Source organism: Streptomyces sp. NPDC005722 (assembly GCF_040630935.1).
Classification (GTDB): domain Bacteria; phylum Actinomycetota; class Actinomycetes; order Streptomycetales; family Streptomycetaceae; genus Actinacidiphila.
The window spans coordinates 173,014-214,165 of record NZ_JBEXYN010000012.1 but is presented as its reverse complement, the minus strand read 5'-3'; the positions used below and the strand labels follow the sequence as shown (position 1 = coordinate 214,165).

43 protein-coding genes and 1 tRNA gene (1 of these 44 cut by a window edge) are annotated in these 41,152 nt (G+C 74.1%); 20 read left to right on the top strand and 24 right to left on the bottom strand.

Annotated features, from left to right (window positions below; genetic code table 11):
• The first annotated feature begins 145 nt into the window (after positions 1–145).
• Positions 146–523: an MmcQ/YjbR family DNA-binding protein gene (locus ABZ479_RS16990; RefSeq protein ID WP_500462345.1), complete on the top strand. Its 378-nt coding sequence runs from the start codon at positions 146–148 to the stop codon at positions 521–523.
• On the opposite strand, the gene ABZ479_RS16985 is transcribed toward ABZ479_RS16990, so the two are convergent.
• Positions 520–1,137 (bottom strand): DUF4291 domain-containing protein, encoded by a 618-nt coding sequence (locus ABZ479_RS16985; protein ID WP_500462344.1) that lies wholly within the window; start codon positions 1,135–1,137, stop codon positions 520–522. The genes ABZ479_RS16990 and ABZ479_RS16985 overlap by 4 nt on opposite strands.
• Positions 1,138–1,377: 240 nt before the next feature.
• Between ABZ479_RS16985 and ABZ479_RS16980 the strand changes: the two genes are divergently transcribed.
• Complete coding sequence (locus tag ABZ479_RS16980) at positions 1,378–2,523, top strand: inorganic phosphate transporter (protein ID WP_500462343.1); 1,146 nt, start codon at positions 1,378–1,380, stop codon at positions 2,521–2,523.
• A 19-nt stretch (positions 2,524–2,542) separates the two neighbouring features.
• Positions 2,543–2,779: a hypothetical protein gene (locus ABZ479_RS16975; protein ID WP_500462342.1), complete on the top strand. Its 237-nt coding sequence runs from the start codon at positions 2,543–2,545 to the stop codon at positions 2,777–2,779.
• A 43-nt stretch (positions 2,780–2,822) separates the two neighbouring features.
• Here the strand turns inward: ABZ479_RS16975 and ABZ479_RS16970 are convergent, their stop codons facing one another.
• The 9 genes from ABZ479_RS16970 to ABZ479_RS16930 all read right to left on the bottom strand — a co-directional run bounded on the left by ABZ479_RS16970 (position 2,823) and on the right by ABZ479_RS16930 (position 10,558).
• Positions 2,823–3,563, bottom strand: coding sequence for a PIG-L deacetylase family protein (locus tag ABZ479_RS16970; protein ID WP_500462341.1), 741 nt, complete (start codon positions 3,561–3,563; stop codon positions 2,823–2,825).
• A gap of 162 nt (positions 3,564–3,725) precedes the next feature.
• Entirely contained in the window at positions 3,726–4,271 is a 546-nt protein-coding gene (locus ABZ479_RS16965) for a hypothetical protein (RefSeq protein ID WP_500462340.1), read from the bottom strand.
• Between the two features lie 5 nt (positions 4,272–4,276).
• The gene (locus ABZ479_RS16960) at positions 4,277–4,630 is read right to left on the bottom strand and encodes an ArsR/SmtB family transcription factor (protein ID WP_500462339.1); all 354 of its coding nucleotides are present in this window, start codon (positions 4,628–4,630) and stop codon (positions 4,277–4,279) included.
• Entirely contained in the window at positions 4,627–5,103 is a 477-nt protein-coding gene (locus ABZ479_RS16955) for an SRPBCC family protein (RefSeq protein WP_500462338.1), read from the bottom strand. The genes ABZ479_RS16960 and ABZ479_RS16955 overlap by 4 nt, the downstream gene beginning before the upstream one ends.
• A 104-nt stretch (positions 5,104–5,207) precedes the next feature.
• Positions 5,208–5,939: a tyrosine-protein phosphatase gene (locus ABZ479_RS16950; RefSeq protein ID WP_500462337.1), complete on the bottom strand. Its 732-nt coding sequence runs from the start codon at positions 5,937–5,939 to the stop codon at positions 5,208–5,210.
• Positions 5,940–5,969: 30 nt separating this feature from the next.
• Entirely contained in the window at positions 5,970–7,415 is a 1,446-nt protein-coding gene (locus ABZ479_RS16945; protein ID WP_500462336.1) for an FAD-binding protein, read from the bottom strand.
• A 182-nt stretch (positions 7,416–7,597) separates the two neighbouring features.
• On the bottom strand, positions 7,598–8,833 hold the full coding sequence (locus tag ABZ479_RS16940; protein WP_500462335.1) for a hypothetical protein: 1,236 nt from the start codon (positions 8,831–8,833) through the stop codon (positions 7,598–7,600).
• Positions 8,834–8,897: 64 nt separating this feature from the next.
• Positions 8,898–9,422 (bottom strand): SigE family RNA polymerase sigma factor, encoded by a 525-nt coding sequence (locus ABZ479_RS16935; protein ID WP_500462334.1) that lies wholly within the window; start codon positions 9,420–9,422, stop codon positions 8,898–8,900.
• Positions 9,423–9,457: 35 nt separating this feature from the next.
• Positions 9,458–10,558, bottom strand: a complete 1,101-nt coding sequence (locus ABZ479_RS16930; protein ID WP_500462333.1) for an MFS transporter — start codon at positions 10,556–10,558, stop codon at positions 9,458–9,460.
• 138 nt (positions 10,559–10,696) lie between these two features.
• Between ABZ479_RS16930 and ABZ479_RS16925 the strand changes: the two genes are divergently transcribed.
• A complete protein-coding gene (locus ABZ479_RS16925) occupies positions 10,697–10,966 on the top strand; it encodes a DUF6343 family protein (protein ID WP_499604202.1) in 270 nt (89 codons plus the stop codon).
• 145 nt (positions 10,967–11,111) lie between these two features.
• Here the strand turns inward: ABZ479_RS16925 and ABZ479_RS16920 are convergent.
• Positions 11,112–11,185, bottom strand: a tRNA-Met gene (locus ABZ479_RS16920).
• Between the two features lie 183 nt (positions 11,186–11,368).
• Here ABZ479_RS16920 and ABZ479_RS16915 point away from each other — a divergent pair.
• Both ABZ479_RS16915 and ABZ479_RS16910 read left to right on the top strand, forming a co-directional pair.
• Entirely contained in the window at positions 11,369–11,704 is a 336-nt protein-coding gene (locus ABZ479_RS16915; RefSeq protein ID WP_500462332.1) for a hypothetical protein, read from the top strand.
• 235 nt (positions 11,705–11,939) lie between these two features.
• Positions 11,940–13,553 carry an ABC-F family ATP-binding cassette domain-containing protein gene (locus ABZ479_RS16910; RefSeq protein WP_500462331.1) on the top strand — a complete coding sequence of 538 codons (1,614 nt, stop codon included), beginning with the start codon at positions 11,940–11,942 and terminating at the stop codon, positions 13,551–13,553.
• A gap of 75 nt (positions 13,554–13,628) precedes the next feature.
• Here the strand turns inward: ABZ479_RS16910 and ABZ479_RS16905 are convergent, their stop codons facing one another.
• Positions 13,629–14,255, bottom strand: coding sequence for a hypothetical protein (locus ABZ479_RS16905; RefSeq protein ID WP_500462330.1), 627 nt, complete (start codon positions 14,253–14,255; stop codon positions 13,629–13,631).
• A 208-nt stretch (positions 14,256–14,463) separates the two neighbouring features.
• Here ABZ479_RS16905 and ABZ479_RS16900 point away from each other — a divergent pair, with 208 nt between their 5' ends.
• Entirely contained in the window at positions 14,464–15,936 is a 1,473-nt protein-coding gene (locus ABZ479_RS16900; protein ID WP_500462329.1) for a helix-turn-helix domain-containing protein, read from the top strand.
• Between the two features lie 16 nt (positions 15,937–15,952).
• Here ABZ479_RS16900 and ABZ479_RS16895 read toward each other — a convergent pair whose 3' ends face one another.
• Complete coding sequence (locus tag ABZ479_RS16895) at positions 15,953–16,714, bottom strand: SDR family oxidoreductase (protein WP_500462328.1); 762 nt, start codon at positions 16,712–16,714, stop codon at positions 15,953–15,955.
• A gap of 168 nt (positions 16,715–16,882) precedes the next feature.
• Here ABZ479_RS16895 and ABZ479_RS16890 point away from each other — a divergent pair, with 168 nt between their 5' ends.
• Entirely contained in the window at positions 16,883–17,764 is an 882-nt protein-coding gene (locus ABZ479_RS16890; protein ID WP_500462327.1) for a helix-turn-helix transcriptional regulator, read from the top strand.
• A gap of 9 nt (positions 17,765–17,773) precedes the next feature.
• Here the strand turns inward: ABZ479_RS16890 and ABZ479_RS16885 are convergent, their stop codons facing one another.
• The gene (locus ABZ479_RS16885) at positions 17,774–18,070 is read right to left on the bottom strand and encodes a DUF4190 domain-containing protein (protein WP_500462326.1); all 297 of its coding nucleotides are present in this window, start codon (positions 18,068–18,070) and stop codon (positions 17,774–17,776) included.
• 29 nt (positions 18,071–18,099) lie between these two features.
• A complete protein-coding gene (locus ABZ479_RS16880) occupies positions 18,100–18,255 on the bottom strand; it encodes a hypothetical protein (protein WP_500462325.1) in 156 nt (51 codons plus the stop codon).
• Between the two features lie 158 nt (positions 18,256–18,413).
• Between ABZ479_RS16880 and ABZ479_RS16875 the strand changes: the two genes are divergently transcribed.
• Together ABZ479_RS16875 and ABZ479_RS16870 are read left to right on the top strand one after the other, a co-directional pair.
• The gene (locus tag ABZ479_RS16875) at positions 18,414–19,043 is read left to right on the top strand and encodes a TetR family transcriptional regulator (RefSeq protein WP_499604188.1); all 630 of its coding nucleotides are present in this window, start codon (positions 18,414–18,416) and stop codon (positions 19,041–19,043) included.
• A 44-nt stretch (positions 19,044–19,087) separates the two neighbouring features.
• Entirely contained in the window at positions 19,088–19,999 is a 912-nt protein-coding gene (locus tag ABZ479_RS16870) for a YceI family protein (RefSeq protein ID WP_500462324.1), read from the top strand.
• A 15-nt stretch (positions 20,000–20,014) separates the two neighbouring features.
• Here ABZ479_RS16870 and ABZ479_RS16865 read toward each other — a convergent pair whose 3' ends face one another.
• From ABZ479_RS16865 to ABZ479_RS16850, 4 genes are all read right to left on the bottom strand, one after another.
• Positions 20,015–20,809: a VOC family protein gene (locus tag ABZ479_RS16865; protein ID WP_500462323.1), complete on the bottom strand. Its 795-nt coding sequence runs from the start codon at positions 20,807–20,809 to the stop codon at positions 20,015–20,017.
• A gap of 126 nt (positions 20,810–20,935) precedes the next feature.
• On the bottom strand, positions 20,936–21,727 hold the full coding sequence (locus tag ABZ479_RS16860) for a VOC family protein (RefSeq protein ID WP_500462322.1): 792 nt from the start codon (positions 21,725–21,727) through the stop codon (positions 20,936–20,938).
• A 95-nt stretch (positions 21,728–21,822) separates the two neighbouring features.
• On the bottom strand, positions 21,823–22,593 hold the full coding sequence (locus tag ABZ479_RS16855; RefSeq protein WP_500462321.1) for an ABC transporter ATP-binding protein: 771 nt from the start codon (positions 22,591–22,593) through the stop codon (positions 21,823–21,825).
• Complete coding sequence (locus ABZ479_RS16850) at positions 22,586–23,503, bottom strand: ABC transporter permease (protein WP_500462320.1); 918 nt, start codon at positions 23,501–23,503, stop codon at positions 22,586–22,588. The genes ABZ479_RS16855 and ABZ479_RS16850 overlap by 8 nt, the downstream gene beginning before the upstream one ends.
• 148 nt (positions 23,504–23,651) lie before the next feature.
• On the opposite strand from ABZ479_RS16850, the gene ABZ479_RS16845 reads away from it, so the two are divergent.
• Positions 23,652–24,263 (top strand): TetR/AcrR family transcriptional regulator, encoded by a 612-nt coding sequence (locus ABZ479_RS16845; protein ID WP_500462319.1) that lies wholly within the window; start codon positions 23,652–23,654, stop codon positions 24,261–24,263.
• A 324-nt stretch (positions 24,264–24,587) separates the two neighbouring features.
• Here ABZ479_RS16845 and ABZ479_RS16840 read toward each other — a convergent pair whose 3' ends face one another.
• The 3 genes from ABZ479_RS16840 to abmR all read right to left on the bottom strand — a co-directional run bounded on the left by ABZ479_RS16840 (position 24,588) and on the right by abmR (position 26,613).
• The gene (locus ABZ479_RS16840) at positions 24,588–25,121 is read right to left on the bottom strand and encodes a SixA phosphatase family protein (RefSeq protein WP_500462318.1); all 534 of its coding nucleotides are present in this window, start codon (positions 25,119–25,121) and stop codon (positions 24,588–24,590) included.
• Positions 25,118–25,846 carry a hypothetical protein gene (locus ABZ479_RS16835; RefSeq protein ID WP_500462317.1) on the bottom strand — a complete coding sequence of 243 codons (729 nt, stop codon included), beginning with the start codon at positions 25,844–25,846 and terminating at the stop codon, positions 25,118–25,120. Before ABZ479_RS16835 ends, ABZ479_RS16840 begins: the two co-directional genes overlap by 4 nt.
• 221 nt (positions 25,847–26,067) lie before the next feature.
• On the bottom strand, positions 26,068–26,613 hold the full coding sequence (gene abmR, locus ABZ479_RS16830) for an ATP-binding transcription factor AbmR (protein WP_500462316.1): 546 nt from the start codon (positions 26,611–26,613) through the stop codon (positions 26,068–26,070).
• Between the two features lie 147 nt (positions 26,614–26,760).
• On the opposite strand from abmR, the gene ABZ479_RS16825 reads away from it, so the two are divergent.
• Genes ABZ479_RS16825 through ABZ479_RS16795 form a run of 7 tightly spaced genes read left to right on the top strand, consistent with a single transcriptional unit; the run spans position 26,761 to position 34,602 of the window.
• A complete protein-coding gene (locus ABZ479_RS16825; RefSeq protein ID WP_499604173.1) occupies positions 26,761–27,303 on the top strand; it encodes a (2Fe-2S)-binding protein in 543 nt (180 codons plus the stop codon).
• Positions 27,300–29,696: a xanthine dehydrogenase family protein molybdopterin-binding subunit gene (locus ABZ479_RS16820; protein ID WP_500462315.1), complete on the top strand. Its 2,397-nt coding sequence runs from the start codon at positions 27,300–27,302 to the stop codon at positions 29,694–29,696. Before ABZ479_RS16825 ends, ABZ479_RS16820 begins: the two co-directional genes overlap by 4 nt.
• Entirely contained in the window at positions 29,693–30,550 is an 858-nt protein-coding gene (locus ABZ479_RS16815; RefSeq protein WP_500462314.1) for an FAD binding domain-containing protein, read from the top strand. Before ABZ479_RS16820 ends, ABZ479_RS16815 begins: the two co-directional genes overlap by 4 nt.
• A 16-nt stretch (positions 30,551–30,566) precedes the next feature.
• Positions 30,567–31,709 (top strand): AAA family ATPase, encoded by a 1,143-nt coding sequence (locus tag ABZ479_RS16810; protein WP_500462313.1) that lies wholly within the window; start codon positions 30,567–30,569, stop codon positions 31,707–31,709.
• On the top strand, positions 31,706–32,851 hold the full coding sequence (locus tag ABZ479_RS16805; protein ID WP_500462312.1) for a vWA domain-containing protein: 1,146 nt from the start codon (positions 31,706–31,708) through the stop codon (positions 32,849–32,851). Before ABZ479_RS16810 ends, ABZ479_RS16805 begins: the two co-directional genes overlap by 4 nt.
• On the top strand, positions 32,844–33,956 hold the full coding sequence (locus tag ABZ479_RS16800; protein WP_500462311.1) for an XdhC family protein: 1,113 nt from the start codon (positions 32,844–32,846) through the stop codon (positions 33,954–33,956). The genes ABZ479_RS16805 and ABZ479_RS16800 overlap by 8 nt, the downstream gene beginning before the upstream one ends.
• 13 nt (positions 33,957–33,969) lie before the next feature.
• On the top strand, positions 33,970–34,602 hold the full coding sequence (locus tag ABZ479_RS16795) for an SRPBCC family protein (RefSeq protein ID WP_500462310.1): 633 nt from the start codon (positions 33,970–33,972) through the stop codon (positions 34,600–34,602).
• Between the two features lie 719 nt (positions 34,603–35,321).
• Here ABZ479_RS16795 and lpdA read toward each other — a convergent pair.
• The gene (gene lpdA / locus ABZ479_RS16790; RefSeq protein WP_500462309.1) at positions 35,322–36,722 is read right to left on the bottom strand and encodes a dihydrolipoyl dehydrogenase; all 1,401 of its coding nucleotides are present in this window, start codon (positions 36,720–36,722) and stop codon (positions 35,322–35,324) included.
• Positions 36,723–36,875: 153 nt separating this feature from the next.
• Entirely contained in the window at positions 36,876–37,580 is a 705-nt protein-coding gene (locus ABZ479_RS16785) for a glycoside hydrolase family 75 protein (RefSeq protein ID WP_500462308.1), read from the bottom strand.
• Between the two features lie 199 nt (positions 37,581–37,779).
• Here ABZ479_RS16785 and ABZ479_RS16780 point away from each other — a divergent pair, with 199 nt between their 5' ends.
• On the top strand, positions 37,780–38,805 hold the full coding sequence (locus ABZ479_RS16780) for a polysaccharide deacetylase family protein (protein WP_500462307.1): 1,026 nt from the start codon (positions 37,780–37,782) through the stop codon (positions 38,803–38,805).
• 191 nt (positions 38,806–38,996) lie between these two features.
• Positions 38,997–41,152, top strand: partial view of a SpoIIE family protein phosphatase gene (locus tag ABZ479_RS16775; RefSeq protein ID WP_500462306.1) — the 5' portion only. It continues 337 nt past the right edge of the window; the window shows 2,156 of its 2,493 coding nt (coding positions 1–2,156); it begins with the start codon at positions 38,997–38,999; its stop codon lies beyond the right edge, outside the window.

The window sequence follows — 41,152 nt, the reverse complement described above, 5'->3', positions numbered from 1 at the left end:
CGGTCCAGCGGGGGCGCGGCCGGGGGCGCCGCGGGCGCCGCCGGCGCCGGCGGGGCCCGCCTGCCGGGGATCGGGGGCGGCACCCGCCTACGATCAGGCGTACGCGTGCCCGTCGACCGCCGTCCGCGTCCGCCCGGGAGGCCCCGTGACCACCGTCCACGACCCGCTCGCCGTACGCGCGAAGGTACGCGCCTTCGCGCTCGCGCTGCCCGGCGCCGCCGAGGAGTTCCCGTGGGGCGAGAGCGTCGTCAAGGTCAACAGGAAGGTCTTCGTCTTCCTCGGTGCCGGCGACGGAGGCCACCCGCCCGGCATCAACGTCAAACTCAAGGACCCCCAGCTCCACGAGCACGCGATGTCGGTCCCCGGCGCGCGGCCCTCCGGCTACGGCCTCGGCAGGGCCGGCTGGGTCTCCGTCCCCCTCACCGGGGAGACGCCCGCAGCCGAGGTGCTGTGCGACTGGGTGGAGGAGAGCTACCGCGCGGTCGCCCCGAAGCGGCTCGTCGCGGAGCTGGACGGCGGTTAGGCGGGCCCCGTCGTCGCGCCGATCACGGCGGCGGTCGCCGCGTCCAGCGGATAGGGCCGCTCCCGCGGCAGCAGCGCGGCGGCGGCCTCCCGGTCGCCGGAACGCACGAGCTCGTGGACGCGGTGGGCGAGTCCGGTCACGTCCCTGATGCCGACGATCCATTGGTCGGCGTAGTCGCGGGTCGCCCGGCCGGAGAGCCCGAGCTGCAGCGAGCGGTACGGCAGCGCGTTCAGCGCGAGGTCGCGCTCCGGGTCCCACTGGACGCGGACCTCCGTCGCGCGCACCCGCTCGGCCCAGGTCTCGCGGTCCGGGTACACCGAACGGTCGAAGTGCGACAGACAGGCCCGGCGGAGCGCGGAGTCGAAGCCCTCACGGCTGACGTCCAGGGCGAGCACCCGCTCCTGCCCCTCCTTCCGGCCCCAGCCGCTGCGGTACATCATCCACAGGAAGGACGGCTTGATCCACGTCATCCGGGAGCGGCTCCAGCTCCCGGGGAAGCGGCCGTGGAGCACGGCGGGATCGCCGATCCCCGGGCAGTAGGCCTGATAGACCGTCACGGTGTCGTCGGTGTGCGCGGCCCTGATCATCCGGTACGGCGTCTCGGTGTTCTCCATGCTGCAGGCATCCTGCCCGCCGCGGCCCGACGTCCGCCACGGGTTTTCCGCCGCGCCGCCCGCCGCTTCCGCCCGCCCCTTCCGCCCACCCCTTCCGGCCGCCCTTCCCGCCCGCCTCGTCCGCCCGCCCCGGCGAGCCGTGCCGTGCGGGCCACGGGCACCTCGCCTAGCCTGGAATCCCGAGCCGACAGCGGTATGCCGGGCCCGGTGACCGCACCGCACCCGGGTGGGAGGTATGCGGTGGGCTCCGTCTCCTTTCTCATCATCATCGTCATCGTCACGGCTCTCGCCTTCGACTTCACCAACGGGTTCCACGACACCGCCAACTCCATGGCCACGTCGATCGCCACCGGTGCGCTCGCGCCCCGGGTGGCCGTGGCGGTGGCCGGCGTGCTGAACCTGCTGGGCGCCTTCCTCTCCACGGAGGTCGCCAAGACCATCTCCAACGGCATCGTCGACGACGCCAAGGTCTCCGCCGTGATGATCTTCGCCGGGCTGGTGGGGGCCATCCTGTGGAACCTCGTGACCTGGCTGCTCGGTCTGCCCTCCAGTTCCTCGCACGCACTGTTCGGCGGGCTCATCGGCGCGGTCTGGGTGGGCGCGGGCACGTCCGCGGTCAACGCGGGCGAGGTCCTGGAGAAGATCGTCATCCCGGCGGTCGCCTCACCCGTCGTGGCCTGCGTGGTGGCGATGCTGGCCACCTACCTGGCCTACGTGATCACCAGACGGACCCGGGGCGACAAGGTGAAGCGGGGCTTCCGGGCCGGCCAGGTCGGCTCCGCCTCGCTCGTGGCGCTCGCCCACGGCACCAACGACGCGCAGAAGACGATGGGGGTCATCACGCTGACGCTCATCTCGGGGGGACTGCTCGCGCCCGGCACCGGTCCGCCGTGGTGGGTGGTGCTCAGCGCCGGGCTGGCGATCGCGCTCGGCACGTACGTGGGCGGCTGGCGGATCATCCGCACCATGGGCAGGGGGCTGACGGACATCCAGACCCCGCAGGGCTTCGCCGCCGAGACCAGCGCGACCTCCGTGATCCTCGCCTCCTCGCACCTGGGCTTCGCGCTGTCCACCACCCAGGTCTGCACGGGCAGCATCCTGGGCGCCGGCCTGGGCCGCAGGCTCGCGCAGGTGCGCTGGGGGGTCGCCGGGCGGATCGCGGTGTCCTGGGTGCTGACGCTCCCCGCCGCGGCGGCCGTCGGCGGGGTGGCGGCATGGGTCGCGGACCACGGCGACCTCGGCGTCGCGCTCGTGGCGGGCGTGGCGGTCGCCGCCGCCGCGGGCTTCTACCTGCTGTCGCGCCGCCGTCCGGTCAACGCGGACAACGTCAACGACTCCCGGTCGGGTGCGCAGGAACCGAGCCCCGCCGGCCAGTCGACCCGGTGACGGTCAGGAGCGGATGCGCATGGACATCGAATGGGGCAACCTCGGCGCCGTGTTCGGGGCCAGCCTCGGCATCACGATCGCCCTGGTGGTGATGTTCTCGCTGGGCGTCGCCGCGTGGGGCCGCGCCGGCAGCGGCCCCCGCGACGGGCAGCCGCGCGACGGCCAGGAGAAGGCGGCCCTGGCCGTGGCGGCCTTGTGCTTCGCCGCGTGCCTGGCGGTGGCGGCGTACGGGATCGACCTGATCGTTCCCGGCTGAGGCCGGGACCGAGGCGGTCGGGGCCGGCCCGCCCGCCCGGCCGCTACCTCGGGTAGACCTGGAACGCCACCGCCGAGCGGTCGCCGTAGCGCCGGGCCGCGAGCTCCAGGTTGCGGCCGAGGAATTCGCGCGCGTAGTCGGCCGGTTCCTGGTCGGTGAGCGCCCGGATGTACGCCTGGTGCTCGGCGAGGGAGGCGACGGCCCGCTCGACGTCGGCGTCGCCGACCTCGACCGCGTGCGTGGGGTACGGCGATCCGGCGACCGCCGCCCAGCGGACGCCGCCCCAGGGCTCCAGTCCTTCGTCCTCGATCAGTTCCGGGAAGATCCACCGGTTCCCGGCGTCACCGGCGGCGTCCAGGGCGGCCCGGCCGACGGCCCGGTGGTCCGGGGTGTTCCAGACCGTGCCGCCCCAGGTGTCGTGGTGGTTGAACGTGATCAGCAGCTCGGGGCGGTGCCGGCGGATCGCGGCGGCGATCTCACGGCGCAGGGCCGGGCCCTCCTCTATGACGCCGTCGCGGTGCCCGAGGAACTCCACATTCCGCACGCCGACCACCTTCGCGCTCGCGCGCTGCTCCGCCTCGCGTATCCGCGCAGCGTCCTGCGGGGGTACGCCGTCGATGCCGGCCTCGCCGCGGGTCGCCAGCAGGTAGCCGATCTCGCGGCCCGCCTCCGTCCAGCGGGCGATGGCCGCGGCGGCGCCGTACTCCAAGTCGTCCGGGTGGGCGACGACGGCGAGCGCCCGCTGCCAGTCCTCGGGCATGGTGTCGAGGTGCTGCTCGGGCACGGGGGCCGCCTCCTGTGATCCGCAACGGGCGCGTCGAAGCCCTGATCATGGCACGCCCTCCCCGGCCCTCTGGCGTGGGGTGCCCCGGCCCCTGCACGGCCGCGGCCGGCGGTTCCACCACGGGGCCCGGGGGGCCGGGTGCCGGTCAGGCGGGGTAGCCGGTCAGGCCGGACTGCCGTCCGCCGCGGGGGTGGGAGCGGGCAGCGGGGTGACCGTGGCGCGGTCGTCGCCGACGGGCTCGGGAGACGGGGCGGCGGCGGGCGCCTGGCCCGCGGTGTGCTTCTTCTCGACGACCTTCTCCGCGGTCTTGCCGCCGAAGTAGAAGCCCACCATCACGATCATGAAGGTGTTGAAGCTGTCGTAGACGTCGTCGAGGAAGCCGGACGTGTCGGCCATGGCCCGTGCGACCTCGCTGTTGAACGAGGCCGCGACGAAGCCGAAGTAGAGGACCGTGAAGGCGGACATCACGGCGGTGCGCACGTCGCGGGAGTCGGTGAAGAGCACCAGGAAGGTGCACAGGCTCATCGCGGGCAGCGCCACGGACAGGCCGGCGATGCCGATGTCCTGCCCGAAGAACCAGAAGGTGGAGGCCACGCCCAGCGCGAGCAGCAGCACGTTGACGACGACGAGCAGCAGGCCCACCTGCCAGTTGATGCGGCCGTCGCCGATGCGGCCGGAGAACCTGTCCGGCGGCCTCTCCCCGTTCACGGCGCTCAGGGTACACCGGGGTCCTGCGAAGTGGCCTCCTCCGCAAGGCGTTTGATGGCCGACAGCCGGGCGTCCCAGCGGGCGGCGACGCGGTCCATCCACCGCGCCGCCGCGACCAGCCGCTCGGGCCGTACGGCGTAGCGCATCTCGCGCCCGGCGCGCCGCCCCGCGACGAGCCCGGCATGATCGAGCACGGTGAGGTGCTTGACGATCGCCTGGCGGGACACGGGGAGTTCGGCCGCGAGCACGGTGGCGGTGGCGTCGCCGTGCTCGGCGACGGCGTCCAGGATGCGCCGCCGCATGGGGTCGGCCAGCGCGGCGAAGACGTCCTCCTCGCCGCTGGTGGGGGTCTGCGTCATGCGGGCAGCTTCTCCACGTACGCGGCGAGTCCGGCCGTGACCTCCACCCAGCCCTGCGAGTGGCTCTCGTGGCCGGCGTAGGGGACGCGCTCCTCGGGGATGTCGAGGCCCGCGAAGCCGCTCTCGACCACCCGCAGGCGGGTGCCGTCCCCGTCGGGGGTGAGGGTGAACTCGACCAGGGTGGAGTTGTCCTCCGCGGCCTCCGCGCCGGGGAAGGCGGTGGCCCAGCGGTACGCGAAGTAGCGCGGCGGCTCCACGCCCACGACGCGGCTGGGGTAGACGCCGAAGCCGTGGTCGATCTCGAAGGCGCCGCCCGGCCGCAGGTCGACGTCAGCGGGCGCACCGCTGCCGCCGAGGTCCGCGCCGAACCAGCGGCCGATGTGTTCCGGCCGGGTCAGGACGTCCCACACGCGCTCGACCGGCGCCGCGATGCTGATCTCCTGCTCGATCCGGTCCGGGGTCTGGGTGCTCATGGTGGTTCCTCCGTCGCTGGACAGCATTACGTGCAACTCCAGGGTTGCACGTGAGATTCCTTCGCGCAACCAAAGGGTTGCACGTTACGGGGTTCCGTCCGGGATCAGTCGGTGAGCAGCGCCCCCCGCAGGGCGGTGAGCAGGGCGTCGTCCGTGCCGAGCCGTGCGCGGGCGTACCCCTCGACGGAACCGTGCTCGGCGGCCAGCCCGGCGAGGAAGATCCGCATCGCGTCGGCGGGCGCCCTCCCCCAGCCGGGCCACCGCAGGCTCCGCTCCGGGTTGGCCGCCGTCCAGTCCGCGAGCAGACGGGCCGTCGCCAGCTCGCTCAGCGCGTAGTCGGCGACGACGTCCTCCTCCGGCACCCCCAGCAGCCCGAGCACCAGCGCCGCCAGCAGTCCCGTGCGGTCCTTGCCGGCCGCGCAGTGGAAGACCAGCGGCCCGCTGGTTCCGGCGGCGATCACCTCCAGCGCGCGGGCCAGTTCCTCGACGCCGTCGGCCGCGACCTCGGCGTGCAGCCGTGCGTAGAAGGCAGTCGTGTCGACCTCCGGCCCGAACGCGGTCTGGTCCACGGGCCGGTGCTCGATGCTGAGGTTGTGGTACGCGACACCGGTGGCCTCCGGGACGCGCCCCTTGGCCTCGATCTCGAACGGGTAGCGCAGGTCGATGACCGTGCGCACGCCGAGGGCTGCGAACCGCTCCAGGTCCGCGCCCCCGAGCTTCGAGAGCGCGTCGGAACGGTAGAGCCGCCCCCAGCGGACCGTACGGCCGCCGGCCGTGCGGTAGCCGCCCAGGTCACGGAAGTTGTGCAGTCGCTCGAACGCGATGTGTCTCCCCATGGGGGGACCCTACGGGGCCGCCGCCCCGCTTCAGAAGATCCCCTGACCGGGGACGAGGACCCCCCGGGGGTCGTAGCGCCGCCGGGCCGCCGCCAGCGCGTGCCACGCGGGACCGAAGTGGGTCCGCCAGTCGGCCCGGCCGAAGGGGACGGAGCCGACCGGGTACTGCGTGCCGCCGGCCGCACGGGTGGCCTCGAACGCGGCCCGGTTGGCGGCCAGGAGGCGGTCGATCGTCGCGGTGTCCTGCGGCGGGGTGGTGCGCAGCACCGCGAGCAGGTACGGGACCGGGTCCGCGCCGGCCCGCAGCAGGGGACGGTGCAGCCGCTCACGCAGCAGCGGGTAGAGCAGCACGACACCGGGGCCGAGGTCGGCGGGCGTGAGGGCGTCGAGGATGCCCCCGGCGACGGCGACGGCCGCGTCGCCGGGGATGAGCAGGTTCAGCCAGGGATGGGCGAAGTCCCACAGACCGGCGGCCTTCAGCGCCTCCACCGAGGCGGCGAGCCGGTCGAGGAAGGCGAAGTAGCCGAGGTCCTCGATCTGCACACCCGCGGTGTCGTGCCGCAGCCCGGCGAGCAGCGCGGCGTCGTCGGGCGCGGCGTCGTAGGAGACGGCCTCCAGGACGTAGCCGCGGAAGGCGCCGTCGGCGTCCGGGACGACCTGGCCCTCGACGTAACCGAACCGGCCGTCGGTGACCAGCGTTCGCTGGTCGGCGAGGAAGGTGCCGAGGTCGTGGTACGGCAGCAGGTAGTGCCGGACCGTCGTCGGGGCCGTGACCAGACGCAGCGTGGCCGAGACGATGACGGCGCACTGGCCCAGGCCCGCCAGCACCGCCTCGAACAGGTCCCGGTGCCGCGACGCCGAGCAGCGGACCAACTCGCCCGCGCCCGTGACGACCTGCAGTTCGGTGACGTTGTCGACCTGCGCGCCGTGGTGGTGGCTCTGGCCGCCGAGTCCGCCCACGGACAGCGTGCCGCCGACGGAGAGTTCGAGGTAGTCGGTGAAGACGGGCGGCGTGAGGCCGTGCGCCAGGGTGGCCCTGGTGACGTCGCCCCACTTGGCCCCCGCGCCGACGGTGACGGTGCGGCTGCGCGGTCCCACCGGGCCGATCTGCGCCAGGGGCGTGGTCTCGACGACCAGTCCGCCGTCCACCTGCGCCTGGCCGGAGGTCCCGTGGCCCTGGCCGCGCGGCGCCACCTTCAGTCCGTGCCGGTTGCAGAAGCGCACCATGGCGACGACGTCGTCCACCGACCCCGGGCGCAGCACCGCGACCGGCCTGCGGTGCACGACGTGCCCGAAATCGTCCGCCGCGGCGCCGAGGGAGGCGTCATCGGTGAGCAGCGTCCCGTCCAGCCGGGGCAGACCCACCAGCGCGCCGTCCGCCCGCTCCGCGGCGTCCGCCGCCACGGCCCAGCTCCTGCCGACCGGGTCGAACCCGACCGCCACGGCGCCGGCGGCCGTCGCCGCCGTTCGCAACATGGCACGCCTGGACGGGAGTTGGGACATGCGCTCCCCCTGAACGGGTCGGTGGACGGTGCGACAGTCCGGGATTCTAGGCCTGCGGTCCCCCCGTCAGCAGCGACTCGGGCAATCCCGTGGGGCCACCAGCGACGCTAACCGACCCCACGGCGGGCGGCCCGCCGGGCGGGCCGCCCGGGTAATCATCCGAACTTCTTCCACCGGGCGTTGGTCGCCGCCCTCACCAGGGCGTCCATGCCGAGGACGGGCGTGGTGCGGGTGGGGGGCCGGTGGTAGGCGCCGGAGTTGAGTTCCGAGATGACCACCCGCAGCCCGTCGGGCCGCAGGGTGTCGGCGGTCCACTGCTGGATCCCGGCTCCGCCCTTGTCCCCCGGCCCCTTCTTGGTCTGCACCTTGGTGCCGTCGGGCAGCGTCTGGGGGTCCGTGAACTGCAGGTCCCCGAAGTCCTCCTCGGCCCAGTGCTGGACGTTGACCTCGACGAGCGTGGGCCCGTGGCCGTCGTCCACGGTGATGTGGGCGTAGCCGTCCTCCCCCACCGGGGCGGTGATCTTCAGGCCCGCCGGCATGACGGCCTTGAGGATCTTCACGATCTCCGCGCCCCTCGGCTCGACGGAACCGCTCGTGCCCGAGGGCGCCCCCGACGGCGCAGGGAATGCGTCGAAGACGCTGTTCCACCGGGGTGCCCGCACCAGTGCGGTGAGCTGCGCGACGTCCAGCGGCGGGTTGTCCCTGCTGGTCTCCTTCGCCTTCTCCTCCGGGGCGTTCCACTCGTTGGCCCAGATGCGCCGTCCGTCGGGAGTGGTCAGGATGGCCTGCCAGTTCTCGGGGCCCTCGCGCTCGTCCTGGTACTCCCAGGTCTTGATGACCACCAGCACCGAGCGGTCGGGCAGTTCGGTGCGCCGGCACGTCGTGCCCTGCTTCATCAACGCCAGGTCGGGGCACTCGGTCAGGTCCTGCCCCGACTGGTCGGCGAGGTCCAGGCCGACGGAGATCGTCGAAGCGCCGTGACCGTCGTCCCACACCACCTCGGCGAACGAGGAGGGCTGGGCCCTCGGATCGTCCCGCGGCCCCACGGCGCGGCCGCTGAGAAACCCGCCCTTGGGCAGCAGGCCTCCGAAGAGCCGGAGCAGCTTCTTCTCCTCGGGTGTCGCGCCGAAGTCCTCGGCGCTCTTGTGCGTCGCCTGGGGGCCGCTCGGCGCCGAGGGGCCCGTGTCCCCCGCGGTACCGCCGGGCGCGACCAGCGTCGCCGTCACACCCACTGCCGCCACGGCGGCGACGGTGCCCGCGACGGCGGCCGTGCGGCGGCGGTGGGCGCTGCGGCCCTGTGCGAGGCCGGCCGCGACGAGGGCGCGGCTGTCGGTGCTGAAAGTGTCGCCGGTGCGGCGCAGCGCGGCGCCGAGGTCGTCTTCGAAGGGCATGGTGAACCACCGTCCGGAGGAGAGGAGAGGTCGTCAGGGGAAGGGGAAGCCGGCAGGGGGTGAGTCAGTGGGAGGAGACGAGTTCCGCGAGGCTGTCGCCGAGCAGTTCGCGGAGCCTGGCGAGGGCCCGCACCGACCGGCTGCGCACGGCACTGGAGCTGACCCGCATCGCGTCGGCGGTCTCCTCGATGCTGCGGTCCTCCCAATAGCGGAGGACCACGACCGCACGGTCCTTGGGTGCCAGCCGGGCGAGCGCGTCGAGGAGGGTGAGCCGCAGCAGCGCGGTGTCGCTGTCGGAGCCGTCGGCGGCCGCGGGCACGTCGGGGAGTTCGCCCGTGGGCGCCTCGCCGCTGCTGCGCCGCCGCCGGTGGGTGAGGAAGGTGCGGACGAGCACGGTCTGCGCGTAGCCGGAGGGGTTGCCGACCCGGGACACCCGCCGCCAGGTGACGTACAGCTTGCCGAGGGTCTCCTGCACGAGGTCCTCGGCGAGGTGGGTGTCACCGCCGGTGAGCAGGCAGGCCGACCGGAAGAGGTGTGCCGCGCGGGTCCTCGCGAAGTCCAGGTAGTCCTTCGTACGGTCCTCGTGCATGCCCCACCCCGTTGTCGTCCGGCACCGCCTTCACCTCACTGACGTCGTGGGGGTGCGGAAATGTTGCACCGCGAGAGCAGGATCACGGGAAGCAGGAGCGGAAGGGCCGCCAGGGCGAACAGCGGCCCCGGCCCCGACCAGTGCGAGCCCAGGGCCCACAGGCCGAAGAGGAGCAGGGAGCCGGCCTCGGAGCCCAGGCCCGCCAGGGAGGTGACCGTGGCGCGGGTGCGGTCGGTGATGCGCTCCTGGAGGCGGGCGTCGGCGGCCGTCGTCGCCCAGTCGAGGAGGCCGAAGGCCACGGCCACCAGGACCAGGCCCGCCGGGTGGGTGCCCGCCGCGCCCGCGGCCAGGCAGACGGCGGCCACCACCGGCGCGAGCGGTGCCCAGCGGGTGCCGCGGCCCGCGAGCCAGCCCCCGGCCGTGGAGCCCGCGGTCACCAGGAGCACCAGCAGCGGAACGAAGGACGCCCGGACGCCGGTCGCCTGCGCGAGCAACGGGACGTACTCGTCCAGCGCGGTCGCGCCGGCCAGCAGGGAGACGACGGCCACCATGCGTCCCGCGCCGGGGGCGTGCCGGGCCTGGGCGAGGGCCTCGCGCAGCAGCCCGGCGCCGGACGCCTCGGCGTCGTCGTCCTCCGCGGCGGCCCTGCGGCCCCGGGGCTCGGGCAGCGTGAGGGCGGCCAGGGCGGTCAGTACGGTCACCGCGACGCTGGCCAGCCCGACCGCCCGGTCACCGCCGGCCGAGAGGAGCGGGCCGGCCAGCGCGGTCGCGGCGAGGGCCGCCGTGGTGCCGATGGCCTGCGCCTGGCCGGTGAGACGGGCATACGCGTGCGGGGCGCCGACGCGGGTCAGCTCTTCGTGGACCAGGGCCTGCAGCGCACCGGACCGCAGGGCGGAACCGGCGCCCCACAGCACGAAGCCTGCGGCGAACGAGGCGTAGCACGGCCACAGGGTCCACAGCGTGAAGCCCGCCCCGGTGAGCAGCGGCGCGAGCGTGAGCAGGGCGCGCCGCGAGAAGCGGTCGGCCCACACGCCCGAGGGCACCTCGAGCAGGAACGCCGTGAGTGACCACACGGCGAAGAGCGAGGAGATCCCGGCCTCCGACAGCCCGGCGTCGGCGAAGAGCACCGCGTACACCGGGTAGAGCGGGATCAGGTCCTCGAGGAACGCGTAGGCGTAGAGCCTGCGCGCCAGTGGTGACTCCGGTGAGGATCAATGTCGCCATGTCATGGGAAGAGCGTAGCCGGGTACGAACCGGTTGAGGAGGCGTTTTCCATGCGCATGGGACGTACCGGCAACGAACCCCTGCGGGCTCGCAGCGCACTGCGGATGCGGCTCGCGCTGGCGGCCTTCGGCCTGGTCTGGGCGATCGCGGGGACGGTGCTCTTCGCGGACCTCGGACGCACCGGGTGGGCCGTCTTCTTCGGTGTGCTGGCGCTCGCCGCGGCCGTCGACCTGGTCGTGGTCGTCCGGCACATCCGCCAGGGCCCGCACTGGCAGCCCGGTCGCGACGTGCCGCCCTACGAACCGGTCCGCAAACGCTGAGGCGGACGCCGGGGTGGCCGCCGGGGGCTGAGCCGGGGTGGCCCGCGGGGGCGACACGGCGCGCACGACCGGACACGTACGGGTACCGGAACGGGAAGGGGAACGCCGAAGGCCCGGTGCTGATGCACCGGGCCTTCGGATCCAGTAGCGGGGACAGGATTTGAACCTGCGACCTCTGGGTTATGAGCCCAGCGAGCTACCGAGCTGCTCCACCCCGCGTCGGTGAACATCACTCTACGGGGTGTCGGCGCCAGGACCAAATCCATTTGCGGTCAGCCCCCGCCGGAGGTGACCTCGGCCTCGGCGGTGGCCACCGCCGGCGCGCCCGCGGGAGGTGGTTCATCTGGCCCTCGCCCTGGACGCCGAGCGGATCCGCACGACACACGACCCGGGAGCGGCCCGGTGACGGCGCGCCCGCAGGGGCAGGACGAGGCGGTGCGGGAGCTGCTGCGGACGGCGGCGCCGCGCATGAAGGAGCAGGTCGGCGAAGTGTCGGAGCGGGGCATGGCCCGGCTGCACGCCGAGGTACCCGGCTTTGTGGACCACGCCGACCATCCCGACTGCTCCCTGGACGGCTTCGCGAGGATGATCACCACGCACCTCGACCGGCTCGCCGACCCGGAGCGCGCCGTGTCGCCGGGGGTGGTGGACACCGCCGGAGGGCCGGTCGGCACGACCGACGGGAACGCCGCGGGCGGCCAGAAGCGCCCGGAACGGGCCCACGGGGGCGCCCGGTAAATGCGTTGCCGGGTGCCCGGTCCCGGCGTAGTTTCTGCTCCGGCCCTGTCACCGCCCGATTGGAGAAGGCCGTTGCTCTTCTGAGGTCAGGGACACCGTGCCCGCGGCGCCGAACCGGCGTCCGCGTGGGCCGTGTACGACCTCGGCCGTGAGCAGCCGCCTCCGCGCAGCGCCCACCTTCCGGTGTCCCCGTGTGCCGACCCCGTCGACATCCACGAGCACCCCGGAGGACCGCATGGGACATCCCACCCTTTCCATCACCTGCACCGACCTCTCCTTCGCCTGGCCGGACGGCACTCCCGTCCTGGACGACTTCCAGCTCGCCGTCGGCCCCGGCCGTACGGGCCTGATCGGGCTCAACGGCTCCGGGAAGTCCACCCTGTTGAAGCTCATCGCGGGCGAACTGGCGCCCGTGGACGGCACGGTGCGCGTCGCGGGCGAGATCGGGTACCTGCCGCAGGACGCCGTCCTCGACACCGCGCTGCGGGTGGACGAGGCCCTGGGCGTCGCCGACGCCCGGGCCGCCCTGCACGCCATCGAGGCCGGCGACGTACGCGAGGAGCACTTCGCGGCGGTCGGCGACGACTGGGACGTGGAGGAGCGGGCACGCGCCGCGCTCGACGGCATCGGTCTGGACCACGTCGGCCTCGACCGGGTCGTCGGGGAGCTGTCCGGCGGCGAGGGCGTCCTGCTGCGGCTGGCGGCCCTGCTGTTGCGCCGTCCGGACGTGCTGTTGCTCGACGAGCCGACCAACAACCTGGACCTGGCGGCCCGGCGGCGGCTCCACGAGGCGGTCGCGGGCTGGAACGGCGTGCTGGTGGTCGTCTCCCACGACCGCGAGCTGCTCCGGCACGTCGACCGGATCGCCGAGCTGCGCGACGGCGGGGTCCGCTGGTACGGGGGCGACATCGAGGCCTACGAGGAGGCCCTGGCCGCCGAACAGGAGGCAGCCGAGCGGATGCTGCGCGTGGCGGAGTCCGACGTGCGCCGCCAGAAGCGGGAACTGGCGGACGCCCACGTCAAGCTGGCCCGCCGGGTGCGGTACGGGCAGAAGATGTACGACTCCAAGCGGGAGCCGCGCGCCGTGATGAAACTGCGCAAGCGCAGCGCGGAGGTGTCGGCGGGCAAGCACCGCGTCCTGCACACCGAGCGGCTGGCGGAGGCGAGGGAACGGCTGGACGAGGCCGTCGACGCGGTGCGGGACGACGACGAGATCCGCGTCGACCTGCCACACACCGCGGTCCCGGCCGGCCGGACGGTGCTGACGCTGCGTGCGCTGCGGACGGCGTACGGGGCGCCGGTCGGGGACCTGGAACTGCGCGGCCCGGAACGGATCGCGCTGGTCGGCCGGAACGGCGCCGGCAAGACGACGCTGCTGCGGACGATCACCGGTGAACTGCCCCCGGCGGCGGGCGAGGCGGTGACGCACGTGCCGTTGCGCTTCCTGCCGCAGCGGCTGGACGTCCTGGACGACGAGTTGTCGGTGGTGGCCAACGTGGCGCGGTTCGCCCCGGAGGCCACGGGCAACCGCATCCGCGCGTCGCTCGCCCGCTTCCTGTTCCGCGGCGGGCGCGCCGACCAGGCGGCCGGTTCGCTGTCGGGCGGGGAGCGGTTCCGGGCGTCGCTCGCGGCGCTGATGCTCGCCCAGCCGGCGCCGCAGCTGCTCCTGCTGGACGAGCCGACGAACAGCCTGGACATGGCGAGCGTGCGGCAGTTGACGACGGCGCTGGCCTCCTACGAGGGGGCGCTGGTCGTGGCGAGCCACGACCTGCCGTTCCTGCGGGACATCGGCGTCACGCGCTGGCTGCGGCTCGACGCGGAAGGCCTGACCCGCGTCGAGCCGCTGTGACGGGTACGGTGCCGCTCCGGCGGCGGGGCTCCCCCCGGGGCCCCGCCGCCGGTGTCCGTGGGCCGCTCGGCGGCGTCAGCGGTAGAGCTTGTTCACGGCGGTCCGGGTGGTCTTCTTGAAGGCCTTCAGCGGGATCCGGTCGAGGGTGCCCATCTGGCCCCACTCGACGACGGTGACGGTGCGGCCGTCGCGCCCGATGCCGTAGAGCCGGACGTTGTGCTCGGACTCGGGGGGCGCCACGTGCACGCCGTAGACGTGCGCGCCCTCCTCCACGGCGAGGCCGCCGAAGTCCTTCCAGTCGGCCTGGGAGCCCGGGTTCTGCTCCAGGAAGCGCGCGACGCAGCCCCGCACGGACGAGCGGAGCTCGGCGGCCAGGTCACGCGCGGCCTTGGTGTTCTTGGCCGTGAAGGTGACCTGCTGGGCGTTGGTGTCGAGTTCGGTCCAGAACGAGCGGTGGGAGACGCCCTTGCGGGGCAGGCCGCTCAGGGCGCAGGCGACGCCGCCCTCGGGCAGGCCGGCGCGGACCCGGTCGGCGTACCAGGGCGAGAAGGAGTAGGGCGGCAGTTCCTTCGGCGCGAGGAACCTCGGCGCCTTCGTGGACGCGGCGGCCCCGGCCTCGGCGGAGCCGGCGGCGAGGAGCGAGGTGGCGGCGACCGTGGCGAGCGCGGTCGCGGCGGCGCGGCGGACGGCGGTGCGGTTCAAGGTGGATCCCCCGTGGTCAGGTCGTGGACGAGGACCGTCGCCGGACGGCGGCGGTGCTGCACCCCAGCCTGTGCGGCGCCGTCACGGCCCGGCAACAGCCGGGGCCGCATCCGGGACGCCGGAACGGTTGCGCGTACCCTGGCCTGGGGAGACGTGAGCGCCCTGGAACGGGCGGCCGGGACACGGGAAGGCGTCGGGGGCGCGGGACATGGGTGGTACGGCGGCGGGCAGTGAGCACTTCGCCCGGAACTTACGGGAGCTGAAGGACCGTTCGGGGCTGAGCTACGGGCAGCTGGCGACCCGTTTGCACGTCAGCACGTCGACCCTGCACCGCTATTGCAACGGTGACGCGGTGCCGGCCGACTACGCGGTCGTGGAGCGTCTGGCGCGGCTGTGCGGCGCGGGACCGGACGAGCTGGTCGAGCTGCACCGCCGCTGGGTGCTCGCCGACGCGGTCCGCCGGGTGGGCAACCGCGGCGGCGCCGCGGGGGCGGCGGAGCCGCGTGAACAGGGCGGCGGCGACGGCTCCGGGGAAGGCGAGCCGGACGGCGGCACGGACACGGCCCCCGACGGGAACGCGCCCGCGCGCGACGACCTGCGGCCGGAGGTTGAAGCGGCTCCGGAGGCGGCACCTGGGACGGCACCGGGCGCTGCTCCCGAGACAGCTCCGAGCGCTGCTCCCGGGACGGCACCGCAGCCGCCCACCGGGGAACTCGAGCCGATCGGCACCGTCCCGGCACCGCGGCGGCCGCGTTCCTGGCGCCGCCGCTTGTCCCGGCCCGCCGTCGCCGGATCGGTGGCCGCCCTGGTGCTCACCGGCGCCGCGCTGGCGATGACCGACGGCACCGGCGGCGAGGACCCGCCGGCCCGCGCCGCCTCCTCGCCCTCCACGCGCTCCGGTGACGCGGTGGGCACCTCTCCCTCGCCGGGCGTCACGGGCACGGCCCCGGCGTCGCCGGGCGCGTCCCCCTCGCGGCGAGCGCCGTCCACCGAGCCGGGGGTGACGGGCTCGAAGGCCGTTCCGCGTCCACCCGGCGGCGCGGGCACCACCTCCCGTGCGCCGGTGCCGGCACAGCCACTGGTCTGGAGCGTGCGCTCGCACGTCTGGGAGAACGGCTGCAGCCACCGCTACCTCATCGACCGGCCGCCCGCGGACGTCCCTCCCCCGCCGGTCTCCCAGGACGCGCGCGCCTGGGCCGGTGCCCTGGGCGCCGTGCACGGCGCCACGACCGTCGTCGAGGCCACGATCCGCGGGAAGGGCGCGGCACCTGTGGTGGTGCAGGCCCTGCACATCCGCGTCGTCGACCGCCGGAGCCCGCTGCGCTGGTCCACGTACTCGATGGACAACGGCTGCGGAGGGGCGCTGTCGCCCGCCGAGTACGCGGTGGACCTCGACGCCGCCCGCCCGCAGCCGCAACCACGGGACGGCAACGACAGCGAGCACACCATCCCCGTCGTCCGGCTGCCCTACCAGGTCTCCGACCGGGACCCGCTCGTGCTCCGGGTGCACGCCCGCACGGTGCGCTGCGACTGCGACTGGTTCCTGGAACTGGAGTGGAGCGCCGGCGGCCGCTCGGGCACCGTCCGGCTCGACGACGGCGGACGCCCCTTCCGCACCAGCGGCGTCAAGGGCCGTCCCGAGTACGGCTACTGGTCCCCTTCCGGCTGGACCCTGAACTAGCACCGCGGCAAGGGGGTCAGCCCGCGCGGCCGGGGAGCATGGCCAGGGCCTTGGAGCGCTGTGCGACGAGCCCGTCGTAGGTGCCGTCGCGCTCGGCCCAGCGGTGCGTCAGGACGCCCTTCACGAGGACTTCGCGGGGGGTGGGGTCCTGCGAGAGCAGGTGCACGACCTCGGTGGCGAAGTCGTCGAGCGGCAACGCGTGCGGGTTCACCCTCTCCTGGCCGGCCGTGGCGACGGCCGGGGGGACGAGTTCGGCGACGTCGACACCGGTGCCGTCGAGCTGCGCGCGCAGTGCCTCGGAGTAGGCGTGCACGGCGGCCTTCGACGCGGCGTAGCTGGGCATGGGCGGGAACGGCAGGAAGGCGATGCCGGAGGTGACGGTGACGAAGGTGCCCTCGCCCCGCCGGACCAGGTGCGGGGTGAAGGCGTCGACGACGCGGACGGTGCCGAGCAGGTTGGTGTCGATCGTCGTCCGTGCGGTCTCGAAGTGCGCGGGGTCGCGCAGGTCCTCGACGAGCATGACGCCCGACGTGACGACGACGGTGTCCAGCCCGGGGTGGCGGGCGAGGACCGCGTCACGGAGGGAGGCGACGGAGGAGCCGTCGGTGACGTCGACGGCGAACGTGCCGAAGCCCTCTCCGGCGAGTTCCGCGAGGGCCCGGGTGCTGCGGCCGGCGACGGCCACGGTGCTGCCCGCCGCGGCGAACCGGCGGGCCAGCTCCCGGCCGATTCCCGAGGTCCCGCCGACGACGAGGACGGTGCGGTTGGAGAGATCCACGAGATCTTCCCTTCGGATCGGGGCGCCGAGGGCGTTCGAACCCGCGGCGCGGACGGTGTTGCCGGTTCCGAAGTCTCGAACACGTCCGCCGGACCTGGCAGAGCCCCCGTCCTCCCTGGTCCTGCCAGGGCCCCCTTCGCGGCGCCCGGACCGCATTACGGTGGCGGTATGAACGACGAGGAATCCGGCAACCGGCTCGGCGGCTACCTCCGCGCCCGGCGCGAGCTGGTCTCCCCGGCCCAGGCGGGCCTCCCGCCCGGCGGCAACCGGCGCGTGCCCGGCCTGCGCCGTGAGGAGGTCGCCCTGCTCGCCGGGATCAGCCCGGACTACTACCTGCGCCTGGAACGGGGCCGGGACAAGAACCCCTCGCCGCAGGTCCTCGAGGCGCTCGCGCGGGTGCTGCGGCTCGACGACGTCGAGCGCGCCTATCTGCTCGGCCTGACGGCGGCACGCCCGAGGGCGCCGCGCCGCAGGCGGCCCGAGCACGTACCGCAGCGGGTGCACGAACTGCTCGCGCACCTGCAGATCCCGGCCTTCGTGGAGGGGCGCGCCTTCGACGTGCTGGCCTCCAACCCGATGGCGGTCGCGCTCTCCCCCCGTCTGCGGCCGGGCGAGAACCGGCTTCGTTCCCTCCTCCTCGATCCCGAGGAGCAGGCCTTCCAGCAGGACTGGACGAGAGCCACCGCCGATTTCGTGGCCACCTTGCGCACGACCATCGGGGACGACACCGACGACCCCCGGTTCGTCGAGCTGGTCGGGGAGCTCGCACTGTCCAGTCAGCGGTTCCGCACCCTGTGGGCCCGGCACGACGTCCGCACGCTGGACGGCGGCACGACCACGGTGAACCACCCCGTCGTCGGCGAACTGCGGCTCCACCGCGACAAACTCGCCGTCGACGACGTCATCCTCGTCCTCTACTACCCCGACAAGGGCAGCGACAGCGACGAGAAACTGCGGCTCCTCGCCGCGCTCTCACCCGCCGGGTCCGACGCCACGGCGCCCGACGGGCCGAAGGGCACCCCCCACGGGAAGGCGCCCCGACGTCCCTGACCCCCGCGGTCAGAGGCCGAACGGCCAGATGAAGCCGCGGTTCATGGTGATGAGCACGACCAGCACCATCAGGTCGGCCGCGCCGAGCACCAGACCGGCGATCGCCCGTACGGGACGCCGGGTGCCCCGGACGAGCGCGACGCCGCCGAGGATCAGGGCGAAGGGGCCGAGCACGATGTTGAAGGCCAGCAGCCCGACCAGGCCCAGCACGAACGCGGCGACGGCCATGCCGTCGGAGCCGTCCGAGCCCGACCGGGCCTCGGCTGCGCGCAGTTCGCGCTCGTGGGCGGATGCGTAGGAGTCCATGGGTGGGTTCCCCCCTGGGAGACGTGGGATCAGCGGTGGCGGTGGTGTGCGACGCGCTCGCGGACGTAGAACGTGAGCAGCCAGGCACCGACCACGCCCACCGCGACGAAGAAGACGGGCAACGGGGTGTACGAGACGGTGCCCAGGAGGATCCCCATGGCGACCAGGACGACGAGGAGGGTCACGGGCGGGTGCCTTTCTCGGTTGCCGGATGGCACTGCGGGCTGCGGACGTCGGCCGACGGGTGCGGATGTCGACTCAGTGAACAACTGAAATAACAGTTGTTCACTGAGTCGGAAGTCTACTGTCGCGCAACTCGGCGAACAGCTGTTTACTGGATGACATGAGTCACACCCTCGGGGCCCGTGAGGCCCAGAAGCAGCAGACCCGGCGGGCCCTCCTCGACGCGGGCCTGCGCCTGCTGGAGAACCAGAGCCTGAGCAGCCTGGGACTGCGCGAGGTCACCCGTGAAGTGGGCGTCGCGCCCGCCGGGTTCTACCGACACTTCCGCGACATGGGCGACCTCGGGGTGGCCCTGGTCGCCGAGTCGCTGGGCAGTCTGCACGGCATGATCCAGGCGATCATGGCCGAGCAGGACGACGCGGAGGAGGTCATCGCCCGCTCCGTCCGGCTGATCGCCCTGCACGTGCGCGACCACCGGCCGCACATCCGCTTCATCGCCCGCGAGCGGCACGGCGGCGTGCAGGCCGTCCGCGAGGCCATCGCGACCGAACTCTCGCTGTTCGCCCGGGAGGTGGCCGAGGCGCTCGGCGCGCAGCCCGTCGCGCACGGCTGGGCGCCCGAGGACGTCCGCATGCTCGCCGAACTGTACGTCGACCGCATGCTGATGACGGCGATCGCCTTCATGGAGGCACCGGCCGGCGACACCGCGGCCGAGGAACGGGTCGGCGAGCGGGCCCGCAAGGAGCTGTACCTGATCCACCTGGGCCGACGGCACTGGCTGGACACCTGAGGGCGAATTGACACTTGCGTGGATTCACCATCTATGGTGATCGCATGGTTTTCGCACTCTTTCGGCGCAATCGCACGGTCAACGGCGGCACGAATCCCGGGCTGTTGCCACCGATCGCCGAGGGTGCGGGACTGATCAGCTGTCAGGTGCTCGATGCCTCGGGCCGGCCGTTGGACGGTGCCGAGGTCACGGTGTCCGAAGCCCGCACCCGCCTCCCGCGCGTGACGGCCACCACCGATCCCTACGGGACGTTCCTGGCCACCCTGCCGCCCGGGCACTACACCGTGATGATCGGCGCGGACGGCATGCGGCCCTACCGGGGCACCGTGCAGATCGCGGAGGGGCTCCAGTCCCCTGTCGGCGCGGTGCGGTTGACGCCCTCGCCGGAGCTCGAACTGCCGCCGCCGGGCACCTGGTTCTTCGACCCGCCGCACACGGCCGTCCGGTTCATCGCCAAGCACGTCGGCATGGCCCATGTACACGGCCGCTTCGACCGCTTCACGGGCGGGATACGCGTCGCGGAGCGCATGGAGGACTCCCACGTCGAGATCACCATCGACGCGGCGAGCATCAACACCGGCAACCGGACCCGGGACGGCCACCTGCGCTCCGCGGACTTCCTCGACGTGGCCGCCCACCCCTGGATCCGCTTCGCGAGCGACCGCTTCGTGCACCAGGGCGGCTCGCGGTGGGCCGTCCAGGGCCACCTCGGCATGCACGGCGTCAGCCGGTCGGTGACCCTGGACACCGACTACCTGGGCATGGCCACCGGCGGCTACGGCGAGGAGCTGCGCTGCGCGGCCCTCGCCACCGCCGAACTGCACCGCGACGACTACACCCTGAACTGGCAGAGCATGCTGGCGCGGGGCATCGCGGTGGTGGGCCCGACCATCAAGCTGGAGCTCGACGTCCAGGCCATGTTCTCCCGCCACGACACCCCGACACCGCCGGAGTAGCCGCCGCGCGTGCCCTCAGGCCGCGGTCGGTGCGGGCGTGATGACGGCGAACACCGCGCCCTGCGGGTCGACGACCTGGGCGAAGCGCCCGACCTCCGGCACGTCCACCGCGGGGAGGCGCACCGTGCCGCCCGCCGCGACGGCCTTGGCCAGCGTCGCGTCGCAGTCGGCCACCGCGAAGTACGGCAGCCAGTGCGCGCCGGCGCCTGCGGCGAGCATCTCCTCGTCGAGCTGCATGACACCGCCGTGGGCGTCGCTCTCGCCGCCGCCCGCCGGGGAGACCAGGGTGTAGACCATGCCGGGCATCCGGGAGTCCTCGGTCCTCCAGTCGAAGACCGCGCGGTAGAAGGCCAGTGCCGAGGGCGCGTCGGGGGTGAAGAGCTCCGTCCAGTACAGCGAGCCGGGCTCGTCGACGACGTCCAGGCCCTTGTTGGCGCCCGGCTGCCACACGCAGAACCGGGCCCCGGTCGGGTCGACGTAAGCCGCCATCCGCCCGAGGTCGAAGACGTCCATGGCGGAGAACCGCACGGCTCCGCCGGCCTGTTCGACGGACTTGGTGGTGGCGTCGGCGTCGGCCGTCTGGAAGAACGGCTCCCAGGCCGCGGCGGTGGCGCCGGGTTCGTTGTTCGGTCCGATGCCGGCGACGGTGCGGTCGCCGATCCGGAACATCCCGTAGCCGCCCGCTTCAGGTCCGGCCGACCGGAAGTCCCAGCCGAAGACCTCGCGGTAGTAGGCCGCCGAGGCCTCGACGTCGGGAGTGCCCAGGTCGAGCCAGTTGGGGGCGCCGGGTACGTAGTTGGTGTTGAGCATGGTGTGCTCCTTCGACGGGGTGCTGTGCCCTGGTCGCTCCCAGTCTTGCAGCGGGCACTGACAGTGGCCCCGTACCGCCCCGTCGCCGCCCCCGGCGCCGCCCCGTCGCCGGCTCCTGCCGCGCCGTCAGCTCCGCCGCGGCTGGCTGGTGATGACCGCGAACAGCGCGCCGAAGGGGTCCGCGAGGTGCGCGAAGCGCCCGACGCCCTCGGCGTGCTGGGGTGCCTTGACGACCTTCCCGCCGAGCTGCGCGGCCTCGGCGACCACCGCGTCGGCGTCCTCGACCTCGAAGTAGGGCAGCCAGTGCGGGGTGACACCGGCGTCCCTCATCGCGTCGGTGATCTCCACGATCCCGCCCAGGGACGCCTCCCGGCCGCCGCCCGAGGTCGACAGCACGCTGTAGCGGGTCGTGCCGAGCGGCACGTCCTGCGCCTGCCATTCGAGGACCGCGCCGTAGAAGGCGCCGGCGGCGGCCGCGTCGGGCGCGTACAACTCCGCCCACCCGAAGCTGCCCGGCTCGGTGACCACGTCGAGGCCCTTGGTGTCGCGGGGCTGCCACACGGCGAACTCCGCTCCCCCGGGGTCGGTGAAGCCGGCCATCCGGCCGTTGGTGAAGACGTCGAAGGGCGGGAGGCGCACCGTCCCGCCCGCCTGCTCGACCGCCTTGGCGGTGGCGTCGGCGTCGGCCGTCTGGAAGTACAGCGTCCAGGAGGACCGCACGCCCTCCTCGCTGAGCGGACCGAAGGCGGCCACGGTCTTCCCGCCGAGGCGGAAGAAGCCGTAGCCGCCGGCCTCGGGCCCGAGGGGCTGCGCGTCCCAGGAGAAGAGCCCGGTGTAGAAGGAGACCGCCGCCCCGGGGTCCGGGCTGCCCAGGTCGATCCAGTTCGGGGCGCCGTTGACGTACTGGGTGGTGAGCATGGCGGTCTCCTTGGCCTGCGTGCGTGCCCGGTGCTGCCGTGGTCCCGGTGTCCGTCCTCAGTCTGGCACCGGTGCCAGGCTCGCGCCGGGCGGCGTCACTTCCCCTGGGTGAACGCGTCGTAGGCCTTGAGCACCTCGTCCGTGGGGCCGTCCATCCGCAGCGTGCCGTGCTCCAGCCAGATGGCGCGGTCGCAGGTGTCGCGGATCGACTTGTTGTTGTGGCTGACCAGGAAGACCGTGCCGGCCTCCTTGCGCAGCTCGCGGATCCGCGCCTCGGAGCGCTTCTGGAAGTTCCGGTCGCCGGTGGCGAGCGCCTCGTCGATCATCAGGACGTCGTGGCTCTTGGCCGCGGCGATCGAGAAGCGCAGGCGCGCCGCCATGCCGGAGGAGTACGTCCGCATCGGGAGCGAGATGAAGTCGCCCTTCTCGTTGATCCCGGAGAACTCGACGATCTGCTCGTAGCGCTCCCGCACCTCGTCCTGCGACATGCCCATCGCGAGGCCGCCGAGCATGACGTTGCGCTCGCCGGTCAGGTCGTTCATCAGGGCGGCGTTCACACCCAGCAGCGAGGGCTGCCCCTGGGTGAAGACCTTGCCGCTCTCCGCGGGCAGCAGCCCCGCGACCGCCTTGAGCAACGTCGACTTGCCCGAGCCGTTGGAACCGATGAGCCCGATCGACTCGCCGCGGTAGGCGGTGAAGCTGACGCCGCGCACGGCGTGCACCTTGCGGACGTTCGGATTGCCGCCCTTGCGGGTGACCAGCCGGGACAGGGCGCCGACGGCGCTGCCTTTGCCGGTGCCGGCACCGTGCACCCGGTACACGATGTGCAGGTCGTCCACGATCACGGTGGGGATGCGCTCAGCCACGGCCGTACCGCTCCTCTGCCTTCCAGAAGTACACGAAGCCCCCGACGCCCATGACGAGCGCCCAGCTCACGGCTATCGCCCAGACGTGCGGGGGCAGCTGCGCGGAGGTGAAGCTGTCGATCAGCGCGAAGCGCATCAGGTCGATGTAGACCGCCGCGGGGTTCAGGTCCAGGGCGATCTTGATGACGGTGGGCGCGCTCGCCGCGAAGTGGCTGATGCTGTACATGACACCGGAGGCGTACATCCAGGTCCGCAGGATGAACGGCATCAGCTGCGCGAGGTCGGTCAGCTTGCTGCCGAGCCGCGCCATCACCAGCGCCAGGCCCGCGTTGAAGACCGACTGCAGCAGCAGCGCGGGGAGCGCGAGCAGCCAGGACGGCCCGGGCACCTCGCCGGTCATCAGCACGATCGCCAGCAGCACGAACATCGACATCAGCAACTGCTGCAACTGCACCAGGGTGAAGGCGATCGGCAGGCTCGCGCGCGGGAAGTGCAGCGCCCGCACGAGTCCGAGGTTCCCTGCGATCGCCCGGGTCCCCGCGAGCACCGAGGACTGAGTGAAGGTGAAGATGAAGACGCCCGTGACCAGGAAGGCGATGTAGTTGTCGACGCCCCGGTCGGTGCCCAGCAGCAGGCCGAAGATGAAGTAGTAGACGGCCGCGTTGAGCAGCGGCGTCAGCACCTGCCAGAGCTGGCCCAGCCGGGCCTGGGTGTACTGTGCCGACACGCGGGCCCGGGCGAACGCCGAGATGAAGTGACGGCGTCCCCACAACTGCCGCACGTAGGCGCGCAGGCTGGGCCGGGCTCCACTGACCGACAGCCCGTACTTGGCCGCCAGCTCCGCGGGGGACGGCGCCGGAGCGCCGGGCGGCGCGGGCGCCGCTGAGGAGGACTCGATGTCAAGGCTCACGAGGGGGCGCTTCCGTTCGGGGGGTGATGCGCTAGGGGGGCGGTTTGTGCGCGGACGGAACGAGACCGTATCGTCGTTACCAGGACGTTAGACCACTCGGGCGCTGGAACGCAACCGTTCCGTCCCGTCGTCGCGTAGGCTGCCGGGCATGGCACCGGACACCGCACCCCCACGACGCGCCCCCGCCGGGGCGGCAGTGCTCCGAGACGATGTCACGGAGGCCATCCGGGCGGCCGTCTTCGAGGAGCTCGCCGCGGTCGGGTACGGGCGGATGTCCATCGAGGGCATCGCACGGCGCGCGGGCGTCGGCAAGGCCGCGGTCTACCGGCGCTGGCGCTCCAAGCTGCCGCTCGTCCTCGACGTGGTGTCCGCCGTCGCGGCCGTCGGCGTCCCGGCGCCCGCCACGGGCAGCCTGCTGGGCGACATCCGGATGCTGCTGGAGGTGACGGCACGGGCCCTGCGGCACCCCGTCGCCTCGCAGATCATCCCCGACCTGCTGGCGGAGGCCTCCCGCAACCCCGAGATCGCCGCGACGCTGCAGACCGCGCTGCGCGACACCCAGCGCGGCATCGCCACCGCCATCGTCGACGCCGCCGTCGAGCGCGGCGAGCTGCCCGCCGGCACGGACCGCGACCTCGCCCTCGACCTCATCGCCGGCCCCCTCTACTGGCGCCTCGCGGTCCTCCGCTCCCCCCTCACACCCCGCTACCTCGACCACCTCGCGGTCGCGACGACCGCCGCGCTGGCGGCCTCGGCCTAGGGACGGCGGCCCGGACGGTCGCCGCCTCGGCGCCGGTGGCCGCGTCCGGCGGCGCGGGCAGTACACCCCCGGCACCTCGTGACCCGCCGCAACGGCGCGACGACGCTTCGCCTCCGCACCGCGAGCCGGACCCGCCGGACCGACCCGCCGGTCGGAACACCCGCGGTTCGGAACAGCAGTCGCCGCGCACGCGGCTCCCGGGCTGGGGTGACCCGCACGGATGCGGTTGCCACGCCACCGCCGCCACGGCACGTCGCCCCCGTCACGCGCGCGGGCGAAGCAACCGGACGAGCCCCGAGCCCCTCCCCCGCAGCCTCCATAGGATCAGCCGCGAGGGACGGCGAAGTCCTCGAGGCGGGCGCGTTCCGGGGCGAGGGCGGACCACGGCTCGGACCAGGTGAGGACGGCCAGGGCGGACGTCGGGAACTTGTCGGCGGCTCGCAGCAGGGCGTCGGCGCGGGCCTGGCCGGTCAGGCGGAGGACGAGGTCCTGGACCCCCGGGTTGTGGCCGACCAGCACGAGGGACCCGGCGTCCTCGGGGGCCTCGCGCAGGACGTCGAGCAGGGCGCGGGCGGTGGCGGCGTAGACCCGCTCGTCCAGGCGCACGGGCACGGACCGCTTGGCGCCCAGGGCCGCGGCGGCGAGTTCCCAGGTCTCCTGGGTGCGCCGGGACGTCGAGCAGATCACCAGGTCGGGGGGGTGTCCGCTCTCGCGCAGCCAGCGGCCGACGGCGGGGGCGTCACGGCGGCCGCGGGGGCCGAGCGGGCGGTCGTGGTCCGGGACGTCCGGGGGCCAGGCGGACTTGGCGTGCCGCAGCACGACGAGGCGTCGCGGACCGGCCTCCGCGCGTCGCTTCACGACCGCACCCCGCCGACCTCGGCGCTCAGCTCCAGGGCCAGCACCCGGTCCGCACGGGCGAACGTCTCGAAGCGGGAGCCGTCGGGCAGGGCGGCCTCCTCCTCCAGCCGGTCGAGGACGGCCAGGTGGGCGGCGGTGTCGAGGTCCGCGTCCAGGGCGGCCTGGAGTCGTTCGACGTACTGGGCGCACATCGGCCTCGACGGCGACTCGGCCCAGCGGGCCACCGCGCCGCGCCACCGCCGCAGACCGACGTCAGCCCCGTCGAGTACCGGAGCGGACAGGTCCGCGGGCGCCCTGCGGTCGAGCCGGAGCAGCGCGAGCCGTACGGCGGGGCCGGGCGCGGCTACTTCGTCCGGGTGAACCTGCGCGACGTCGAGACGGAGGCCGCCGGTCCCGGTGCCCATCGGGGCCACGTGCACCCGGGCCGGGCCCGCGAGCGCCGCCTCCGCCTCGCGGACGTCGTCCCCGCGCGCCGCGCGGGGCCCGATGCCCAGCGCCGCGGCGGCGGCGTCCAGTGCGGGGTCGGCCGGGCCGACCGAGGCGACCAGCACCTGCCCGCCGTGGGTCTCCACGGCGCGGGCCAGCACGTCCGCCACCAGCAGCACCCGCAGCGCCGTCGTCCTGCCGACCGCGGCGCCGGTGTGCGCCAGCACCCGCAGCGGCACGCGCCGCCCCGGGTCGAGTTCCACGGGCTCCCCGCTCCTGCCGTCCACGATGCGCAGCACGCCTTTGAATCTAACCCGTGCGGCCCACGGGCGCAGGTGCCCCTCCAGGGTGACGGGCTCTCCCGCGGCGCTCCCGCGCGTGGGGGACGACGCGGCCGCCCGCCCTCCCCGGCGCCCGAACCACCCACCGGGGCACCGCCCTTCGCGGCAATCAGGCCCCCGGCGGGCCTGCGGCCCGCGTCGGGCTCCGCGTCGCACGCCGCATCGCCGGGGCCGGGCGGTCAGTCGTCCTCGGCGGGCGGCGCGGCGCGGTCCGGGCCCTGGGCGCGGACCCGCTGGACCTGCTCCAGGGAGTCGCGCAGGTCGCCGAGCCAGGTGTCGGTGTTGGCGCGGACGAGGCGCACGCACCAGGCGAGGGCCTCGCTGCGGCTGCGGGCGACGCCGCCCGCGACGAGGGTGTCGAGGACCTGGCGCTCGGGCTGGCGGAGCCGGGTCATGACGGGGACGGAGACGGTGGTGTACAGGGCCCGGCGCCCGCCGCACTCCACGCCCCAGGAGACCTTGCGCCCGAAGCGGTGTTCGGCCTCGCGGGCGACGGCGACACGGTCCTCGCGGGTGCGCTCCCGGAACTCGGCGACGCGTCCGTCGAGCGCGGCCTCGCGTTCGACGGGTGACGCGCCGGCGGCGACCTCCGGTGCGGGGATGCGGCCGACGACGGTGATCTCCTCGCGGTCGACCGTGACCTCCACGAGCGCCTCGAACAGTCCGTCGGGGAGCCGCCCGGCGAGCCAGCCACGCAGGGCTTCCATCTGTTCGCTCGTAATCATGTAATCAAGATTACGCCTCGGATATCCGAGCACAAGAGGCCCGTGGAACTCGCGTCCGAGGCGTCGCGTTGTCCCCGGGCGCGACTTACAGTTGCGCGTATCGGAGCAGAACGGGGGAATCGCCACGCGGCGCCTCTGGGAGGCCTCATGACCCGCATCTCGGTGAAGGTGGACGGCACGGCCTACGAGGACGAGGTGGAGCCCCGCCTCCTGCTCGTCCATTACCTGCGGGACCGGCTCGGCCTGACCGGTACCCCCATCGGGTGCGACACCACGAACTGCGGCGCCTGCACGGTGGACCTCGACGGCGCGAGCGTGAAGAGCTGTTCCGTGCTCGCCGTACAGGCCGACGGCGGCGAGGTGACGACGATCCAGGGGCTGGCCTCCGCCGACGGCGAGTGGCACCCCCTGCAGCGGGCGTTCCACGAGCAGCACGCGCTGCAGTGCGGCTTCTGCACGCCCGGCATGATCATGGCCGCCCGCGACCTGCTGCGGGAGAACCCCGACCCCACGCCCGAGGAGGTCCGCGAGGGTCTGGAGGGCAACCTGTGCCGCTGCACGGGTTACATGAACATCGTGCGCGCCGTGCTGGCGGCCGCCGCCGAGGAACGCCGCCACCAGGCGCCGGAGCCCGGCGCCGTGGCCGAGCACGCCGCGCCGAGCCCGGCCGGAAGCGGGGCGCCGGTATGACCGACCAGCTGACCGGACGCGACCCCGAGGTCGGCCGGGCCCGGGTCCGCAAGGAGGACGCCCGGCTGGTGACCGGCCGGACGACCTGGACCGACAACATCAGCGTCCCGGGGCTGCTGCACATCGCGATCCTGCGCAGCCCGATGGCGCACGCCCGCATCGAGCGGATCGACGTCACCCCGGCCCTCGAACGGCCGGGGGTCGTCGCCGCCTACAGCGGCCGCGACCTGGCCGAGGGGCTGGGGTCGCTGCCCTGCGCCTGGCCCGTCACCGAGGACATCGTGCTGCCCGAGCACCCGCCGGTCGCCGTCGACGAGGTCCGCCACACCGGCGACCCGGTCGCGGTCGTCGTCGCCCGCGACCGCTACGCGGCGGCCGACGCGCTGGAGGCGATCGACGTCGACTACGAGCCGCTGCCCCCGGTCCTCGACATGGAGGCGGCGCTCGCCGAGGGCGCCCCGCTGGTCCACGCCGACAAGGGCACCAACCGCTGCTACACCTGGCCGCTGGCCACCGGCGAGGACTACGCGACCGTGCGCGAGCGGGCCGACGTGGTGCTGCGCCGGCGCTTCGTGCAGCAGCGGCTCATCCCCAACGCCATGGAGCCGCGGGCCGTCGTGGCGGTCCCGCCGGACACCTCGGACCAGTACACCCTCTACTCCGCGACGCAGGTCCCGCACATCGTGCGGGTGATGATGGCCGTCGTCACCGGCATCCCGGAGCAGCGGCTGCGGGTCGTCGCGCCGGACGTCGGCGGCGGCTTCGGCTCCAAGCTCCAGGTCTACGGCGAGGAGGCGATCGGCCTGGCCGTCGCCCGGAAGCTGGGCCGCCCGGTCAAGTGGACGGAGTCCCGTTCGGAGGGGTACCTGGCCACCCACCACGGACGCGACCAGATCCAGGACCTCGAACTCGCCGCGACGCGCGACGGCAGGCTGCTGGGCCTGAAGGTGGACCTGCTCGCCGACATGGGCGCGTACCTGATGATCGTGACGCCGGGCGTCCCGCTGCTCGGGGCGTTCATGTTCCCCGGCATCTACAAGATGGACGCCTACGACTTCACCTGCACGGGCGTCTTCACCACCAAGACCCCCACCGACGCGTACCGCGGCGCGGGCCGCCCCGAGGCGACGTTCGCGATCGAGCGCATGATGGACGAGCTCGCCGCCGAGCTCGGCATGGACCCGGTGGAGGTGCGCCGCCGCAACTGGATCGGCCACGACGAGTTCCCCTACACCACCATCGGCGGCCTCACCTACGACAGCGGGGACTACGAGTCGGCGACGGACAAGGCGCTCGCCCTCTTCGGCTACGCCGACCTGCGGTCCGAGCAGCGCGAGCGGCAGGAGCGCGGCGACCCGGTGCGGCTGGGCATCGGCGTGTCGACGTACACGGAGATGTGCGGGCTCGCGCCCAGCCGGATCCTGCGCGACCTGCGCTACGGCGCGGGCGGCTGGGAGGCGGCGTCGATCCGCATGCTGCCGACGGGCAAGGTGGAGGTGCTGACCGGCACCAGCCCGCACGGACAGGGCCATGTGACGAGCTGGAGCCAGATCGCGGCGGACGTGCTGGGCGTGCCCTTCGAGGACGTCGAGGTGCTGCACGGCGACACCCGCACGGTGCCGCAGGGCATGGACACCTACGGCTCGCGCTCGCTGGTCGTCGGCGGCGTGGCCGTCCACCGCGCCGCGCGCAAGGTGGTCGACAAGGCCCGCAAGGTCGCCGCGCACCTGCTGGAGGCGAGCGAGGACGACCTGGACTTCGCCGGCGGCGTCTTCTCGGTGAAGGGCTCGCCGGACGCGCGCCGGACCATCCAGGAGGTGGCGTTCGCGACGTTCACCTCGCACGACCTGCCCGACGGGCTGGAGCCGACGATCAACGCGGAGCACGTGGAGGACCCCGAGGCCTTCTCCTACCCGCACGGCACGCACCTGTGCGCGGTGGAGGTGGACACCGAGACCGGGCGGGCGCGCATCCGCAGTTACGTGTGCGTGGACGACGTGGGCAAGGTCGTCAACCCGATGATCGTGGAGGGCCAGGTGCACGGCGGGCTCGCCCAGGGCATCGCCCAGGCCCTGTTCGAGGAGGCGGTCTACGACGAGGAGGGCAACCTGGTCTCCGGCACCATGGCCGACTACCTGGTGCCCTGCGCGGCCGACCTGCCCGACTTCCTCACCGACCGCACCGAGACGCCGGCGACCACCAACCCGCTGGGCGTCAAGGGCGTCGGCGAGGCCGGGACAATCGCCTCGACCCCCGCGGTGGTCAACGCCGTGGTCGACGCCCTGCGGCCGCTGGGCGTCACGGACGTGCCGATGCCGTGCACGCCGGAACGGATCTGGCGGGCCCTGCGGGACGCGCGGCCCTCCGCACGGCCGGAGGAGGACGGCTCATGATCCCCGCGTCGTTCGAGTACGCCAGGCCGCGCACCGTGGAGGAGGCGGTGCGGCAGCTCGCCCTCGCCGGGGAGGACGCGAAGGTGCTGGCGGGCGGTCAGAGCCTGCTGCCGATCCTGCGGATGCGGCTCGCCTTCCCCGAACTGCTCGTGGACGTCGGCCGGATCCCCGGCCTGCGCGGGGTGCGGGTCGACGGGGACGACCTCGTGATCGGCGCCCTGACCTCGCACCACGACGTCGTGCACGACCCCCTGGTGCGGCGGCACGCCGGGCTGCTGGCCGCCGCCACGGCCACGGTGGCCGATCCGGCGGTACGCCACCGGGGCACGATCGGCGGCTCGATCGCCCATGCCGACCCGGCCGGGGACGTGCCCGCGGCTGTCCTCGCCCTCGACGCCGAACTGGTCGTCCAGGGTCCGGACGGACAACGGAGCCTCCCCGCACGGGAGTTCTTCACCGACTACCTGCAGACGGCACTGCGGCCCGACGAACTGCTGGTGGAGGTGCGGGTGCCCAAGGCGGACGCCTGGGGCTTCCACTACGAGAAGTTCCAGCTCAGCGCCCAGGCCTGGGCCGTGGTGGGGGTGGCGGCGCTGGTGCGGCGCGACGACGGCCACATCGTCGAGTGCCGTGTCGGGCTGTCGAACATGGGACCCACCCCCGTGCGCGCCACCGCCTGCGAGGCCGCGCTCGCGGGCGCCGACGCCGCCCCGGAGGCGGTGGCCTCGGCCGCCGGGAGCGCCGCGGAGGGCACCCGGCCGGCGTCCGACCTGTCGGCGTCCGCCGAGTACCGGGAGCACCTGGCGCGGGTGCTCACCCGCAGGGCGGTCCTCGCCGCCGCGGAGCTGACATGAGGAGCGGACACAGCGCATGACCTGGCCGGCGCACGGGACTCCGCCGGGGTCGACCACCCCGGCGGGCGCCGCCTGCGGGCCGCTCCCCCTGGCGACGGCACGCGCCGGGGCGGTGGGTCCGCACGGCCCCGGCACCCCGGCTCCCGCCCCCCACGCCGGACCTGCCGGCGGACCGGCCGCCGCTGCCACCGGACCGGCTTCCGCGCCGTACCGTGCCGCCCCCGCCGCCGACCGGGCCGACGGGTCCGACCGGTCCGACGGGGCGGCGCCGGCGATCTCCGGCCCCGAGGAGATCCGGGCCCGGCTGGAGGAGACCGGCTACCTGGTCGACGACGGCCTCTCGGTCGCCTGCTACCTGGCGCTGACGCTGCACCGCCCGATCTTCTGCGAGGGCGACGCGGGCGTCGGCAAGACAGCGCTGGCGCACGCGCTCGCCGGAGCCCTCGGCGCGCCGCTGATCCGGCTGCAGTGCTACGAGGGCATCGACGCCTCGCAGGCGCTGTACGACTGGGACTTCCCCCGGCAGTTGCTGCACCTGCGGGCGGCCGAGGCCACGGGCGTCAGCGACCCGGAGACGCTGGAGGGCGAGCTCTACAGCCGGCGGTTCCTGCTGGCACGGCCGCTGCTGCGGGCCCTGGAGACCAGCCCCTCGGTGCTGCTGGTCGACGAGGTCGACCGAGCGGACGACGAGTTCGAGGCCTTCCTGCTGGAACTGCTGTCGGAGTACTCCGTCACCGTCCCCGAACTGGGCACCCTGCGGGCGCAGTCGCCGCCCGTGGTGGTGCTGACGTCCAACCGGACGCGCGAGGTGCACGACGCCCTGAAGCGGCGCTGCCTCTACCACTGGTTCGAACACCCCGGCTTCGAGCGGGAGCTGGCGATCGTACGGCGCAGGCAGCCGCACGTGGCGGAGCGCCTCGCGGCGCAGGTGACGGCCGTGGTGCAGTGCCTGCGCGAGCAGGACCTGGTGCGGCCGCCCGGGGTGGCGGAGACCATCGACTGGGCGGAGGCGCTCGCCGCGCTGGGGGCGACGGAACTCGACGCGGACCTGGCGATGACCACCCTCGGCTCGGTGCTCAAGTACCGCGAGGACGCCCAGCGGGCGCGCTCGCTGGACCTGTCGGCGATCCTCGCCGCACGGGCGGGCGGGGCGCGGTGAGCACGGTGCGCACGGTCACGGCGGACGGCACGGCGGGGGTGGTGGGCTTCGCCCGCGCCCTGCGGGCCGCAGGGGTGCCGGCCGGCCCCGACCGGGTCGCCTCGTTCCTGGCCGCGCTCGGCCGGCTCGACCCGTCGCGGCGCCGCGACGTGTACTGGGCGGGACGCCTGACGCTCTGCGGCGGCCCGGACGACCTGGAGCGCTACGACCGGGTCTTCGCGGCCTTCTTCGACGGCGAGCGGCCACCGCCCCGCCGGGTGCGTCCGGCGGTCCGGCCCCCGCGCCCGCCCGCGGTGCCGTGGGCCGGCGCCGGGGAGCCCGCCACCGGTGCGGAGGGGGGTGCGGGGCCCACCGCGGTCGCGCTCGCCAGCGCGACGGAGGTGCTGCGGCACCGTGACGTCGCCGCGCTGACCGACGCCGAACGGGCCCAGCTGAACCGGCTGCTGGCGGTGTTCGCGCTCGACGGCGAACCGCGCCGCACCTCCCGGCGCCGTCCGGCCCGCCGCGGGACGGTGGATCCACGGCGCACCGTGCGGGAGTTGCTGCGGCGGGGCGGCGAGCCAGCCGCGCTCCTGCGGCGGGCCCCGGCCCGCACGCCGCGCCGGGTGGTGCTGCTGCTGGACGTCAGCGGGTCGATGGCCCCGTACGCGGACGCGCTGCTGCGCTTCGCGCACGCCGCCGCGCACGGTTCGCGCGGCCGTACGCCCACCGAGGTCTTCACCCTCGGCACCCGGCTGACCCGGGTCACCCGCGAGATGGCGCGCCGGGACCCGGACGCGGCGCTGGCCGCGGTCGCGACGGCGGTGCCCGACTGGAGCGGCGGGACGCGGCTCGGGGAGACGCTGCGGGCGTTCCTGGACCGCTGGGGCGCGCGGGGGACGGCGCGCGGCGCGGTGGTCGTGGTGCTGTCCGACGGCTGGGAGCGCGGCGACCCCGCCCTGCTGGCCGGGCAGATGCGGCGACTGGCACGGCTGGCGCATCGCGTGGTGTGGGCCAACCCGCGCAAGGCCGGGCCGGGGTACGCCCCGCTGGCGGCGGGCATGGCGGCGGCGCTGCCGAGCGTCGACGCCTTCGTCGAGGGGCACAGTCTGGGCGCGCTGGAACGTCTGGCCGCCGTGGTGAGAGGAGCCGACGGTGCGTGAGATCCTTCCGGCGCTGAACGACTGGTACGCCTCGGGAACCCCCTTCGGGCTGGCCACGGTCGTCGCGGTGAGCCGCAGCGCGCCGCGCGGACCGGGCGCGGCCATGGCGGTGGGGCCCGGCGACGAGGTCGTGGGCAGCGTCTCCGGGGGCTGCGTGGAGGGCGCGGTCTTCGAACTGGCCAAGGAGGTCGTCGAGTCGGGCGAGGCCCGGCTGCACACCTTCGGCTACAGCGACGCTGACGCCTTCGAGGTGGGCCTGACCTGCGGCGGTGAGATCACCCTGCTGGTCCGTCCGGTGTCCCCGGCCACCGACGCGGGCTTCGGCGAGGTGGCGGCCTCGGTCGCCGCGCACCGGCCGGTGGTCACCGCGACGGTGCTCGACGGTCCCGCCCCGCGCGGCGCGACGCTCACGGTGTGGCCGGACCGGGTCGCCGGCACCCTCGGCTCGGAGGGCCTGGACGCGGCGGTCACGGACGACGCCCGCGGCGAGCTGGCCCAGGGCGCCACCGGGCAGCGCCACTACGGCCGCCACGGCGAACGGCGCGAGGACGACGTGACGGTGTTCCTGCAGTCCTTCGCCCCGCCGCCGCGGATGCTGGTGTTCGGCGCCATCGACTTCGCGGCGGCGGTGGCACGCATCGGGCTGTTCCTGGGCTACCGGGTGACCGTCTGCGACGCGCGTCCGGTGTTCGCGACCCCGAAGCGCTTCCCCGAGGGCGTGGAGGTCGTCGTCGACTGGCCGCACCGCTACCTGGGCGGCACGGAGACCGACGACCGCACGGTGGTGTGCGTCCTCACCCACGACCCCAAGTTCGACGTGCCGCTGCTGGAGGTCGCGCTGCGGCGGCCGGCCGCGTACATCGGCGTGATGGGCAGCCGGCGCACGCACGACGACCGGCTCAAACGGCTGCGCGACACGACGCTCGCACCGGCCGAACTGGCCCGGCTGCGCTCGCCGATCGGGCTGGACCTGGGCGCGCGCACCCCCGAGGAGGTCGCGGTGTCGATCGCCGCCGAGATCATCGCGCTGCGCTGGGGCGGCAGCGGCACCCCGCTGTCGGGTACGGCCGGCGCGATCCACCCTCCGGTGCTCAGGCCGGCGTGACGAGGAGTAGATCATGGAACTGCACCACGAGTTCACGGTCCCCGTCCCGGTGGCGGAGGCCTGGCCGGCGCTGCTGGACATCGAGCGCGTCGCACCGTGCATGCCGGGTGCGACGGTGGACGAGTACGACGGCGAGACCGTCATGGGCACGGTACGGGTCAAGGTCGGCCCGGTGACGGTGACGTACCGCGGCACGGCGGTCTTCGAGGAGCGGGACGGGACCGCGCACCGCGTCGTGCTGGCCGCGCGCGGCAAGGAGGTCCGCGGCCAGGGCACGGCGCGGGCGACGGTGACCGGCACCCTGACGGAGAAGGACGGCGCGACGGTCGTCTCGGTCACGACCGACCTCGCCGTGACGGGCCGGCCCGCGCAGTTCGGCCGCGGTGTGATGGCCGAGGTCGGCGACCGGATCATCGGCCGGTTCGCCGACTGCCTCGCCTCCCGGCTCGCCGCCCCGCAGCCCGCCGCCGTCGGCGAGGACGCCGCGGAGACCGCGCCCCCGGCGCCGGCCGGCCCCGAGGACGAGCCCCTCGACCTCCTCCGCATCGCCGGCGCCCCCGTCGCCCAACGCGCCGCGGTGGCGGGTCTGGCGGCTGCGGCTGTGGCGGCGGCGGTCGTCGTCCTCCTGCGGCGCCGCAGGCGCTGAGGGGGGGTGGGTTGGGGTGGGGGTGGGGGTGGGGTGGTCGTTCGGCTGTCCCGTCGTCTCGCGCCCTGCGGGCGCACAGCGCTGGCTGCGGGTGGGAGGGTGGGGGTCCGGGGCCGGTCGGCATTGTGCGGGTGGGTGGGTGGCTGGGGTTCAGGCGCCGGAGCGGGGCCGGTTGTTCGTCCGGCTCGGGTCTCGTTGCCGTCCGCGGGTGCAGATGGCCGGTGACCACGCCCACCCTCCGTGGGTGGCGCGCCCGCCGTAACCGGCGTCTGCGGGTACTTCCCCGATCCCGACATCGGGCTCTGTTCCGACGGCTATACCGCTGAAAGCGAGCCCGATCTCGCCCGGCTCAAAGATCGGGCTCTGTTCCGACGTCCATACCGTCGAAAGCGGGCCCGAGCTCCCGCCGACCCCCGGCAGCACCCCGAAATACCCGCAGACGCGGGTTACGGCGGGCCCGCCCACCACCGGCAGTAGGCGTGGCAACCGGCCATCTATACCCGCGGACGGCAACGAGACCCACGCCAAGGGAGAGGCAACCCGCTCCGGCGCCTGAACCCCCGCCACCCACCCACCCGCGCACTGCCGAGTTGGAGCGCCCCCCACCCTCCCCTCCGCAGCCCGCCGCTTTGCGCCCGCAGGGCGCGAGACGGCGCGACAGCCGAAACACCAGCCCCGGCACCGGCACCGGCATCCACGTCGGGACGCCGCCCGCGGGCTCAGAAGTTGATCATGTGGCCGGCCAACCCGTGGACCGCCTCCTGCACGGCCTCGCTGAGCGTCGGATGACCGTGGACGTTGCGGGCCAGTTCGGCCGCGGTGAGGTCCCACTTCTGGGCCAGCGTCAGTTCCGGCAACAACTCGGTGACCTCGGGGCCGATCAGGTGGCCGCCCAGGATCTCGCCGTACTTCGCGTCGCTGATGAGCTTCACGAAACCGCTCGCGTCACCGAGGCCGTGCGCCTTGCCGTTGGCGGTGAAGGGAAACTTGGCCACGCGCACGTCGAGCCCGCGCTCGCGGACCTGCGCCTCCGTCCACCCGAAGCTGGCGATCTGCGGCTGGCAGAAGGTGACGCGCGGGATCATCACGTACTCGAGCGCCATCGTCTCGGCCTCGGCGATGGTCTCGGCGGCGACCACGCCCATGGCCTCGGCGGCGTGCGCGAGCATCAGCTTCGCGGTGACGTCGCCGATGGCGTAGATGTGCGGGACGCTGGTACGGCAGAACTCGTCGACGTCGATGGCGCCGCGCTCGGTGAGCCGGACGCCGGTCTGTTCCAGGCCGTAGCCGGAGATCCGCGGCTGGAAGCCGATGGCCTGCAGCACCTTGTCGGCCTCGAGCGTCTGCCGCTGGCCGCCGGTGGTCACCATGACCTTCACCGAGTCGCCCGCGTCGTTGATCGCCTCCACCCGGGTCGAGGTGAGCACGTCGATGCCGAGCTTGCGGTACTGGCGGGAGAGTTCGGCCGACACCTCCTCGTCCTCCAGCGGCACGATCCGGTCCAGGAACTCCACGAGGGTCACCTTCACCCCGTAGTTGCGCAGGACGTAGGCGAACTCCACGCCGATCGCGCCGGCGCCCGCGATGAGGATGCTCCCCGGGAGGGTGTCCGTCATGATCTGCTCCTCGTACGTCACGACCCGCTCGCTGAGCGAGGTGCCGGGGAGCAGCCGGGTGGTGGCGCCGGTGGCGATGATGCAGTGGTCGAAGGTGACGGTCTCGCTGCCGCCGGAGCCCAGCGCGACGTGCAGGGTGTGGTCGTCGGTGAAGGTGCCGTGGCCCTCGAACTTCGTGATGTCGTTCTTCTTCATCAGGAAGTGGACGCCCCTGACGCGGCCGTCGGCGACCTTGCGGCTGCGCGCGAAGGCCTCGCGGTAGTCGAAGCTGAGCTCGCCGTTCACCCGGATGCCGAAGGTCTTGGCCTCCTTGGTGAAGATGTGCGCCAGTTCCGCGTTGCGCAGCAGGGCCTTGGAGGGGATGCACCCGACGTTGAGGCAGACCCCGCCCCAGTAGCGCTCCTCGACGATCGCCGTGCGCAGCCCCAGCTGGGCGGCCCTGATGGCGGCGACGTACCCGCCGGGTCCCGCGCCCAGGACGACGACGTCAACGTGTGTGCTCATGCGGCGACCCCTGTGTGGACCACGGTGCGGAAGCTCGAGCGGGCCGGAGTGTCCCTCGGCCCACGATCACGTGCCGGGGGCGGCCGCGCAACACGGAGGGGGCGTCCGCCGCGTCGCATCGGCCGCCCGGCGTACGTCGGCGCCGACGGCGGGTCAGTTGTCCGCGAGGAACCGGCGGGCGAGCGTGTCGCCGAGGGAGACCGCCTGGGTGTGGCTCTCGATCGGCGTGACGGAGGAGTTCTTGAAGAGGATGTACGTCACGCCGGACTCGGCCCCGCCGGTCTCCGGGTCGGGGTCGATGCCGAGGGCCTGCGCGGTGGCGTAGGAGGCCTCGCCGATGATCGCGGTGGGGCCGGTGTCGCCGACGACGGCGTACTCGACCTTGCCGCCGTACACGACGGCGACGACGCCGCCGCCCTTGATGCCGGCGCCGCGGTAGTCCCAGGTGCCGCTGGGGCTGGGGACGACGACGTAGGGGAGCGTCTCGGCGTTGAGCGGGCGGCCGTCCGACTGGTGGAAGGCCGTGTCGTCCTGGAACCAGGGGTCGGTGTCCCAGTTGCAGCGGGCGGTGACCTGGCCGTCGCAGTCGATGTCCATGTCGGCCTTCCAGAAGACGGCGCCGTTCGCGCCGCAGACCGGGACGGTGGCGGAGGTCTCCTCGTCGGTGCGGTACCTGCTGTGGGAGATCTGGGTGCAGCCGTTCACCTTGGCGAGTAACTGGGCGGCGGTGACGGAGCCCTCCTGGGGGCTGCGGGGCGCGGACCCGGCCGTCCCCGCGGCGCCGGCGGCGGGGGTGAGGAGGGCGGCCAGCAGGGTGGCTCCGGCACCGGCGGTGGCGAGTGCGAGGCGCTTGCGCACGATGGAGTCCTTCCGTTAGGAAACTTTCCTGTCCCGTAGCCTGGCACCTTGTCGCGCGCATGCCAATAGGACCTAGGTCCCGCCGACGAAGGACCCGAAGATGACCGAAAGACCGGGGGCGCGCCGCCGCGCGCCCCCTACGGTGGAGGGCTGATCCGCATGCCCGGCATGCCGGCAGCCGGCCCCAGGAGGTACCACCGTGGCACTGACGACCCGCGCGACCCGAGCCCTCGGAGCGGCCGCGGCGGCGACGCTCGCCGGAGCCGCGCTTGCCGCCTGCGGCACGGAGCACATGATGAGCAGCGCCGGTGCCACCGCCTCCGTGCCCTCCGTCCGTGCCTCTGCCCCCGCCGCCCCCGCCGCGCCCTCGTCCGCCCCCGCCGCGAAGCCCTCCACGACGCCCGGCACCCCGTCCGGCACCCCGTCCGGCACCCCGTCCGATGCACCGGGCGCGGCCCGTACCCCGGCGGGCGCCGGGCACCACGGCGCCGGGCACCACGGCACCACCGCCCCGGGGACCGGCCGGCCGCAGGCACCCGGCCACGGCGCGCAGGCCCCCCACGGCGCGGGGGCCCACGGGACCGCCGTCCAGGCCCCCGCCCGTGGCACGACGGTGACCGCGGCCTCGATCCAGCACGGCGTGGAGGCACCCGGCAGGTCGGTGGCGCTCACCTTCGACGACGGCCCGGACCCGGTGTGGACCCCCGAGGTCCTCGACGTCCTCGCCCGGCACCACGCCAAGGCCACCTTCTGCGAGATAGGCCCCAACGCCCGGGCCCACCCCGACCTGGTCCGGCGGATCGCCGCCGCGGGCCACCGGCTGTGCGACCACTCCGTCCACCACGACGAGGCACAGAGCGGCAAGTCGGAGGAGTACAACCGCCACGAGATACTCGACGCCCGGGACGAGATATCCCGCGCGGCCGGCTCCGGCGCCACGCCGCTGTGGTACTACCGCGCCCCCGGCGGCGACTTCTCCCCCGCGATCCGCGCCATCGCCGCCGGTCACGGCCTGCGCCCGCTCGGCTGGACCGTCGACTCCGACGACTGGCGCCGCCCCGGCGCGGACGCCATCCTCGCGACCGTGAACCGCGAGCTGAAGCCGGGCGCCATCGTGCTCATGCACGACGGCGGCGGCGACCGCAGCCAGACCGTGCAGGCGCTGGAGACGCTGCTCGACCGGCTCGACGCGGCCGGCTACACGTACACCTTCCCCCAGCGCTGACCCCTGCGCGCGGGCCCCTGCGCGCGGGCCCTTCCGCCACGGTCCCGTCCGGCGCGGGAGGGCGCCGGATCGCGGCGCCCGCACGCCCGTCGCACCGCGGACGGAGGGCCCGGCCCCCGTTCCTCTCACGCCGCGTGACGATTACCCGCACACGGGCTGCGCCGGGGCCCCGGAGGCGGTGTAATGACCACGTGGTCAGCGACGGCGCGAAGGGACGCAGAGTACGGGCGCTGTCCGCCGAGCTCGCGCTCAAGACGCTCCGATCCGACCTTGGCCGTTCCGCCCGCCTGCGAGCCGTCATCGAACAGGCACTGGTCTTCACCGGTGCGACCCATGTCGCGGTGTACGCACCCTCGGAGACGGGCGGCGAGTTGTGCCTGGTCGCCTCGGCCGGGGTGCCCCGCACCCTGCACGGGCTGCGCCAGAGCTACGCGACGGACGGCGCTTCCCCCATGGCCGTCGCCGTGCGCCAGGACCGCGTGGTGACCGCGGGACCCGCGGAGGTCGCCAGGCTGGTGGGCAACGGGACCCCGGAACCGCTGGAGGTCTCGCTGACCGCCCTGCCGCTGCGGGCGGACCACGTGAGCGTCGGCTGCCTGGTGGCGGTCACGGACCGGCCCGGCGGCTTCGACGCGGAGGACCGGCAGGACCTCGAACTGTTCGCCACCGCGATCGGCCATCCCGGCCCCACCCCCGGCGACGCGTGCGCGGACACCGATCCGGTTTCCGGGGCGGAGTCGCGCGGCACCGGCTTCACCCTCGACATGGACACGGGCTGGATCAACGTCGGCGACGACGTGCTCGCCCTCTTCGGCCTGGAACCCGCGGGGTTCGACGGCCGGGTGGAGACCCTGCTCGCGCAGACGGTGCCCGAGGACCTCCCCGCGCTGATGTCGGTGGTCGAGGCCGGGCACATGGCCACCGGCGACCGCGAGCTGGAGTTCCGCATCCGCCGGCCCTCCGGGGAACTGGTCTGGCTGCGGCTGCGCGGGCGGGTCCTGTTCGCCCCCGACGGCCGCCCCGTGCGGCTGCTCGGCACGGTCGGCGACGCCTCGCGGATGCGGGCCGGGGTCAACGACGTCGGGCGGGTGCAGCAGCTCGCCGCCGACCTGGCCAACGCCTCGACCGTGCGCGACGTCAGCACGGTGGTCGTGACGTCGCTGCGCCGCCCGCTGAACGCCGACCGGATCGCGCTCGCCGAGCTGGAGAACGACCGGCTGGTGGTGACCGTCCTCGACCCGGCGGACCCCTCGGCCTGGCCCGAGGTGTGGCGCACCGAATGGCGTTCCGAGTGGCCGGACGCGCCGACCCGGGCCATGCCCACGCTGGCGACCGCGCTGCGCGAGGGCCGGGTGGGCTTCTGGCCGGCCGGGGCACCGCTGGAGTCGACGCTGGCCGGGGTCGGTCCCGGCGGCCTCGCGGTGCTGCCGCTGCCCGCGGCCGGACGGGTCGTCGGGTGCTGCCTCATCGGCTGGGACCAGCCGCACGAGTTCGGCGCGGACGAACGCGCCGTGCTGACCGCCGCGGCCGGCCTGGTCGGCCAGGCGCTGGTCCGCGTACGGGCGTTCGACGCCGAGCACGAACTGGTCGGCACCCTCCAGCGCACCCTGCTGCCGCGCCGGCTGCCGGTGCTGCCGGGCGGCGTCGCGGTCGCCCGCTACCTGCCGACGACCGGCGGCCTCGAGGTCGGCGGCGACTGGTACGACGTCATACCCCTGCACGACCACCACGTCGCCCTGGTCATCGGCGACGTCCAGGGCCACAACGCCGGTGCGGCCACGCTCATGGGCCAGATGCGGACCGCGATCCGCGCCTACGCCGTGGAGGGCCACTCCCCCGACGTCGTCGTGTCGCACGCCAACCGCCTGCTCGTGGGCATGGAGACCGACCTCTTCGCGACCTGCTGCTACGTCAGCATCGACATGGAGGAGGGCACCGCCTGGTGCGTGCGCGCCGGGCACCTGCCGCCGGTGCTGCGGCTCCCGGACGGCGGCACGCGGATCGTGGAGGGCGACGGCGGGCCCCCGCTGGGCGTCGTCGACGACGCGGACTTCCCGCTGATCCCGCTGCGGCTGCAGAACGGCACCGTCCTCGCGCTGACCACGGACGGGCTGGTGGAGTCCGCCGAACTCCCCATGGACGAGGGCATCTCGCGCATGTCGCGCGAGCTGTCCGAGGCCGACCCCTCGCACCTGGGCCGCATGGCCGACGCGCTGCTGAGCGGCGCGAGCCGCAGCGACGACGTGGCGCTGCTGCTCATGCGCTACGACGGCATGGCCGTCAAGCCCGTACGCGAGAGCTGGACGGTGTGGCGGCTCCCCGACGCCGCCTCGCACGCCCGGCGCTT

Coding starts and splice junctions, on each gene's coding strand:
- ABZ479_RS16900 (WP_500462329.1), top strand. CDS start 14,464: ATGGGTGGTACGGCGGCGGGCAGTGAGCACTTCGCCCGGAACTTACGG.
- ABZ479_RS16875 (WP_499604188.1), top strand. CDS start 18,414: ATGAGTCACACCCTCGGGGCCCGTGAGGCCCAGAAGCAGCAGACCCGG.
- ABZ479_RS16870 (WP_500462324.1), top strand. CDS start 19,088: ATGGTTTTCGCACTCTTTCGGCGCAATCGCACGGTCAACGGCGGCACG.
- ABZ479_RS16825 (WP_499604173.1), top strand. CDS start 26,761: ATGACCCGCATCTCGGTGAAGGTGGACGGCACGGCCTACGAGGACGAG.
- ABZ479_RS16985 (WP_500462344.1), bottom strand. CDS start 1,137: ATGGAGAACACCGAGACGCCGTACCGGATGATCAGGGCCGCGCACACC.
- ABZ479_RS16925 (WP_499604202.1), top strand. CDS start 10,697: ATGCGCATGGGACGTACCGGCAACGAACCCCTGCGGGCTCGCAGCGCA.
- ABZ479_RS16795 (WP_500462310.1), top strand. CDS start 33,970: ATGGAACTGCACCACGAGTTCACGGTCCCCGTCCCGGTGGCGGAGGCC.
- ABZ479_RS16820 (WP_500462315.1), top strand. CDS start 27,300: ATGACCGACCAGCTGACCGGACGCGACCCCGAGGTCGGCCGGGCCCGG.
- ABZ479_RS16890 (WP_500462327.1), top strand. CDS start 16,883: ATGAACGACGAGGAATCCGGCAACCGGCTCGGCGGCTACCTCCGCGCC.
- abmR (WP_500462316.1), bottom strand. CDS start 26,613: ATGATTACGAGCGAACAGATGGAAGCCCTGCGTGGCTGGCTCGCCGGG.
- ABZ479_RS16860 (WP_500462322.1), bottom strand. CDS start 21,727: ATGCTCACCACCCAGTACGTCAACGGCGCCCCGAACTGGATCGACCTG.
- ABZ479_RS16975 (WP_500462342.1), top strand. CDS start 2,543: ATGGACATCGAATGGGGCAACCTCGGCGCCGTGTTCGGGGCCAGCCTC.
- ABZ479_RS16935 (WP_500462334.1), bottom strand. CDS start 9,422: ATGCACGAGGACCGTACGAAGGACTACCTGGACTTCGCGAGGACCCGC.
- ABZ479_RS16885 (WP_500462326.1), bottom strand. CDS start 18,070: ATGGACTCCTACGCATCCGCCCACGAGCGCGAACTGCGCGCAGCCGAG.
- ABZ479_RS16950 (WP_500462337.1), bottom strand. CDS start 5,939: ATGGGGAGACACATCGCGTTCGAGCGACTGCACAACTTCCGTGACCTG.
- ABZ479_RS16815 (WP_500462314.1), top strand. CDS start 29,693: ATGATCCCCGCGTCGTTCGAGTACGCCAGGCCGCGCACCGTGGAGGAG.
- ABZ479_RS16955 (WP_500462338.1), bottom strand. CDS start 5,103: ATGAGCACCCAGACCCCGGACCGGATCGAGCAGGAGATCAGCATCGCG.
- ABZ479_RS16810 (WP_500462313.1), top strand. CDS start 30,567: ATGACCTGGCCGGCGCACGGGACTCCGCCGGGGTCGACCACCCCGGCG.
- lpdA (WP_500462309.1), bottom strand. CDS start 36,722: ATGAGCACACACGTTGACGTCGTCGTCCTGGGCGCGGGACCCGGCGGG.
- ABZ479_RS16960 (WP_500462339.1), bottom strand. CDS start 4,630: ATGACGCAGACCCCCACCAGCGGCGAGGAGGACGTCTTCGCCGCGCTG.
- ABZ479_RS16910 (WP_500462331.1), top strand. CDS start 11,940: ATGGGACATCCCACCCTTTCCATCACCTGCACCGACCTCTCCTTCGCC.
- ABZ479_RS16940 (WP_500462335.1), bottom strand. CDS start 8,833: ATGCCCTTCGAAGACGACCTCGGCGCCGCGCTGCGCCGCACCGGCGAC.
- ABZ479_RS16865 (WP_500462323.1), bottom strand. CDS start 20,809: ATGCTCAACACCAACTACGTACCCGGCGCCCCCAACTGGCTCGACCTG.
- ABZ479_RS16945 (WP_500462336.1), bottom strand. CDS start 7,415: ATGTTGCGAACGGCGGCGACGGCCGCCGGCGCCGTGGCGGTCGGGTTC.
- ABZ479_RS16845 (WP_500462319.1), top strand. CDS start 23,652: ATGGCACCGGACACCGCACCCCCACGACGCGCCCCCGCCGGGGCGGCA.